Annotated in this window: 48 protein-coding genes and 2 tRNA genes (1 of these 50 running past the window's edge); 18 read left to right on the top strand and 32 right to left on the bottom strand. The window is 53.9% G+C overall.

Annotation, left to right across the window (positions count from 1 at the left end):
* The 3 genes in view from prlC to JYB63_RS08420 are tightly spaced (at most 49 nt apart) and all read left to right on the top strand, a layout consistent with a single transcriptional unit that may run on beyond the window.
* Positions 1–97, top strand: partial view of an oligopeptidase A gene (gene prlC / locus JYB63_RS08430; protein WP_205657416.1) — the end only. The gene continues 1,949 nt to the left of window position 1, outside the view; 97 of the gene's 2,046 nt are visible here — the last part of the coding sequence; its start codon lies off the left edge, out of view; it ends in the stop codon at positions 95–97.
* Positions 54–359: a YheV family putative zinc ribbon protein gene (locus tag JYB63_RS08425; RefSeq protein WP_336510863.1), complete on the top strand. Its 306-nt coding sequence runs from the start codon at positions 54–56 to the stop codon at positions 357–359. Before prlC ends, JYB63_RS08425 begins: the two co-directional genes overlap by 44 nt.
* 49 nt (positions 360–408) lie before the next feature.
* Positions 409–996 carry a DNA-3-methyladenine glycosylase I gene (locus JYB63_RS08420; protein WP_205657414.1) on the top strand — a complete coding sequence of 196 codons (588 nt, stop codon included), beginning with the start codon at positions 409–411 and terminating at the stop codon, positions 994–996.
* Between the two features lie 35 nt (positions 997–1,031).
* Here the strand turns inward: JYB63_RS08420 and JYB63_RS08415 are convergent, their stop codons facing one another.
* Entirely contained in the window at positions 1,032–2,333 is a 1,302-nt protein-coding gene (locus JYB63_RS08415) for a sensor histidine kinase (RefSeq protein ID WP_205657413.1), read from the bottom strand.
* Between the two features lie 120 nt (positions 2,334–2,453).
* A complete protein-coding gene (locus tag JYB63_RS08410; RefSeq protein ID WP_205657412.1) occupies positions 2,454–2,834 on the bottom strand; it encodes a hypothetical protein in 381 nt (126 codons plus the stop codon).
* A gap of 136 nt (positions 2,835–2,970) precedes the next feature.
* On the opposite strand from JYB63_RS08410, the gene JYB63_RS08405 reads away from it, so the two are divergent.
* The 3 genes from JYB63_RS08405 (at position 2,971) to JYB63_RS08395 (ending at position 6,230) form a co-directional block, all read left to right on the top strand.
* Positions 2,971–3,639 carry a response regulator transcription factor gene (locus tag JYB63_RS08405; RefSeq protein ID WP_205657411.1) on the top strand — a complete coding sequence of 223 codons (669 nt, stop codon included), beginning with the start codon at positions 2,971–2,973 and terminating at the stop codon, positions 3,637–3,639.
* A 37-nt stretch (positions 3,640–3,676) separates the two neighbouring features.
* Entirely contained in the window at positions 3,677–3,988 is a 312-nt protein-coding gene (locus JYB63_RS08400; protein ID WP_205657410.1) for a cupin domain-containing protein, read from the top strand.
* Between the two features lie 244 nt (positions 3,989–4,232).
* Positions 4,233–6,230 carry a methyl-accepting chemotaxis protein gene (locus JYB63_RS08395; RefSeq protein WP_205657409.1) on the top strand — a complete coding sequence of 666 codons (1,998 nt, stop codon included), beginning with the start codon at positions 4,233–4,235 and terminating at the stop codon, positions 6,228–6,230.
* Between the two features lie 31 nt (positions 6,231–6,261).
* Here JYB63_RS08395 and JYB63_RS08390 read toward each other — a convergent pair whose 3' ends face one another.
* Both JYB63_RS08390 and JYB63_RS08385 read right to left on the bottom strand, forming a co-directional pair.
* A complete protein-coding gene (locus JYB63_RS08390) occupies positions 6,262–6,639 on the bottom strand; it encodes a cupredoxin domain-containing protein (protein ID WP_205657408.1) in 378 nt (125 codons plus the stop codon).
* The gene (locus JYB63_RS08385) at positions 6,629–7,165 is read right to left on the bottom strand and encodes a DUF4142 domain-containing protein (RefSeq protein WP_205657407.1); all 537 of its coding nucleotides are present in this window, start codon (positions 7,163–7,165) and stop codon (positions 6,629–6,631) included. The genes JYB63_RS08390 and JYB63_RS08385 overlap by 11 nt, the downstream gene beginning before the upstream one ends.
* A gap of 199 nt (positions 7,166–7,364) precedes the next feature.
* On the opposite strand from JYB63_RS08385, the gene JYB63_RS08380 reads away from it, so the two are divergent.
* Positions 7,365–8,318 (top strand): AraC family transcriptional regulator, encoded by a 954-nt coding sequence (locus JYB63_RS08380; protein WP_205657406.1) that lies wholly within the window; start codon positions 7,365–7,367, stop codon positions 8,316–8,318.
* Positions 8,319–8,344: 26 nt separating this feature from the next.
* Here JYB63_RS08380 and pbpC read toward each other — a convergent pair whose 3' ends face one another.
* Together pbpC and JYB63_RS08370 are read right to left on the bottom strand one after the other, a co-directional pair.
* Positions 8,345–10,654, bottom strand: a complete 2,310-nt coding sequence (pbpC, locus tag JYB63_RS08375) for a penicillin-binding protein 1C (RefSeq protein ID WP_205657405.1) — start codon at positions 10,652–10,654, stop codon at positions 8,345–8,347.
* Positions 10,655–10,659: 5 nt separating this feature from the next.
* On the bottom strand, positions 10,660–15,582 hold the full coding sequence (locus JYB63_RS08370) for an alpha-2-macroglobulin family protein (protein WP_205657404.1): 4,923 nt from the start codon (positions 15,580–15,582) through the stop codon (positions 10,660–10,662).
* 234 nt (positions 15,583–15,816) lie between these two features.
* Here JYB63_RS08370 and udk point away from each other — a divergent pair, with 234 nt between their 5' ends.
* Positions 15,817–16,440 (top strand): uridine kinase, encoded by a 624-nt coding sequence (gene udk, locus JYB63_RS08365; RefSeq protein WP_205657403.1) that lies wholly within the window; start codon positions 15,817–15,819, stop codon positions 16,438–16,440.
* 43 nt (positions 16,441–16,483) lie between these two features.
* Here the strand turns inward: udk and JYB63_RS08360 are convergent, their stop codons facing one another.
* Positions 16,484–16,789 carry an NIPSNAP family protein gene (locus JYB63_RS08360; RefSeq protein WP_205657402.1) on the bottom strand — a complete coding sequence of 102 codons (306 nt, stop codon included), beginning with the start codon at positions 16,787–16,789 and terminating at the stop codon, positions 16,484–16,486.
* 150 nt (positions 16,790–16,939) lie between these two features.
* Between JYB63_RS08360 and JYB63_RS08355 the strand changes: the two genes are divergently transcribed.
* Positions 16,940–17,803, top strand: a complete 864-nt coding sequence (locus JYB63_RS08355; RefSeq protein WP_205657401.1) for a DMT family transporter — start codon at positions 16,940–16,942, stop codon at positions 17,801–17,803.
* A 1-nt stretch (position 17,804) separates the two neighbouring features.
* On the opposite strand, the gene znuB is transcribed toward JYB63_RS08355, so the two are convergent.
* Genes znuB through JYB63_RS08340 form a run of 3 tightly spaced genes read right to left on the bottom strand, consistent with a single transcriptional unit; the run spans position 17,805 to position 19,883 of the window.
* The gene (gene znuB, locus JYB63_RS08350) at positions 17,805–18,590 is read right to left on the bottom strand and encodes a zinc ABC transporter permease subunit ZnuB (protein ID WP_205657400.1); all 786 of its coding nucleotides are present in this window, start codon (positions 18,588–18,590) and stop codon (positions 17,805–17,807) included.
* A complete protein-coding gene (gene znuC / locus JYB63_RS08345) occupies positions 18,583–19,395 on the bottom strand; it encodes a zinc ABC transporter ATP-binding protein ZnuC (protein WP_205657399.1) in 813 nt (270 codons plus the stop codon). The genes znuB and znuC overlap by 8 nt, the downstream gene beginning before the upstream one ends.
* The gene (locus JYB63_RS08340; RefSeq protein ID WP_205657398.1) at positions 19,395–19,883 is read right to left on the bottom strand and encodes a Fur family transcriptional regulator; all 489 of its coding nucleotides are present in this window, start codon (positions 19,881–19,883) and stop codon (positions 19,395–19,397) included. The genes znuC and JYB63_RS08340 overlap by 1 nt, the downstream gene beginning before the upstream one ends.
* A gap of 100 nt (positions 19,884–19,983) precedes the next feature.
* Between JYB63_RS08340 and JYB63_RS08335 the strand changes: the two genes are divergently transcribed.
* From JYB63_RS08335 to JYB63_RS08325, 3 genes are all read left to right on the top strand, one after another.
* Positions 19,984–21,072, top strand: a complete 1,089-nt coding sequence (locus JYB63_RS08335) for a zinc ABC transporter substrate-binding protein (RefSeq protein ID WP_205657397.1) — start codon at positions 19,984–19,986, stop codon at positions 21,070–21,072.
* 72 nt (positions 21,073–21,144) lie between these two features.
* Positions 21,145–21,231: transfer RNA gene (locus JYB63_RS08330), tRNA-Leu, on the top strand.
* A gap of 109 nt (positions 21,232–21,340) precedes the next feature.
* A tRNA-Leu gene (locus JYB63_RS08325) sits at positions 21,341–21,427 on the top strand.
* Between the two features lie 199 nt (positions 21,428–21,626).
* On the opposite strand, the gene JYB63_RS08320 is transcribed toward JYB63_RS08325, so the two are convergent.
* The 20 genes from JYB63_RS08320 to JYB63_RS08225 all read right to left on the bottom strand — a co-directional run bounded on the left by JYB63_RS08320 (position 21,627) and on the right by JYB63_RS08225 (position 46,348).
* Positions 21,627–22,964, bottom strand: a complete 1,338-nt coding sequence (locus tag JYB63_RS08320; protein WP_205657396.1) for a hypothetical protein — start codon at positions 22,962–22,964, stop codon at positions 21,627–21,629.
* Between the two features lie 84 nt (positions 22,965–23,048).
* Entirely contained in the window at positions 23,049–23,780 is a 732-nt protein-coding gene (locus JYB63_RS08315; RefSeq protein ID WP_205657395.1) for a protein kinase domain-containing protein, read from the bottom strand.
* Positions 23,781–23,783: 3 nt separating this feature from the next.
* Positions 23,784–27,221, bottom strand: coding sequence for a type VI secretion system membrane subunit TssM (gene tssM / locus JYB63_RS08310; RefSeq protein WP_205657394.1), 3,438 nt, complete (start codon positions 27,219–27,221; stop codon positions 23,784–23,786).
* Between the two features lies 1 nt (position 27,222).
* A complete protein-coding gene (icmH, locus tag JYB63_RS08305; RefSeq protein ID WP_205657393.1) occupies positions 27,223–28,422 on the bottom strand; it encodes a type IVB secretion system protein IcmH/DotU in 1,200 nt (399 codons plus the stop codon).
* Between the two features lie 6 nt (positions 28,423–28,428).
* Entirely contained in the window at positions 28,429–29,751 is a 1,323-nt protein-coding gene (gene tssK / locus JYB63_RS08300) for a type VI secretion system baseplate subunit TssK (protein ID WP_205657392.1), read from the bottom strand.
* Positions 29,752–29,764: 13 nt separating this feature from the next.
* Positions 29,765–30,262: a type VI secretion system lipoprotein TssJ gene (gene tssJ, locus JYB63_RS08295; protein ID WP_205657391.1), complete on the bottom strand. Its 498-nt coding sequence runs from the start codon at positions 30,260–30,262 to the stop codon at positions 29,765–29,767.
* Entirely contained in the window at positions 30,262–31,200 is a 939-nt protein-coding gene (locus JYB63_RS08290) for an FHA domain-containing protein (RefSeq protein ID WP_205657390.1), read from the bottom strand. Before JYB63_RS08290 ends, tssJ begins: the two co-directional genes overlap by 1 nt.
* Positions 31,197–31,925 carry a substrate-binding periplasmic protein gene (locus tag JYB63_RS08285; protein ID WP_243431878.1) on the bottom strand — a complete coding sequence of 243 codons (729 nt, stop codon included), beginning with the start codon at positions 31,923–31,925 and terminating at the stop codon, positions 31,197–31,199. The genes JYB63_RS08290 and JYB63_RS08285 overlap by 4 nt, the downstream gene beginning before the upstream one ends.
* A gap of 116 nt (positions 31,926–32,041) precedes the next feature.
* Entirely contained in the window at positions 32,042–34,645 is a 2,604-nt protein-coding gene (tssH, locus tag JYB63_RS08280; protein ID WP_205657389.1) for a type VI secretion system ATPase TssH, read from the bottom strand.
* Positions 34,646–34,656: 11 nt separating this feature from the next.
* Complete coding sequence (locus JYB63_RS08275) at positions 34,657–35,610, bottom strand: type VI secretion system baseplate subunit TssG (RefSeq protein ID WP_205657388.1); 954 nt, start codon at positions 35,608–35,610, stop codon at positions 34,657–34,659.
* The gene (gene tssF / locus JYB63_RS08270; protein WP_205657387.1) at positions 35,601–37,379 is read right to left on the bottom strand and encodes a type VI secretion system baseplate subunit TssF; all 1,779 of its coding nucleotides are present in this window, start codon (positions 37,377–37,379) and stop codon (positions 35,601–35,603) included. Before tssF ends, JYB63_RS08275 begins: the two co-directional genes overlap by 10 nt.
* A complete protein-coding gene (locus JYB63_RS08265; RefSeq protein ID WP_205657386.1) occupies positions 37,372–37,800 on the bottom strand; it encodes a GPW/gp25 family protein in 429 nt (142 codons plus the stop codon). Before JYB63_RS08265 ends, tssF begins: the two co-directional genes overlap by 8 nt.
* Positions 37,797–39,221 (bottom strand): type VI secretion system contractile sheath large subunit, encoded by a 1,425-nt coding sequence (gene tssC, locus JYB63_RS08260; RefSeq protein ID WP_205657385.1) that lies wholly within the window; start codon positions 39,219–39,221, stop codon positions 37,797–37,799. The genes JYB63_RS08265 and tssC (JYB63_RS08260) overlap by 4 nt, the downstream gene beginning before the upstream one ends.
* A gap of 67 nt (positions 39,222–39,288) precedes the next feature.
* Positions 39,289–40,773, bottom strand: coding sequence for a type VI secretion system contractile sheath large subunit (gene tssC, locus JYB63_RS08255; RefSeq protein WP_205657384.1), 1,485 nt, complete (start codon positions 40,771–40,773; stop codon positions 39,289–39,291).
* Positions 40,770–41,276: a type VI secretion system contractile sheath small subunit gene (gene tssB, locus JYB63_RS08250; RefSeq protein ID WP_205657383.1), complete on the bottom strand. Its 507-nt coding sequence runs from the start codon at positions 41,274–41,276 to the stop codon at positions 40,770–40,772. Before tssB ends, tssC (JYB63_RS08255) begins: the two co-directional genes overlap by 4 nt.
* 22 nt (positions 41,277–41,298) lie before the next feature.
* Complete coding sequence (locus JYB63_RS08245) at positions 41,299–41,823, bottom strand: Hcp family type VI secretion system effector (RefSeq protein WP_205657382.1); 525 nt, start codon at positions 41,821–41,823, stop codon at positions 41,299–41,301.
* A 58-nt stretch (positions 41,824–41,881) separates the two neighbouring features.
* Positions 41,882–43,261 (bottom strand): type VI secretion system protein TssA, encoded by a 1,380-nt coding sequence (locus JYB63_RS08240; protein ID WP_205657381.1) that lies wholly within the window; start codon positions 43,259–43,261, stop codon positions 41,882–41,884.
* 194 nt (positions 43,262–43,455) lie between these two features.
* Positions 43,456–43,755, bottom strand: coding sequence for a PAAR domain-containing protein (locus JYB63_RS08235; protein ID WP_205657380.1), 300 nt, complete (start codon positions 43,753–43,755; stop codon positions 43,456–43,458).
* 20 nt (positions 43,756–43,775) lie between these two features.
* Positions 43,776–44,327 carry a DUF6931 family protein gene (locus tag JYB63_RS08230; protein ID WP_205657379.1) on the bottom strand — a complete coding sequence of 184 codons (552 nt, stop codon included), beginning with the start codon at positions 44,325–44,327 and terminating at the stop codon, positions 43,776–43,778.
* Positions 44,328–44,329: 2 nt separating this feature from the next.
* Positions 44,330–46,348: a type VI secretion system Vgr family protein gene (locus tag JYB63_RS08225; protein ID WP_205657378.1), complete on the bottom strand. Its 2,019-nt coding sequence runs from the start codon at positions 46,346–46,348 to the stop codon at positions 44,330–44,332.
* A 366-nt stretch (positions 46,349–46,714) separates the two neighbouring features.
* Here JYB63_RS08225 and JYB63_RS08220 point away from each other — a divergent pair, with 366 nt between their 5' ends.
* The 5 genes from JYB63_RS08220 to JYB63_RS08200 all read left to right on the top strand — a co-directional run bounded on the left by JYB63_RS08220 (position 46,715) and on the right by JYB63_RS08200 (position 53,391).
* Entirely contained in the window at positions 46,715–47,500 is a 786-nt protein-coding gene (locus tag JYB63_RS08220; protein ID WP_205657377.1) for a hypothetical protein, read from the top strand.
* Positions 47,497–49,635 (top strand): MFS transporter, encoded by a 2,139-nt coding sequence (locus JYB63_RS08215; RefSeq protein WP_205657376.1) that lies wholly within the window; start codon positions 47,497–47,499, stop codon positions 49,633–49,635. The genes JYB63_RS08220 and JYB63_RS08215 overlap by 4 nt, the downstream gene beginning before the upstream one ends.
* The gene (locus tag JYB63_RS08210; RefSeq protein ID WP_205657375.1) at positions 49,626–50,642 is read left to right on the top strand and encodes an ABC transporter substrate-binding protein; all 1,017 of its coding nucleotides are present in this window, start codon (positions 49,626–49,628) and stop codon (positions 50,640–50,642) included. Before JYB63_RS08215 ends, JYB63_RS08210 begins: the two co-directional genes overlap by 10 nt.
* Before the next feature lie 207 nt (positions 50,643–50,849).
* Positions 50,850–51,434: a superoxide dismutase gene (locus JYB63_RS08205; protein WP_205657374.1), complete on the top strand. Its 585-nt coding sequence runs from the start codon at positions 50,850–50,852 to the stop codon at positions 51,432–51,434.
* 205 nt (positions 51,435–51,639) lie between these two features.
* Positions 51,640–53,391 carry an ATP-binding protein gene (locus JYB63_RS08200; protein WP_205657373.1) on the top strand — a complete coding sequence of 584 codons (1,752 nt, stop codon included), beginning with the start codon at positions 51,640–51,642 and terminating at the stop codon, positions 53,389–53,391.
* 23 nt (positions 53,392–53,414) lie between these two features.
* Here the strand turns inward: JYB63_RS08200 and JYB63_RS08195 are convergent, their stop codons facing one another.
* Entirely contained in the window at positions 53,415–56,228 is a 2,814-nt protein-coding gene (locus JYB63_RS08195; RefSeq protein ID WP_205657372.1) for a DUF748 domain-containing protein, read from the bottom strand.
* A gap of 332 nt (positions 56,229–56,560) precedes the next feature.
* Between JYB63_RS08195 and JYB63_RS23505 the strand changes: the two genes are divergently transcribed.
* Positions 56,561–56,686: a hypothetical protein gene (locus JYB63_RS23505; protein WP_272873550.1), complete on the top strand. Its 126-nt coding sequence runs from the start codon at positions 56,561–56,563 to the stop codon at positions 56,684–56,686.
* Between the two features lie 80 nt (positions 56,687–56,766).
* Here JYB63_RS23505 and pyrE read toward each other — a convergent pair whose 3' ends face one another.
* On the bottom strand, positions 56,767–57,408 hold the full coding sequence (gene pyrE, locus JYB63_RS08190; protein ID WP_205657371.1) for an orotate phosphoribosyltransferase: 642 nt from the start codon (positions 57,406–57,408) through the stop codon (positions 56,767–56,769).
* Positions 57,409–57,671: the final 263 nt, after the last annotated feature.

Here is a 57,671-nt window from a genome sequence, read left to right as displayed (position 1 = left end):
CCGCGAACCGATGGAACTGTTCACCGCTTTCCGTGGCCGGCCACCGGAAGTTGATGCACTGCTGCGTCATTCCGGGATCGTCAGCCAGCAAAACTGAGAACACTATGACGATTGTTAAACGTTTTATCGCCGGGGCTGTTTGTCCCCGGTGCGCTGAAATGGACACCCTGAAAATGTACCGGGCAGACGGCCGCGAATACCGTGAATGTGTGCGCTGTGATTTTGAAGACTCCATGGCGATGGACGGTTCCGACCAGCCAACTGAAGAAATGCAGACCCGGGTGAACCGGGGCGGCAAGGTTGAACTGGAACCGGCGCAGCCACTGATGTTTCACCCAAATCCTGGCAGCAAACACTGATTATCGGCTAAGCCGTACAACTCCCTGACTTCAGATAAGGATATTTAGCATGTGCCAACGCTGTGCCTGGTCCACCGCGACTGAACTGGAAACCCGCTACCATGATGAAGTCTGGGGTGTACCGCAAACCGATGACCAGACCCTGTTCGAATACCTGATTCTGGAAAGCGCGCAGGCGGGGCTGAGCTGGCGTACCATCCTAGAAAAACGGGAAGGTTACCGCCACCAGTATGAGGGGTTTGATCCTGTAAAAGTGGCTGCTTTTGATGAAGCCAAAATCGAATCCATGCTGCAGGATGCCGGCATTGTGCGCCACCGGGGCAAACTGGAAGCATCGGTAAAGAACGCGAAAGTGTTTCTTAAACTGCAGGAAGAACATGGCAGCTTTGCCAAATATATCTGGCAGTTTGTCGACTACAAACCGGTACAGAACAGCTGGAAGGACATGAGCGAAGTACCGGGTTCCACCCCGGAATCAGTCGCGATGAGTAAAGCACTGAAGAAACTCGGTATGAACTTTGTCGGCCCAACCATCTGCTACGCCTTTATGCAGGCAACCGGCATGGTGAATGATCACGAAGTCAGCTGCATTCGCTACCAGCCCTGCCAGCAACTGGCGGAAAGCTTCGCCCTCTGAGACACTGCAACCGGCCGGATTATTGTCCGGCCTGTTCACTCACCAGAAATCGGCAACTCAATTCTGATCCGTAACACCCCGGGCCTGATCAGCTCAGCGAATACTTCCCCTCGGTGACAGGCCACGATCTGCCTAACCAGTGTCAGTCCAATGCCCAGCCCGCCTGAACGGCGGCTGCGACTGCTGTCTGCCCGATAAAACGGCTGGAACAGCTGAGCCAGATCATCAGGGGTTAAATCTGCACCATCATTTTCCACACAGATAACGGCCCGCTGTTCGGTAAGTGTCAGGCTGGCCTGTATATAGCTCTGGTGATACTGCACGGCATTATCAAGCAAATTCCCCAGTACTCTGCGCAGCAAACCGCTGTCACCCGGCGTCAGAATATCCTGTTCAGGCAACCGGATCGCCAGTGCTGGCGTTGTTTCATAATCAGCACCGCACTGAGCCAGTATCTCATTCAGTGAGACCGGATAAACCGACAGGGTGTCCCGGTCCATCCGGCTCAGTTCAAGGATCTGTTCAGAAGTTTGCTGTAATTCATCCACATAATTATCGACCCTTTCCAGCCCCTGCCAGAGGGACTCTCCTTCCTTGCCACGTAACATATCCAGGGCAAAACGGATCCGGGCAATCGGGGTACGCAACTCATGGGGGATCGCCGCAATCATGACCTGCTGTTCAGTCAGGGTGGTATCCAGTCGTTGTGCCATGCCGTTAAAGGCCGTCACAATATTTGGAATCAGCTTACCGTGCTCCGGCGCCAGACGAACCCGGGGATCCTGACTGAATCCCTCCATTGCTTTTTCAAGCGCCCGCATCGGCCGGCCAAAGGCATACAGCAGATAACCGATGCCCAGCAGCATCGCCAGAAGAATGACCACCAGAGGGCCTGCAAACAACAGCAGCACCGCAAACTCAGCCCGGCTTTCATCCACCAGCTCGCTGTCACCCTCTTCATAGAGTACCAGCCAGCCAGGCAGAGGGCTGGCAAAATAACTGAAGTACATGTTGTCTTCATCAACCCGGAAATGGCCACCCTGACCACCCGGGGCGGTGAACGGCAGAGCGTCCACCGGCAGTTCAGAGGCCTCTATCAGTGAAGGGGTCAGCTCAAAGAAGCTGTCGTAGCGCTCAATACTGCTCTGCCACTGTGCAAATGGCTGTTCTTTCAGCAGACCATATACCAACCGGTTCTCCAGCGAGCTTTCTTCCTGATACTCTATTTCACTGAAAGCATTGAATGCCGGATCAATAACAAAGGTCACCAGACTCACTATACCCAGCACAATAATGCCGCAGATACCGAGAACTGTTTTGAAAAAAAGCCTGCGCATAAATCGCTACCACTTACCCATTGACTGAATGCCAGCCCCAGAATAACAAACATGACCCACCAATAGTCACGCATATTATTCCTCCGGGAGATCCCCTGAAGCGGCGCAGGCTGAAACGGTTTAGCCCACAACCCGGTGGCCACGGCCGGCCATACACTCAAGCACGATATTTTTACGCTCATCCCGGGTATCCCAGGCACGGCCACCGGCACTGACCGCGCCACCAACCAGCGCACCGCCAACAATATCACCGGTATCACCGCCAATCGCACCGATAACAGCCCCGATACCTGCACCAAGAAGGGCTTCAGACTTGGTATCGTCATTAAGATATTCACGCTGCTCAGCAAGTTTTTTGCAGTCCGCCAGGTCGTCATAAAATAACGCATCCTTTGGTCCGTCAACGATCGGTTCATAATCGGCAGCGGTGTTAGCACAACCACTCAGAAACATTGTCATTATCAGGCTGGTTGCCAGGGTCAGATTCGTTTTAGAATACATTTTCATCATGTCCTGCAGTTCAGGCATCTGTCACAGATGCCGGTTAACATTTGCAGCCAATGATACTCAGCCGAAGCAAATGCTTCCGTTGCAGAAACGTGTGTAAGTGTAAGCATTTGTAAGCAGGAGAAACGCCATGCGCGATACCCGCGTATTACTGGTTGAAGATGACGCCCCGCTGGCAGAAATGATGCAAACCTTTCTCGAAGAAGAAGGTTTTAGCGTACATTGTTGCCATAACGGTGATGACGCCTGTTATACACTCGACCGGGAAAGTTTTGATCTGGCCATACTCGATCTGATGCTACCTGGCCGGGACGGACTGGAAATCTGCCGACACCTGCGTAAAACCAGTGATATTCCGGTACTGATGCTGACCGCCAAAGACGACGATATGGTTGCCACCGCCTCTCTTCAGTTAGGTGTGGATAACTATCTGCAAAAGCCGGTCCGGCCGCACTTGTTACTTGCCCACATTGAAGCACTGCTTCGCCGCAGCTATCCGGCCAATACACCGGTTCAGGATATTCATATTAACCCCACCACCTATACCGCCAGCCTTAAAGGCACCGCCCTGGAGCTGACCAGTGGTGAATATGAACTGCTGGCCTATCTCTGTGAACGAGCCGGTGAAATCATCTCCCGGGAACAACTCTATCAGGACATTCGCGGTATTCCGTTCGACGGTACCGACCGGGCTATCGACCTACGCATTTCCACCCTGCGCAAAAAACTCAATGACGATCAGCCCCCTTACCGCTACATCAAAACCGTGCGCAGCAAAGGTTATCTGCTGGCACTGTAATCCGGCTTCATAAGCCCCAGCCTGACAGGACAACAACATGAAAATTTTCCGTGCCCGAGATTTCACCGCTGACCGCGCCTGGGGCGCACAGGACATTGCCAGCATGAACGGGATCACCACCCGGCTTCACTGGACGGATCAGCCCTATAAATGGCACATCAATGACGGCGAAGAAGTCTTTGCCGTACTCGATGGCGAAGTGGATATGCATTACCGCCAGCAGGGTGAAGAACATGTGGCACGGTTAAAGACCGGGGATATTTTCTACGCCTCGGTAGGCACCGAACATGTGGCCCACCCGCTAGGTGAAGCCCGTATTCTGGTGATTGAAGCGGAAGGCAGTGTCTGAGTTAATCAAAATGATTTATAAGTTGATCAATAAATATTTTTGATACTTACTCTCTGCCTCTGATAATCACGGGCAATTAACCAAAACACAAATTGGGTACAGTCTCTGAAAATACACGACTAATTAAGCATTTACGCTTTGCACAACTGTCATATGAGAATGATAATGTCGCGCCTTAACATTAGCTTAACTAATCCGTCAGCATGCCTATCAAAACAACATGACGGTTTGACAAGGACGCTTCATGAAACTTACCCAGAAACTGACTCTGATATTTCTGCTCGTTGGTATGATCCCTGCGCTGCTGATCGGCGGAATTGCTTTCACACTGGCCAGCAACGGCTTATCCCAACAGGCCTTCCATCAGCTGGAAGCGGTCAGGGGCATCAAGAAGGCACAGCTGGAAGCGTTCTTCTCTGAACGTGAAGGCGACATCACAGTTCTTACTGAAACCGTGGCACTCTTTACTGACGGACAGACTGATCCTGAAAACGCCCTGACACCCCTCACCCAGCCCCGCCAGGGCGAAAGCCAGAACTTCTTCAGCAAATACGTCAGCAGTTACGGCTACTACGACGTATTCCTGATCAGCCCCGCCGGTGATGTATTTTTCACTGAAGCCGGAGAAGCCGACTTCGGTACCAACCTGCTCACCGGCCCTTACCGGGACAGCGGGCTGGCCAGAGCCTTCCGGAAAGCCAGCGACAGCCGCGGTTTTGTATTGGAAGACTTTGCACCTTATGCGCCCTCCAACAATGAACCCGCTGCCTTTATTGCCAAACCCCTGTACCAGAATGGCCGCTTGACTGCGGTTGTGGCACTTCAGTTATCCATCGATGCCATAAACACATTCATGCAGGTACGCGAAGGCATGGGCGAAACCGGAGAATCCTATCTGGTGGGTGACGATAAACGGATGCGCTCTGACTCCTTCCTTGACCCCCGTGGTCATTCCGTCAAAGCCTCTTTTGCCGGCAATATCGCCAATAATGGTGTCGATACAGTCGCTGTAACTGAAGCCATTAATGGCAACACCGGTGCAGACATCATTCAGGACTATAACGGCAATCCGGTGCTGTCAGCCTATACCCCGGTATCCGTCGGTGGCCATAACTGGGCGCTGATTGCCGAAATCGATGAAGCCGAAGCCTTTGCAATCATCACCGAACTAAAAATTGATATTTTGCTGATTCTGGCTGTCGCCATCACTCTGATCATTATTGTGGCACTGAAAGTTGCCCGGTCGGTAACCCTTCCTCTGGGTGGCGAACCTAAAGAGATGCGTCAGATCGCAGAGCAGATTGCCGCCGGTGACCTGACCCGTCAGTTCGATAACAGTGAACAGCAGGCCAGTGTTTACAGTGCCATGCGTCAGATGACCCACACACTGCAGGCGATGATCAGCAAAATTGTTGAAGCCAGTAACGAAATTGCCACCACCAGTGAAGAAACCTCTGTGGTTACCCAGCAAAGCAACGGTGTGGTTCAGCAACAGCAGAAAGAGTCTGCACAGGTTGCCGCTGCCACTGCGCAAATGACCACCTCCGTGCAGGAAGTGGCCAGCAGTGCTGCCAGCGCCTCTGATGCCGCTGAAACCGCTTCCAAAGAAGCCCTGCTGGCAAAAGATGTTACCGAGAAAACCAATCAGATCATCAACAACCTGAATCAGGATATCGGTCAGGCTGCCCAGTCTGTTCAGGCGCTGGAGACCCAGAGTGCTCAGATCGGTTCTGTCATGGATGTCATCCGCGGCATTGCTGAACAGACAAACTTACTGGCGCTGAATGCGGCTATCGAAGCGGCGCGGGCCGGCGAACAGGGCCGGGGATTTGCGGTTGTTGCCGATGAGGTTCGTTCTCTGGCACAGAAAACTCAGGAATCGACCAGCGACATCGAAGCCATGATCAGCCAGTTACAAACCGGTACCCGTCAGGCGGTCAGCATTATGCAAACCAGCCGCGAAAAGACACAGGAAACCCTGGAAATGGCAGGTAATACCGGCAACGCCATCAGCAACATTTCCAGCTCCATCAATGAAATCCGCGACATGAATATTCAGATCGCCAGTGCTGCCGAACAACAGTCTGCCGTATCCGAAGAAATCAACATGAGCATTACCAATATCAACGAGCTGTCACAGCAAACGGCTGGAGGTGCTAAGCAGACCGCTGATGCCACTCTGATGCTGGCTCAGCTGGCAGAACGCCTCAACGGGCTGGTGCTGAACTTCCGGCTAAAATAAGCCTGCGCTGAACACCGGTTTATACCGGTGTTCAGCGAATCCTCCCCTTCATTGAGGGATGGTAAAGACAGTAATAAGTCGCCCCTGCCCCTGCCCCTGCCCCTGCCCCTGCCGGAATCTCCAGTGTTATCTGCTGTCCGGGTTCAATAATACCGGTGTCCCAGCTGTGATCAGTGGCGGTTGCGGTATGAGGCACGATATCGTCATTACGCCAGGTCACCCGGTCACCCGCCCGGGCAGATATCTGCTGCGGTGCAAACACCAGACTACTGATAACAATCTCATGTGTGGTCGCAGCCAGTCCCTTCAGCGGCAGCGGCAATACCAGCCACCCTGCAACTGACAGGGTACCGCCCAGCCAGTTGCGGCGTGCCGGCAGATAATCCGCAGGCTGCCGATTAGCGGCCATTGAGCTGCTCTACCATATGTTCAGCATGGCCCTGATGCACCTTGAAGATTTTCAGGCCAGCCTCAAACAGACTCTTCACTTCCGGATGATCAATATTGGGCAGGAAAGTAAACTCCACCAGCTCATTCACAGCCTTGTGATACGCCAGCTCATTGGCGGCATAAAATTTATCAAACTCTGCCCCCCTCAACTGACTCATCTTATCGATCAGGGTTTCAGCATTGGCATTCAGCTGCTGGCTGAGAAAGTTATCTTCCGGCTGGGCATTCAGTTTTTCCAGCAACGCCAGTGCCTGTTCATTCACCGCACTGTGATCCCGGATCATGGTACGGGCAAAGTTGCGGATTTCAGGGTCAGACGTCAGTGCCAGTGCCAGATGCGCATAGCGGATATCAATGTTGTCAGCGGTATATGCCACATGGGCAATCTGCAAATCATTCAGTTCAGCCGGGGAGTCAGCCGCCTGTGCGCTGCTTTGTAATCCGGCCATTAATCCCAGTGTGAGAATTGCTGCTGTCAGTTTCATTTCGGTGTCCTCTCTGATTAAAGTCATAACGAACACCATCATTAGATAACAACAAAAAAGCACGATATATGACCGAAAATTCCTATCATTTGACCGATCATCCGGATATATGCCGCCACCCATGTTTTTAAGTACCGGCTGATTTATGATCAGATACAACAATATTTACCGTTTCTGACAAGCCGGGAGATTCAGGTTTATGGACATTCTCAGTGACATTCTGCACCGCATGCAATTAGCCGGCACGCTGTACTTCCGTACCTCATTCACATCTCCCTGGGGCGTTCAGGTACCCGCTTTTGAAGATGTTTCCCGGTTTCACTTTGCGTATCGGGGGCGGTGCCTGGCACGGGTGGCAGGGGTGGCTGATCCGGTTTTACTGGAACAGGGCGATCTGATCATCATCACCCGCGGTGCGCCTCATACGCTGTACTGCGATCCGAAGACCGAAACCGCAGCTCTGCCACTGGATCAGATGCTGGAAAAGTCAGGCTTTACCGGCCATGGCACCCTGGTCTACGGCGAACCGGGCACCAGCCATGAAACCCAGCTGGTATGCGGGCATTTTGCCTTTAACAAACATGCCAGCCATCCGTTGATTCAGGCGCTGCCCGCTTACATCCATATCCGTAACTACGGTGAAATCGCCGGACACTGGATGGAAACCGCCCTGAAAGTTATCGGCGAAGAAGCCGGCAGCGAAAAACTGGGCAGCGACCTGATGGCGCTGAAAATGTCAGAAATCATCTTTACCCAGGCATTGCGAGTCTATCTGAATACCGAAGGCATTGATCAGCCGGTACTGGCAGGCTTCTCCGACAACCGGCTGGCGAAAGTATTACAGGCAATCCACGCAGACCCTGCCCACCCCTGGCGCATTGAAGAGCTGTCAGACATTGCCAGCATGTCCCGTACGTCATTCATCAGTAAATTCACCAACAACCTGTCGATGACACCACTTGGCTATATCACCCACTGGCGGATGCAGATTGCCCGGCAATTGCTGGTCGACAGCACAGCTCCCATTATTGAGATTGCAGAACAGGTAGGCTATCAGTCAGAAGCGGCGTTCGGCCGGGTATTCCGTAAACATTTTGATCAGGGGCCTTCCGGTTACCGCCGGCAGAGCCGTGAGGCTCAGGTGTTCCACTGACACCCGCTGCTCTTCAGCTCAGTACTTCAGCGCACGACAAAGCTCAGCCGGTCGGCATTGCCCTGCTCATCAACCACACTGAGCTGATGCTTCCCCCGGGAGATATCCCTGTATATCAGTTTGCCACCTGCGGACGAATGCCCAAGATAGCGACCGTTGTCATACCAGAAGCGGTTACCACTGCCACCCTGCGCTTGTAAATCCAACTGCAGGGTCTGACCGGAACGGCTCAGCAGCTGTGCGTCATCCGGCAGCGATGTAATCCGAATGGTCTGCTGTTCACCGGTCAGATAACGGCAAGCTGAGCTGGCTTCAGGCAACCGGCTGGAACGGCGCCATTCCGGCACTAACCAGGGTTCCAACTGCCGTGGCCAGAGGCTGTATTGCTGTTGTTGCATGGGCCCATCACTGCAGGCTGGCTCAACCCGCAGTCCGGTAGCCTGGTCACGCCAGACGGTTTGCTGCAGCGCCTCACTGTGCAGAGTACGGGGCACCTGACCATCAATTACCCAAGCCTGGCGCTGCCGCATACAGTTATTATTTTGCTGGTTCAGCAGGGAGCCTACCGCGCTGCCCGCCGGCCAGCAAATCGCTTCCTGCGTTACATTCTCCGGTACCGGCAACGGTGCCTCTTTGCTCCCGCCCAGCAACCGGTGGATTTTAAACAGCAAAGGTGCCGCACTGCTCCGTCCCGACAATCCGGGGGCTGCTGTGCCGTCCGGCCGCCCCACCCAGACACCAATGGTGCGCTGCTGACTGACACCCACGGCCCAGGCCTCGCGGAAACCGTAACTGGTGCCGGTTTTCCAGGCCAGCGGCCAGCGACTGTGAAACTGCTGGCTGCGCTGTAAACGTTTCAGGGGCCCTGCCAGCATCTTCCAGGTTACCCAGGCAGCACCGGGGCTGAACAGATAGCGGGTCTGTTGCGGCGTATCCGGCTGCAGTCTGGGCTGTATCGCGTTCCCCTGCCGGGCCAGTGCACTGTAGCTGCCCACCAGACTTTCCAGTGTGGTCCCCACACCTCCCAGAATCATCGCCACATTTGGCTGCCGGGCACCGGGGCCGCTCAGCTGCAGCCCGCCATTACGCAGACGGCTGGCAAAGCGCTCGGCCCCAAATTCTTCCAGTAACTGCACCGCCGGGATATTCAGGGAACGCTGCAACGCTTCAGTAGCACTGACCGGGCCATTAAATCCGCCGCTGAAGTTTGCCGGCCGGTAAGCCTGCCGGTAACGGGGGGCATCACTGAGTAATGACTGGGAATGAATCAGGCCGTCTTCCAGTGCCATGCCGTATAAGAAGGGCTTCAGGGTTGAACCGGGGGAACGCACCGCCCGAACCATATCCACATGACCAAACCGGTCACTGTTCAGAAAGTCCGCCGACCCGGCATAAACCTTTACAGCACCGTCGCGGTTATTCATCACCAGCACTGCAGCAGAAACACCGTCCGGAAAACGCCGGGACTGTTGTCGTAGTAAAGCCTCAACACTTTGCTGTAAATCCCGCCGGATCAGGGTCTGAATCTGACCACAGTCAGGACACTCATTACGCAAACGTCTCGCCAGCAATGGTGCCAACCGTGCGGTTTTACGGTTCAGGGAAACCACCGGCTCCGCCAGCGCATCATCCACCCTTGCCTGAGGCCATAGCTGTAATTCAGCCATGCGCCGTAAGACCTTGTCCCGGGCCTGCCGGGCAGCCTGTGGATAACGGTCCGGCCGCCAGCGGCTGGGAGCCTGCGGCAGCACCGCCAGCAACGCCGCCTGGGCATCGCTAAGGGCATCAGCAGGTTTACCAAAATAACTGTAACTGGCCGCCTGCACCCCGGACAGGGTGCCGCCAAAAGGTGCCCGGTTGATATACAGGTTAAGAATCTCTGTTTTACTCAGGTGCCACTCCAGCTGAAAGGCCCGCAACACCTGCTTCAGCTTGCCACCTAAACTGCGTTCATGTGGATCAAGCAAACGGGCAACCTGCATGGTCAGGGTCGACCCGCCGGAAATCACCCGGCCGGCACTGACGTTTTGCCAGCTGGCCCGCAGCATAGCCAACGGGTTCACCCCGGGATGCCGGTAAAACCAGCGGTCCTCATAACCAATCAGCAGCGCTTTATAGTTATCCCCAAGCTGACTGTCAGAAATAGGATAGCGCCACTGCTCACGGGAATTGGTAAAACTGCGCAGGGGCTGACCGGAAGCATCCGTCACCACAGTGCTGAAATCCTCTTCCAGGGGCAGCGGATAACGGTGGTCAAGACTGCCGCCCACCAGTAACAGCACTGCCAACAATAAGGCAGTGCCGGCATAGATGGTGAGTATGCCCCTTACGGTCATCAACGTTACCTTGGGCTGACCGTCAGCTGTCCGGCAGCGGGTCCCTGATGACGAACCTCAGGCCGGTACATATCTTCAGCAAAGGTCGGCGGTATTCTGAATTCACCGGTGGCAACGGCTCTGGCCAGATAAAACAACCGTACCGGCCGCCCTTCATACAGGCTGACAGCCGCCACATAGCGGTCATCCCGGTATTCCTGATGATTCACTTCCGCGCTGGCACTGAGATCCCGCACCGCCACTCCGTCAATGCTCAGGTCGCTGATGCTGTAGGCATCATTCAGATTCTGATTTTCCAGTTCCAGCCCCGCTGGCAGTAGATCCACCACTAAGCCATGGGGCTGATTTGCAGAAGCTTCCACAAAGAGTTCAACCAGCACTTGCTGACCACTCTGTAACTGCAGGTTTTGCTGATCCGCAAAAGCCACACCATCCGCATCATAGAAACGCCGCTGCACCTGTAAACCGCGGTTATGCGCCGTTGGTTCCGTGGCAGTACGACCATTCAGCCGCAGGTTTACATAGGCATCCGCTGTGCCGGTATTTTCAATCATCAGCGGCGCGGCAGCCTGCTCAGCTTCCAGACGGCGGGCATAGCCTTCAGCAGCCTTCAGCTGTATCTGCTCGCCGGCCAGTTGCAGATTCAGATCCAGCGGTTGTTCTCCTTCCGCCACCAGTGCCTGACCGGCCAAGAACAGCGCATTACGTTCCTGGGTACTCAGCCAGCGCCGGTCTGCCAACTCTTGCTGCAGGCTGTCCAGTAACTCTGTCCAGTATTCCGCAGGGCGCTGTGCTTCAGTCAGCCAGAAGATCGCCAGTGCCAGATCCCGGACCTTGCTGCCATAGCTGACATAGCGGTATTCCAACTGCATAGCTGCCGCCAGCCCGGCAGTCAGAGCCCGCTCGCCACGGTTGCTGTCGCCGCTGGCATCCAGCGCCAGCCCCAGCTGAATCAAGCCGAGGAAACCGGCATTGCCCCGCTGATAATCATAAAGGCTGCGTAAGTCCGCCAGTGATGCCTGTTCAGCACGGCTCAGTACCTGTGCCGCATAGGCCCGCACAGCAAACCGGCTGCTGGCCGGCAGATATTCCAGCTGTGACGGGCTGCGCAGGTATTCTCCGGCCCGCTGCATAGCATCACTCAGGCCACCCTCAGGTACCGGATATCCTGCTTCACGGGCCCGTAACAGGAAATCCAGCACATACACCGTCAGCCAGTATTCTTCTGCACTTTCATTATTCCACAGGCCAAAACTGCCATTATATTTTTGCATGCCCAGCACCCGCGAAACCGCCAGTTGCAGTGCCTGCTGCCGGGACTGAAGGCTGGACTCCGGTAACCCGAAGCGGCGAATCAGCTCACTGTTTATGTACAGCTGCGGGAAAACACCGCTGGTCGTTTGTTCAAGACACCCATACGGATACGCCTGCAACGCATTAAAGTGTGATGTGAAATCTACCGGCGGCAACGAAGAAATCCGTAACTGGCTGCGTAAATCCTGAATCAGCCAGTCTTCTTGCGCAGCCGGTGACATCTGCCAGCTTTCTCCGGGGGCCAGCCGCTGCTGTTGCAGCAGGCTCAGCTCTGCCCAGGCTGGGCGCACTTCAAGATACCAGTCACGTATGACCTTCTGCTGTTCAGCAGGCAACCCCTGTAATCCCTGAATATCCAGACGGATATGCGCCAGCCCGCTGATATCAGCCGCAGTTACCGGAATATAGAGAGTACGTTTTTCGTTGGCACTAAGTTGCAGCGACTGCTGATACTCATCACTGCTGAAGGCTTCACCGGTTCGCAGCCCCTGCAACAGAACACTGAGCTCAAACTGCTGATCCTGTCCGCTGAGGTTGTGTAAATCCAGCGCTAAGCGGCTTTGGTCACCCGATGCAAGAAAACGGGGTTTGGTCAGCTGGGTCACCAGCGGGGCGGCCACTTCAATGTCCTGATCAGCCGCACCAAAGCTGTCCGCACTGTACGCCATCGCCATCAGCCGCAACCGGCCATTGAAGTCCGGCAGGTCCAGCGTCACCTTACCGGCACCGTCACTGTCCAGCGCGACAGGCCCCTGGAACAGCGACACAATACGGACATCCTCGCCCTGCTCTCCGGCGCCGGTAAAGTCTTCATCGCCACCAAAACTTAACGTCGCCATTTCACCGCTGCCCGCATCTATCAGATCCCCATAGCTGTCGCGGCCAACCACACCATAACGGCGCTGAGCGAAGAAGTCGGCAAACGGATCAGGCGTGGCAAAACGGCTGATATTCAGGACCCCCACATCCACGGCAGCCAGTGTCACACTGACATTTTCCGGCAGGTCACCGCTACTGCTGACCTGTACAGGCACGGTCAGCTGGCTGTCCGAATAGGTTTTCGCCGGTATATCCAGCGCAATGTTTAACCGCCGCGCGTCACGGTCCAGTGGCAGAGGGGTAATGCCCATCATCCGGCGGGGCAGTGCTTCTTCCCGTGCCTCACCGGGCTGTATCAGTAATACGCTTACATACAGATCATGACGCTGCCAGGCAGGGTCCAGGTTGAAACTTACAGTGGCACCGTCTTGTGGAATATCCACAGGTATCCGCAACAGCGGCTTGTCAGATTCCACCAGCAAAAAACCCTTACCGGCCGCCGGTGGCTGAATGGCCACACTCACCTCATCACCACCGCTGTAGGCCTGCTTATCCAGCGCCATACCGATACGGTCCGGACGGCCCGCCATGGTGGTTGCGCCCGGATCCCAGCCAGCCCGGAAGCGGTAGCCACTGGTTAAACCGGTTTGCGGATCGGTAACTTCCAAACGGTAGTACCCCCATTCAACCGGCGTAGAAACTTCCCGACCGCTACCAGCTGTGAGATCAATCACATCGGAGAACACCGGATATTCCCGCTGGGTATAGTCAGACTCCCAGCCGTTCACGTCGGAATACACCCAGTGATACTGACGGTATTCACGAATCAGTTTTACCTGCACATTCTCTGCTGCCAGCAGATCCTCACCGGCGGTTGCCAGCACTTCAAAACTGGCGTTGGTGTCATAGTCCACCGTATCTTCAGCAAACAACGGACGAATCCCCAGTAAGCGTTCCGCCGGCAATACATAGCTCACGCTGCGCCGGCTCACCGGACGGCCACCACTGTCGATCAGGCTGTGGAAAACTCTCAGTTGCAGTGGCACCCGGGTCTGCTGCCAGAAGTTATCGGGCCGGACGGCACCTTCACCCTGCGGCCCCAACGACAGCGGATTCAGGGTCACCCGGCGATTCAGTTCAGTACGGTTCGGATGACCAAAATACACATCATCCCAGCGGGGAAACGGATGTGCCGCCATCTTGCTGATCAGCTCGCTTTCCAGCACATTGCCATTGGCCGGTGCGCCGTACAGGTATTCACCACTGGCATTAATCTGCAACGCTTCGCTCGGCGCGATAAATTCAGGCGCCTCCAGCGTCAGTTGCATCCGTTCCGGTAAGAACTCCTCCACCTGAAAACGGTAGGTAAAACGGTCCTCCCCGTTTATAGCTGCTGTCAGGGCCCATTCACCGGTGGCGGCATCTGCCGGAATCTGCCACTCGCTCTGCAGATAACCCAGGGCATCAAATCCTGCGGTACGGCTGGCGATTTCCTGTCCGTCCGGGCGGGTCAGACTCAGCTCAGCACTGCGTTGCCGCAGTGAACCGTCCGGATTCTGTAAAACCGCCGCTGCGCGACCATCCGCATCCCGCAGCAAAGCGCTGACGGTCACTGCTTCACCGGGACGATACAGATCCCGCGGGCTGTACATGAATAACTGCTCCGCAGAGCGGGCAGGACCATCCACCGGAAATTCCGCCAGATCCAGGCCGGCACCGAACAGCCGTACCAGAGAGGTATCCCCGGTTGCAGTAGTGGCCACCAGCAGAAACGTGCGTTCCAGCTTCACGGCATCAGTGAAGCTTGCAGTACCATCTTCAGCGGTAACTGCTGTTAATACAGCCTTGCCGTTACCATCCAGTAACTGCAACTCAACCCCTGCAGCCGGCGCTGCAGTTTTCAGGCTGTTTACCGTCACATCCAGCTGTGACGGATACTGACGCAAATGGATACCCAGATCGCTGACCGCAAACCAGGTGGCCGGATAGTCATAGCGGTAATCACCGGACTCACGCATCACGGCAACATACACACCGCTGCCGGTCAGAGCAGGAATATCCTTCACCGGCAAATAACGGACGCCCTGTTCATTACGGGCCAGCTGCAGCTCAAAACGGCCGGTGTACACCAGTTCATAGTTCTGTAGCTGATCGGAAATGCGCCAGAAATTCAATTGCCCCTTGCGGCTGTTCTGGCTGAGAAAGCTCACCAGCCGGGACGCCGGCAGGCGATAAAAATCCACATCCACCCGGGAGACATTAGCCGCAATCACCGGCAGACCCTTTGCCAGATCTTTCGCCAGTAAATTACCATTGCCGGCGAACCCCAGCAGGGTGGTAACTGCAGCAACTTCCACGCTGGCTTCACGCCCTGCCGTCAGTGCATCCTGCTTACCCGGTAGCCCCTTTTGCACCGCTACCCGGTAACCGCTTTCTGGCTCAACCGCCGTAAAATACAGACGCTTCAGGCTGTCACCGACAATCCAGCTCCCTTCAGTCCGGTTACCCTGCTCATCTTCAACCTCTAACCACTTATCCAGTTTCTGATCCGCATCCACCGGGGCAGATAACACAACCACCAGTGCCGGGCGGCCCTGATATTGCTCTGAACTGATATCCAGCACGGTTAAAGGCCCCGCAGCGACGGCTGGTGAAGGCGCCTGCTGCCCTGTTGTTGTTTCCGTATCAGAGGTTTCCACCACCGCCGGTGACGCTGCCTGGTTATCAGCGGCGTCTTCATTACAGCCAGTCAGTAAGCCAAACAGTAAGATAACTGCCAGATAAGCGATTTTCATAACACATCCCGTGTTGAGTGCGCCGGTAAAGCGCGCTTTTAAAAAAGTGTCCGGAGGCTATTTATAGCACTGTTTCTGCAACACAGCAGCGCCACCGGTCAAACAATTTGCCGATTTTACTTAAGCCTTATCTGACCCTGACTTTACAGCCAATATCCATCCACAACCGGGATATTTTTGTTTACTTAGTAAACAGCTGGTATGATGCGCGCCAAAATTTTTGGGCGAATATTCATGACAACACGGGTAATAGGTATTTCCGGACCGTCCGGTTCAGGGAAATCCTGGTTCAGCGAACATCTTAAAGATCTGATCGAAGCACGTCTGGGTGCCGGCAGTGTGACCATCCTGCAGGAAGACTGCTATTACAATGATCAGACTGAGATGAGCTTTGAACAACGCTGCCAGTGCAACTATGACCACCCGGAAGCATTCGAGCATGAATTACTGGCGCAGCAGCTGGCCAAACTGAAGTCCGGCGAAGCCATTGAAGCGCCGTTATACGATTACTGCAATCATAACCGCCGCAAGGAAACCCAGCGTATTCCGCCGGCAAATCTGGTCATCGTGGAAGGCATCATGCTGTTCCATAATCCTCACCTGCGTGACGAGCTGGAACTGAAGGTCTATATCGATACCCCCTGGGATATCTGTCTGATGCGCCGTATTCAGCGGGACACCAAAGAACGGGGCCGCAGCCTGGACTCCATTCTGCAGCAGTATGAAACCACCGTACGGCCGATGCTGAAACAATTCCTGGCACCAACAATGGAATACGCGGATATCACCATCAACGGTTACCAGACGCTGGATGAAGAAGTTTCCCGGCTGGCCGATCAGGTCTCTGAACTGCTCTGATATTTAACGGGAGATCCTCCTCAGGATCTCCCCGCCCAACCAGTCAGCTTAACACCGGGCGCATAAACTGCCGTTCAATACGGATAATGCAGTCGGTTTCCTGTGCATAGGCAAAGGCTGCCTGACAGGCTTCGTCCGCTGCCATTTTTTCCCGGTACTCTTCGTAAGCCGCCATGGATTCAAAACTGAATGCCGCAAATGCTTCATAATTTTTGCCTTCATGGGGCAGAAAATAGCCATGGTGCTGGCCACCAAATTTAGTCACCAGTGGCAGCCACATGCGGGCATAGGTTTCGAACGCCTGCACTTTGGCAGGATCAATTTCATAACGGATATGACAGGTAACCATTGAACATCCTTATCAGTGTATGTGTGGGGCTACTGAGAATACGCAGTCACCGTTAAATAATCCACGGCTGTGAGGCAGCAATTGCAGCTAACTCTGCTATTATTCACCGCCTGTTGTTTAACCACCCTCTGACCGGACCGATCAACCTGTATGCTGACTGATTCCATCCCCGCTGCTGTTCGCTATATGCTCCTTTCCGCACTGGGTTTTGCCTTGATGGCAGCCAGTGTTAAAGCCGTTGGCGGATATGGTATTCCGGTGATGGAAATCGTGGCGGCAAGGGCCATTATTTCCCTGGCCATCAGCTATGTGGATGTTAAACGCAAAGGGATTTCCATCTGGGGCAATAACAAACCCCTGCTGATTGCCAGAGGCGCCGTCGGGGCAGTTTCCCTGATGGTGATTTACTTCGCCGTCACCACCCTGCCACTGGCTGAAGCAACCATTCTGCAGTACACCTATCCGGCGTTTACCGCCGTACTCGCGCTGATCTTTCTTAAGGAACGTATTCAGCTGGCCACCATTATCTGCATCGCCATGAGCATTCTCGGCTTGCTGGTAATGATGCGTCCGGGCATTGAAACAGAGGCCTCCGCACTGCCTCTGCTGAGCGTGGGTGCAGCCCTGCTCGGAGCATTTGGCAGCGCCGCAGCCTATGTGATTGTCCGTCAGCTGAGCCGCAGCGAAGACGGCTCGGTGATTATCTTTTACTTCCCGCTGATTGCCCTGCCCGCGTCGCTGATTATGCTCGGGGATGACTTTGTCATGCCCAACACCGAGGCGCTGATTCTGTTAATTATGGTGGGGATTTTTACCCAGGTGGGACAGATCGGACTGACCAAGGCGATGGCGGCAGAATCCGCCGGTAAAGCCACCGCTTATTCGTATGTGCAGGTTATTTTCTCAGCCATACTGGGGATTATCTTCTTCTCAGAAACCCCCACTTTCTGGACTCTGATGGGTGGCGGCCTGATCATCACCGGGGCGCTGATAAACGCCCTGATGAAACGCTGAATCAGGCCCGGCGCGGCAGGCTGTAAAGGAACAGGAAAACCAGCAGCGCGGCAACCACAACCGACGGCCCCGCCGGTGTATCCCACTGGTAGGATGCCAGTAGCCCCATCACAACCGCCAGCGTACCCAGCAGGCTGGCAATCAGCGCCATCTGCTCAGGGTTATGGGCCAGACGTCTGGCCGCGGCGGCCGGAATAATCAGCAAAGATGTAATCAGCAGAATGCCAACCACCTTCATGGCAATGGCAATCACAAACGCGATCAGCAACATCAGCGCCAGCCGGGTCAGGGTAACATTAACTCCTTCCACCTGGGCCAGCTCTTCGTTAATGGTGATTGCCAGTAACGGCGTCCAGAGTTTCCACAGCAGAACCAAAACCAGCAAGCCGCCCAGATAGATCCATAGCAAGTCTTCCGGCAGAATCGCCAGCAGATCGCCAAACAGATATTCCATCAGATCAACCCGGACATCATCCAGCAGGGCAATTGCCACCAGACCCAGCGACAGGCTGCTGTGGGCCATAATCCCCAGCAGGGTATCCGTTGCCACCAGCCGCTGCCGCTGCAGACTGACCAGAATCACCGCCAGCAATACACAGCAACTGATAACCGCCAGATTGAAGTTAATATCAAAGAGCACCCCGACAGCCACACCTAACAGGGCTGAATGTGCCAGGGTATCGCCAAAATAGGCCATCCGCCGCCATACGACAAAAGATCCCAGTGGCCCGGCAACCAGCGCAACACCGACACCGCCCAGCAGTGCATAGAGTAAAAAATCAGCCACAGTGAGTATGTTCCTTATCGCTTAACAGAGATTCCGGTGTTGTACATTTCGGGTTCTGACAACTGCCGGTTTCCACTACATCACCGTGATCATCATGACGGTGATTATGATGGTGGCTGTAAAGTGCCAGGTTTTCAGCCCCCGGTACCCCAAACAGTTCAATATAGGAAGGATCATTACTGACCTGTTCCGGCCGGCCGGAACAGCACACATGGCGGTTCAGGCAGATGACGTTATCCGTCGATGCCATCACCAGGTGTAAATCGTGGGAAATCATCAGAACCGCACAACCATGCTGATCGCGAATACGGCTGATCAGGTTATACAGCTCCACCTGGCCATTAATATCCACACCCTGTGCCGGTTCATCCAGCACCAGTAACTCAGGTTTCTGTAACAGTGCCCGGGCCAGCAGCACCCGCTGCATTTCACCACCGGAAAGACTGTGGACAGACTTATCAATCAGGGCACCGGCCTTCACATCTTCCAGCGCCTGTAGCAGAGCGGCTTTATCGCTATAGCGGGCGGTTTGCAGAAACCGTTTCACCGTCAGCGGAAAGGTAGAATCTATGTGTAACTTTTGCGGCATATAGCCGATACGCAGATCTGCCTGGCGGGTGACTTCTCCTCGGGTCGCTTTCACCAGACCCAGTACCGCCCGCACAAGGGTTGTTTTACCGGCACCGTTCGGACCGATCAGAGTGGTAATTTCTCCCCGGTTCAGGGTAAAGGAAACATCCTGAATAACGTCTTCGGTACCAAAACTTATGTATATCTTTTTCAGATCGACTAATACATCAGTCATTATTTCGCCTCTGGCGCACAGTTCGGACAACGTCCGACGACTTCGACACTCTCATGCTCCACAACAAAGCCCAGTTCGTCTGCACTGTTATGAATACTCTTTTCAATGCTGCCGGAATTCAGCTCGACGGTTACCCCGCACGCCTGACAGATCAGGAAATACCCCTGATGCGGGTGCTCAGGATTGGTACAGCCAATGAAAGCATTCAGAGAAGCAATCCGGTGGACAAGGCCCTGTTCCTGCAGAAAATCCAGCGCGCGGTAAACCGTAGGAGGGGCAGAATTAAAACCGGCTTCGGCAATGGCAGGCAGCAAATCATAGGCACCCAGTGGTTTATGACTTTGCCAGATCAGTTTCAGTACCAGTTCACGGATTGCCGTCAGGCGAATGCCTTTTGACTGACAGATCCGCTGGGCGTCCTGCAGCGCATGGCTGACGCAGTTTTCATGGTTATGATCGGGATGATAAGCAATCGTTGCATCAGTCATTTTGGCTCACCGGGCGTCTCTGCATCAGGCTTGGCAGCAGCATTGTTATACTATAACATACCGCAAATTTTTTAAAACCAACACCCGTGGAAATACGTTTATGTTTAAGTTAATTCTGCAATGGTGCGTATTGTCCTGCGCGACACTGGCTTGCGTCAATGTCAGTATGGCCGGCGCCGCACAGAAACCTGTTAAAGTTGTCGCCAGCATCAAGCCTCTGCAGCTGATTGCCGCCTCCCTGCTGGGTGACAGTGCAGAAACCACCCTGCTGATTTCTGCTGACAACTCCCCGCATCACTACAACATGAAACCTTCCGATGTTCGCCGTCTGCAGGACGCTGATCTGGTGATCTGGGTTGGCCCCGATCTGGAGCGTTTTCTGGTAAAACCGCTGAAGCGTAATCCGGCCCGCAACCTGGCACTGCTTTCAGAAGACGAACAGGAAGAACATGACGAACATGCCAAGCATGAAGATCATGACGAGCACGAAGAACATGACGAGCATGCTAAGCATGAAGATCATGACGAGCACGAAGAACATGACGAGCATGCCAAGCACGAAGATCATGACGAACACGATGAACATGACGAGCATGCCAAGCACGAAGAGCATGACGAACATGAAGAACATGCTGAAGCCGAAGGTGAACACCACCACGACCATGATCACGGTAATGACCCGCACCTGTGGATGGCACCTGAACGTATTCTTGAAGCTGCAGAACTGATCACCCACCGTTTACAGGAAGATTACCCTGAACGGGCAGCTGAATTTGAAGAACGTCTGCACAGCTTTGAAGACCGCCTGAAAGCGGCCGACTCAGCGCTGGCAGCCCAGCTCAAAGACGTTCAGAAACAAGGTTTCTATGTGTTCCACGACGCCTTTGAAGGCTTTGTTGACCACTACGGGCTGAACCAGTTGGGTTACTTCACCGTTGATCCGGGCCGTAAGCCTGGTGCTAAGCGTCTGAATCAGATCCGTACCGCACTGGAAGAGAGCAAAGCAACCTGTGTATTCATTGAACCTCAGTTCGAAGCACCGGTAGTCAGAGCAATTGTTGGCGACCTGCCAGTCGGTAAGGGCATGCTGGACCCGCTGGGTCGCGATATTGCTGCGGATAACGACGGAATTTTCAACTTCCTGAACGCGCTGGGCAGCGAAATCCGGACTTGTCTGAAAAATTCATAACTTTTTTGAAAAAAAGTTATTGAGGGGCTTCACAAACCGAAAAACGGATATATAATGTGCCCCTCTTTCGGAGCAGATGTGGTGGAATTGGTAGACACGCTAGCTTCAGGTGCTAGTGCCTTCACGGGCGTGGGAGTTCGAGTCTCCCCATCTGCACCAATACTTTCAGAGTGTTGGCGCTGCGAAAGAAAACCTTCTTTATGATTAACTGTCTTATAAAGCAGAACATAAAGAAAAGGGGACGCCCTTAAACGTGACAACTTGATACGCAGATGTGGTGGAATTGGTAGACACGCTAGCTTCAGGTGCTAGTGCCTTCACGGGCGTGGGAGTTCGAGTCTCCCCATCTGCACCAAGTCTTTCTGACTTGGTCTCTTCTCAGAACGATCCGTTCACAATTTAATTTCAGCTTTATATTTAACACTGTCCCTTGCAGTGATTTCGCACGTCTGCACTCCGCTAAAAAAACCAGCACAAAAAAAACGGCACCCCAAAAGAGCACCGTTTCTGTTCATGTATCACTTCTGTTCATATATCACAGTTAAGCTATCAGGCTATACAGAAGCCTGTGCCGCTCCCGCCGAGCCGGTACCTGTCGTGGCAGCCACTTGTTGTGCCGGATTCGGAGTCGTTTGCGGAGAAGTCGCCGACTGAGGCGTTGTCGGTGACGACGGTGCCCGGGTGTACTCATACTCATGCAGAATGCTGTAGTTTTCCTGCATTTCCTTCAGCCGCGCGGCAATGACCCCTTCACTGCTGTGGAAGGCCACACTGTAATTATCGTTGTATTCCTGAATGTATTTGTTCGAGAGCTTCTTCAGGGTTTCAATATGATGAACCCCTTTAGCATATTCCGAAGAACCGACCAGTCCGGCATTCGGCTGAATCAGCTGCAGGAACTTATACGGGTGCGCCGCAAATCCGGAGCCCATGGTCAGTGCCGCCACCACCGGTGTAGTCACAACCGCACGCTGGAACCACTCAGAAAAACGCTTGTGATCATTCACAATAGAGCTTGGTGAATTACGGTTATCCCAGGCTTTCTTTGCACTCTTCAGAGTCTTATTGATCAGGCAACGCTGAATAATGTATTCAACCAGGCTGGCTACCCGGCTCAGTACACCGGTCACGGCACTGACAATGGTACCGGCACCACCGGCAGCATCACCGGCTGCTTCCAGACCAATATTAACCCCGGCAACCACAACATCTTTTATGCCACCGGCAACCCCTTTGGCAGAATGCCGGGCCAGCGCGTTGGCAATGATAGACGGATGACCGCCCAGCAGCTTGACGCCATAACCACTCCACATCTGCTCAATAAAGTCCTTGGACTTCAGAATCGCAGTGCGAACACCCACATAGCCATCCGCCAGTGACTGCACATAGCCCCAGCCAGGAATCAGGTCAGCCAGACCTTTGGCAAAACTGGACGCCGCCCACATGCCAAATTCTGCAATCCACTCGATACCCACCAGAGACTCGCCGTAAACGGTTTTAATCTTGGAGACCATGACACCGAAGTACTCAGACAACTTACGCATGATGTACTGCTTAAATTCGTCCAGCTTGGCATCTACTTTGCCTTTGACTGCTGCCACCTTATCACCCACCGCTGAAACCTTGGCGACAACCTTGCGGCCCTTTTCAGACTTATTCAGCAAATAGGTACAGCCGGTCTTCAGATCAGAAAGCGGCGTAGTATCAACAACGAAAGAACCTACCGGGTCCAGCGAGAAAGAAGGCACCTTCTTAATCTCTGTGTGCGCCAGCATGTACATTGCCCCAAGACGGGCATCGGCCATTTCAGCAACCTGCACACCCAGTGCAGTATTCTGTGTGTTGCCGAACATCTTATCCTGGATTTTGCGTTTTACGAATTTCAGTTTCATATGCTTTGTCTCGGTACTCTGCCAGGATCACCGGCAGCCAGTTGTTCATCCCTGTTTCCGATCGTCCCTGCTCTGCCTGATAGCTCAGCTGAAATCAGGCAGGCGCTGTATTTGCTGCGCCAGAAAATCTCTGGCTGCGGTTGTCAGACCATCATTGTCTGACAACAGAATATTCACTGCTTTAACTAACGCTTCTGAGTCTGACCATTCGGGCTGCAGAAGTGTACGGTTATTCACCAAACTGAGTATTACCAGATATCCATACCAATCATGGAGGATATCCACCGCCCCTTCACCCCTTTGTAAAGCGGGCATACTGTAAGACGGGCTGAAACTGCGGTACGGCAAATCAGCAACCGCAATTCCCGGTTCAGCCGCACTGGCAAAATCCACCAGTACAGGCTCATCGTCCAGCAACAGAATGTTGGCAGGTTTTATATCACCATGGCAGATGCCCAGCCGGTGAAGCTGTTGCAGTGAAAGGTACAGTTTATTTCTGAATTCAGGATGAAATTCAATGTCCTGGCGCAACATTTCAGATAAAGGCTGGCCATTTACCCGGGATGTGATCAGGACTTCATAACCGCCCAGCTGATAATGCCCCCGATACGCCGCACAGCTGCTATAAGAAGCATTTTGTAACCGCTGAAGCCAGTAGGCTTCACGACGGATGCCATAACGGTGTTCAGCGCTCTCAGCGAGCTTCAGACAATCCCAGCGACAAGCCTCAGCATGCCAGGCAACCCAAACCCACTGACTCAGCTGCCGGGCGTCAGACGCCCGGTAGCCAAGCTGAGTAAAGAGCTCGTGGGTCAAGGCTTACAGCCGTTCAGGTAACTGCAGCTGATCAAAGAAACCGACATACAGCGGATTCTCACCGCTTTCTGTCCGGGCCAGCAGGCTGGCAGACTCCTGGCCGTCCTGCCAGGTCAGGCTGTTGGTGCTGCCATCCGGCAGGGATTCACCCTGTAGCTGATCCACCATGCGGAACCAGCTCCAAATACCCGGGAAACTGGCTTCACTGAGCACTTTCGTGCTGCCTTTCAGTTGCAGGCTCAGGGTACGGCTGCTGTTTTCCGACACCGGCCAGTTCATCTTCGCCCACAGTGCCGGGCCATTACGGTAGGTATACAGTGGCTTATCACTGCGCAGGTTGAACTCCGTTACACCGCTGCTCATAGCATCAATCCGCACAGAGAAATTAAACCCCGGTACCCCGTTGTTAAACATAACCGCCTGCACCTGCTTCAGCCGGCCAAGCATCAGCCAGAACTGACGGTTAATGGTGATATCCTGATCCTGCAAAAAGCTCGGTAAGCCCGGATAGATGTTTTCTTTATCGGTAAAATACGGCTCATAGCGCTTGGCAAAGTCACTGATCCGGCCATCCGCCGCAAAGAATTCTTTAAAGGTTGCCAGCGGAATATCCTGATCGGATAAAGGATTCACCGGGTAATAAGGCGCGACACTCTGCAGATAGTCATTCAGTACTTCTGCCTGCCAACGCTGCTGCAGGAACCCTTGTACTTCCAGCATTGCCAGATCATTCAGCTGCCGGGCGGTATGCTCCAGCATATCCCGCACCACACCGTTGTATTTAACCGCGATATCCAACTGACGCTGCAGCGGGTTATTCACTTCACCGTTCAGTTGGCCAAGGAACTTATTACCACGTTGCTTGCTCTGGACACCCTGCTGTAACCATTCCAGCGTGGCGGTCATATGCTGAGTGGCAAACCCCAGCGGGCTAACGCCCTTATCATCCGGTTGTATCAGACGTTTATACGGGGCAAACGGCCGGGCAATGGTTTCCGCTGCCTGGGTAATGCCCAGATGTTTGGCAGGAGTCTGTAAGTCTGCAGGTGCTAACGGATTGTCTGCAGGTGCACCAGCGTCAGCATCTGCCGGCTTAGCTTTCGCGGCTTCCTGAGCTTTTAATACTCCCTCTACTGCCGCCTCCAGACTGGTGTGATAATCCAGCAGTTCATAGACTCTGAGCAACGGCGAGCTGGCGGGATCAGTAGCGGATATCAGTTGCTGGCTAATTTCACTCCAGCCGGTGGTCGGCTGCCATTCAAGGGCGCTGGCAAAACGCTGCCAGTGTTCCACATAATCCCGGGTATAACGCAGGCGCAGCTTACGGTTTATCTGACTGAAATCCTGATTGCCGCTGATATCACCGACAACGTCCTTATAGTCTGCAACCCAGTCATTGGCGAACTCAAAACCGGAGCTGCCCATGATTTCCAGAAAGCCTTCACGGGTGAACATATAAGGCACGTTATAGACGCTGTCATCCTTAAAGGTAAACACGTCATCGTAGTTCTGTCCCAGCTTATCCAGCAGATTCAGTTTCTGGCTGAGGTGCGGTTGCTGCAGCAACTGGGTATACAGCAGGTCCCCCAGATCCTGGGTCGCCAGTGACTGATCCACCAGTTCCAGCAGTTCCTGATTGTCTTTCGGCGGCGCCACTTTAAGGGCAAACAAATCACTCAGCAGCAGCTTGAACTGATTAATCAGGCGGCTGTCGGTCACCCCCTCTTCCTGCAGGGAATTCAGATAGTAATTGCTCAGGCTGTTCACATCAGTGCGCCGGGCATTAAACAACTGCTTCTGCAGGTTATACAACTCAAGGGTCTTAACCTTGTCATCCAGACGGTTATATACGTACAGATCCCGCAGCAGGTAATCCCTCAACTCGATTAACAGCTGATCTTTGAGGGCGTCATCATAGGCACCGTCCACGGCCTTCTTAATGCTCGGATTTGGCAGGAACGACATCGCATACCAGGGCTCCGGCCGGTGGAATATAGCCCGGATCTTACGCAGTTCGGTCAGGTTGGCGATCGGTACCGCCAGCTCATCACTCTGATCCTTATTGTTGATCAGTTGCCGTTTGTAAGCGGTTAGCTGCTGTGCCGCTTCCTGTTCCATCGCCGTGTAGTAATCGTAATTAGCCTTAAACAGCCACAGACAGGCACCCAGCACCGCCAGCAATCCTACCGAGAACACCAGCTTAAGCAGGCTGTAGCTGCTTTCTTTATAGCGGTTAACCCCCACCAGAGACTTTTCAGGCAAGATGTTCTGCTGCATTAACTGCCGGGCAAATAACTGATGAGGCACCACATCATTACCCGCAGGCAACAGGGTGCTGTAGCCCAGCCGGGACGCCAGATGCATGGTCAGACGATCGGTCGGCAAACCTTCTCCGTGGGCATTCACAAAGAAATACCCCCGGAATTGCAGTGCTTCAGTCTGATACTGATTATCCAGGAACAACTGCCGGAAATAGCTGGCCAGATCCGCCTTCAGCAGGCCAAACTGATGAGGCCCGGCAATCACAGCACTGCGGTAAGACTCCGCCAGCTGCGCGCTCAGTGCCGGGGTACTGTTAAGGGACAACTGTTCCTGCAGGGCATCAAAAGATGAATCAAACCACTGGGGATCAAAGCCGTGTTTATCCGCCGGCAGCATTGCCCCGAAAGACTGCTCCAGCTGTTGCTCGTCAAAACTGGCAAAGAACTGACAGAAATCACTGACGGCGGACACTTCAGTGAACAGAGAATACACCGGCAGGCTGACACCAAACGCCTGATTCAGGGTTTTAATAAAGCCCCGCTGCTGTTTCGCCAGCGCTTCCAGCTGATCACTGCTGCGGTTCATGACATCCTGAACCGGTACGCTCAGCAGAATGCCGTTCGCCCCCTGCCGTGGCCGCTGTTTGGCCAGATGCTTAACCAGTAGTTGCTGGCAAAACTCCACGCTGTCGGCATCCGCATCACCGTGCAACTCGATCAGGATGGCGCTTTCATTCAGCCAGAAAGCTACCGGCAATGGCTGGGTGGTCGATTCCAGCTTAATTTTGTCAAAACCCATATGCTGTAACAGCTCAGCATCACCCGGCTCACGGTTAAGCATGAAATACCAGGGCAGCGTATAAGGGGAGCCCCGCAACTGCCGTACATGCTGCCAGCAGGCCTGCAAATGGAGATCAGTCTGTTGCTGCAGATAGTTACGTTTATCTTCCCGCTGGCGCTGTTCAGCATCTTCTTCAGGTGCCTCAGCCTGCCCCCAGAACTTCCAGCTTAAGCCTCCGGCCATCACCGCCAGCAACAGGGCCGTCAGGCCGCTTACAGTCATTTCAACCGGGCTGGCAAAGGTCCAGAACTGCAACAGGTAAGCACCGCCGAACAGGCATACGCCGATCAGTACAGTTACCAGAATAAACGGCCACAACGGGCGGGATTTTTTCGCCACGCTAACCTCCTATTCCTGTACTGCGGAAAATAAAGGCATCACTGACCCCTTCTTCACGGACGGTTTTCATCAGGCTCAGCGCCGCGGTACGGTTAGCGGTCGGTAACAGAATACGGTAACGGCCTTTCCAGTACTGAATTACGGAGCCGCGGGCGCTGAAGTTGTACTTGTCGACCCGGGACTGAGCATCGGCCTGGCGCAGGAATGAGCCGACCTGAACCACCCACACAGGTGTGGCACCGGCAGGCGCAGGTTTGCTGACCGGTTTCGGCGCCGGTTTCGGAACAGGCGACGCCACCGGCTTAAGTTCATCATCAGTACTGACGTACACCACCACATTGTCATCATGGCGTTTTTGCAGCTTATCAGTATATTCCGCCAGCTTGCTGAAACCCTCGGTGCGGGCTGCATAGGTATCCTTGTACCAAAACGACAACCCTACCCAGGTCGCTGCAATGGCAAACATAAACAGCACCGTCAGCCACATAAACGGCATCTGACCGCCTGGACGGGGGCTGCGCCGGGGCTTGGCCGGCTTTTCGGTATGTAACGGAATCTGTAACGAAGGTGCCCGGGTATCCCGCAACACGCTTTCAATTTTGTAGTAGATGCCGTCAATATGCTTCTGGCCGTGCAGGTGATACTGGCCCTTAAAGCCAATTTTCAGCAGCACGTAGATAACTTCCAGCATATCCACCAGCAGGTTCGGCTGGCTGAGGGCTTTTTCTACTACCACGTAGAACTGCTCACCGCCGTCACGCATGCCGAACAGCTCACTGAGCAGGGTCTGGTTTTCCCAGCGGCACTCTTCATTCCAGTCACAGTTAAGGATGAACTCATCCAGCACGATACAGAACAGGAAGCAGGTTTTATCTGCTACAGACGCCGGATAATCCAGCCCGGCGATACGCTGTTTCAGATCGGTAATGGCATTCACCAGTCCCTGACGGAAACGGTGCATGTCATCCGGCCGGGACATCCGCTGCACACTGACGCACAGCGCCAGCGCCTCTGCACAGGCATTGAGTAACGGGTTGGGATACTGGCTGAACTGCTGCAACTGCTGAATATTCTGCAGCTGGTATTTCAGCGCCGGGGCATTTTCCAGCGGGATTAACGGACGTGACTGATCCGTCGCCGGGCTGACAGTATCAGCCTGACGGATGTTAACGGTGAGTTCGTCCAGGTAATCCTGAGTCATACAGGCTTAATCCAGCACATACAGCTTAACGTTAATGTCCGGAATCCGGACATCCACATGCAGCGCCAGCGGTTCACGTTTTTCCACCAGGCTCTGCCAGTAAGGATGATGGGTATCAATTTCGATATAGGCCGCATCAGACTTGGACTTCAGCTCGCTCGGCGCCACCGGCATCGGCGTCAGAGTCACGCCGGAAAGGGCGTTACGCACCACTTCAGCGATCTGGGAAAGGCCACACAGCTTACAGGCGCTTGGTACCAGCTGAGACAGAGCAGCGCTGCCGATACTGGATTCCACACAGAGAATAAAACGGTGACCACTGAGGTTACTGATATCCGCCACAGAGGCCCGTAACAGACGGCGCTTCTCGAACAGGCGGGTATCCCACGGGAATTCCAGTACGCTGTCTTTCTGCACCACCGAGAGCTGTTCCCGCAAACGGGTAAACAGCGGCATAAAACCACGGTGCATGGCATCGTACTGTAACGAGGCCAGCGGTTTGGCAATGGCCGGCACAAAACTGTTCAGTTCCGCAGAAAGCGTTGCCAGCTGCAGATACACTTCGCTGGTCAGGGTCTGCGGATTATCCAGCGTATGGGTCAGCCAGGGAATCCAGCGGTTCAGGGTCTGCAACCAGAGGTATTCACGCAGCAGGCTCTGTTCGCTCATGCTTTGCTGGCCGTTACCGATTCGCTGCTGCACCATGCTGGCACGGGTTTCGATCAGCACCTGCAGCTCCTGCAGGCGCTCGGTTAACAGCGCTGATGCACCGTAGTGCAGACTGGCGGGAATAAAACGCTGATCCAGAATCACAGCACCGCTTTCCCGGCGTTCCAGAATACGGGCGACCGGAATCACTGTCAGGCCGGTGGTGTCTTCCCCTTCCAGAATCAGACGGATATTCGGCCGGGCCACTCTGGCATCAATGCTGTTGGTGCTGGCATCTGAGGTATCAAACAGGGTGATATCTTCTACCAGATGACGGCGTTTTTCCGCCGCCGGGCCATATTCAACTTCACCGTCCACCACCAGAGGCAGAGCCAGAAAGACACTTTTATTCAGGGTATTTTCCGGCACATCCAGCAACAGCTCGTGGTTGCTTTCAAAGTAGGTATTGTCCGGGAAAATGCCTTTGCAGACGGTGACAACAATTTTACCGATTTTCAGCCGTTCACGGTCGATCTGCAGTTCACACAACCCATAACCGTCATGGCCGGCGGCTACGGCATACTGCTCTGCATAGTGGCGGTAATGTCTGTCCTGCTGCTGAAAATGCTGCGGCGAGATAAACATGCCTTCCTGCCAGACTACTCGTTGCTGTCGTCTCACGTGGTACCTCTGCCTAAAATATCGTCTGCCACCAGGACTTCTCCGGTTGCGTTCCAAGACTGACCCGCAGCCCGGCAACCTCTATTCTGAATTCCTGATCTTCATTGTCTTCATCCAGCTTCAGCAGCGCCCGGTTAACGGCATTCTCATACTCGGAAAACTCGGCCAGCACCGCCAGATAACGGCTGCGAAAATGTACATCTATATTGATCTGCTGTTCCGTCGCCGGCAGCACCGGATCCAGATACAGGGTATCCACCAGTGAACTGGCCAGCACCTGCTGATCATTCTGGTAAAGGTCCAGAAAGGCAGCATTACGGAAGCTGCCCGCTTCAGTAAGCTGATACAGGCGCAGCACCACCGGATGGGCGTTTTCACCGCCATAAGGGTTCAGCTGCCCGGCAGTATTAATGTGCAGCACCCGGCTCACCGGCGGCGGGGTTTCCTGTGGCGCGGAGGACGAACAGGCCACCAGCACCAGCGCCAGTAAACTTACCCACAGGGCACGCATTATTTCTTCCTCCGCAGTTCTTCCATAAACAGAGCGGTAAACTGCTGATGGAACTCATTACGGTCGCGGCGACGGCTGAACTGTTTCTTGTATAGCCGCCAGTATTTCTTGTCCCGGTTGCCCCAGCCGGAGGTATATTCGTCGAACATGCCTTCCAGCTGCCCGGGCTCAAATTCTTCCAGAAAACGGTCCAGCGTTGCGCCCAGGCATTCCAGCAGTTTGTCCTGCCCATACATGCCCATCTGCATCTGTTGCTGTTGTTGCAGGCTGCGCTGCAGCTGCTGGATACTGCGGCTTAACTGTGCGGTATCGCCAACCGGTTCGAGATCTTCGCCTTCAAGGGTAACCACTTCTGCCGTACGGAACGGATCAGCAGTCAGCTTTGGTTCCGGGGTTTTCAGTTCCACGGTGTCATCAAACGGATCATGGCCGAACTGATCATCCGCCATGACATTATCCGCAGAGAAACCGGCCTCTTCCGGGGCCTGAATTTCATTGCTGTGAAGGTCATCCAGCGGGGTGCTGAATTCATCAATCTGCAGGTTATCAACTGAAAACACCGGCTCACGGCGTTCTTCAGTCACCACAACCTCTTCCTCTACCGTGTCGGTCAGGAAAGGCACCATATCGCTGAGTAACAGGGTGTAATCACCCAGTTTAAGAATATCGCCGTCGCTGATCTGCTGAGGGATGCCGCGGTTCAGCGGCTGCTGGTTCAGGGTAGAACCGTTGACGCTCAGATCCGTCACCTGAAAACTGCCCTGGGGTGAAAGGTCAATGCGGAGATGTTTTCGGGACAGTTTGCGATCAAAATCCGGTAACACCAGAGTACAGTCATAAGCACGGCCAATCGTGCCGCCGTTGGCGGGCAGAATCACTTGCCGGCTGGGGACCTTCTCGTTTTCTGGCACTTCAACCAGTTGGATGCTTATCGTCATGATTCACTCTTTATACACTGAACCAGAGCAGCGTTGAAGGCATTGAGAAAGTTTGGCCGCTGGTGCAAAAACGTTTTTGAAAAATGCACGCTAAGATCCCGGACTTTATAGGGAATCTTCTTAAACCGCTGGGGGGATACACCCTGATTTTCCATGGCCAGTTCGAAGACGTCTTCATATTCCAGCGCCACGTCCAGATCACCGTTACGCAGCATCCGTAACAGTGCTTCTGCATCCTGTGGTTTTTTCACCACGTTATAGCCGTTCTTTGCCAGAAACAGCCATTTAGAGGTATTAAATTTAGCCCCGTAACGGGCCTGATCTTTCGCCTCTTCACTGGTGACATCCAGCTCGACATTCGGCGCCAGATACCAGCTCAGCGGTACCGAAATCACCGGGGCAGAAGGCACCGCGTAACGGGCTCTTGAACTGTTCGGTGAACCGGAAAAGAAACCGTTAAACTGATTGGTTTCCACCAGTAGCTGGGCCCGGTCCCAGCGCATCAGGTGCAGCTCATAAGGCTGCCCCATTTCCCGCAGGGCACACTGTACCCGCTCGATGGCCTGACCCTTTAACTGCCCTTCTTCAACCATCTGGAACGGCGGCCAGCTCTGGGTAGCCAGCCTGATCCGCTCCTGCGCCTGGGCAGCCGCCGGCAGCAGCATCACAAAGACACTGAGCAGAGCGGTAAACAGGGCTGTAGACGGTTTTTTACGCATAGACATATTGTGTTTGCATTGCGCATCTCTGGCAAGGCCCGGGACGCGCAAACTGCTTATGAAACCGGCACATAGGTGCCATTTCAGGCAATTGTTATGCAAACAGAGACTCTCCGTTGTCCTTAATCGATATCTAACTGCAGGTTGCCCTGCTCCACACTGACTTTAACCGCATTGATGGTCTGGCCTTCGCTCAGACGGGTAATGCACTGCTCCGCCAGTTGTGGCATCAGGGAACGGTTAATGATCTGCTCCACCGCCCGGCCACCGGTGGTCGGGTCTGTGTTACGGGCCACTACCAGGTCCAGCAGGCCCTGATCCCAGTCGAAGCTGGCGTTGTACTGCTCCAGCAAACGCTTACGGATGCGCTTCAGGCTGATTTCGGTAATCTGCATCAGTTCTTCTGCATTCAGCGGGTAGTACGGCACCACCGTGGTACGGCCCAGGAACGCCGGCTTGAAGAACTTCTGCAGTTCCGGACGAATCTCTTCCACCAACTCTGAGTTTTCCAGACGGGTTTCATTGGCATCACAGATATCACAGATCGCCTGATCAGCGGCATTGGAGGTCATGATGATAATGGTGTTTTTGAAATCCACCGTGCGGCCTTCACTGTCTTTGATGTGGCCCTTATCGAAGATCTGATAGAACAGGTCATGAACACCCGGATGGGCTTTTTCCATCTCATCCAGCAGCAGTACCGAGTACGGGTTACGGCGAATAGCTTCCGTCAGCACGCCGCCTTCACCAAAGCCCACATAACCGGCCGGCGAGCCCAGCAGCATGGAGATTTTGTGCTCTTCCTTAAACTCGGTCATATTAATGATGGTCAGGCTGTCTTCCCCGCCAAATACCTGATCTGCCAGTGCCATGGCGGTTTCGGTTTTACCCACACCGCTCGGGCCACACATCAGGAATACACCTACCGGCTTGCGGTTATCCGTCAGGCCGGCACGGGAAATACGGATACTCTTGGCCAGCTCGTTAATGGCCGTTTCCTGACCAATAACCCGTTTGTGCAGGTCATCTTCCATGCTCAGCAGTTTGGCCACTTCATCCCGCAGCATGTTACCCACCGGAATGCCGGTCCAGCTGCTGATAACAGAAGAGATCACCTGCTGATTCACCAGCGGTACCACTAACGGATCGTCTCCCTGCAGGGCTTCCAGCTGATCCATCAATTGCAGCATCTGTTGTTGCTGTTCAGCGCTGACATGATCTTCTGAGTAGGCAGTCTGGATTTCACTTTTAATTGTGCGGATCTGCTCCACCAGTTCCAGCTCCTGTTCCCAGCGGGTTTGCAGGGCTTCCAGCTCAGCATTCATTTCTGCGATCTGGCCGTTCAGTGCCTCAATGGAATCCGCGCCGGTGGTAAATACCGCCTGCTCGGTCTGTTTGGCACTGCGCTCGTTATTCAGATAACGGATCTGCTGTTCCAGATATTCAATGGTTTCTGGCTTGGCGTTCTGGGTCAGGGCGATCCGGGCACAGGCGGTATCCAGCAGGCTGATGGCTTTATCCGGCAACTGACGGGACGGCAGGTAACGGATCGACAGGTTAACCGCCGCCTCAATGGCCTCTTCACGAATAAATACGCCGTGGTGTTCACTCAGGGACTCGCCGATACCCCGCAGCATCTGGATGGCATCTTCAGCACTTGGCTCAGCAATTTTCACCACCTGGAAGCGACGGGTAAGTGCCGGATCTTTCTCGAAGTATTTCTTGTATTCCGCCCAGGTGGTCGCCGCCAGGGACTTAAACTCACCCCGTGCCAGCGCTGGCTTCAACAGGTTAGCAGCGTCATTCTGGCCTTCCGCACCGCCGGCACCGATCAGGGTGTGAGCTTCATCGATAAACATGATGATCGGGATAGCGGAGTTCTTCACTTCGCTGATGACGTCTTTTAGGCGGTTTTCAAACTCACCCTTGATGCTGGCGCCGGCCTGCAGCAGGCCCAGATCCAGCGAGTGCAGCTCGACGCCCTGCAGAGCGGTCGGTACTTCACCGGCGACAATGCGCAGGGCCAGCCCTTCCACCACGGCGGTTTTACCCACACCGGGCTCACCCACTAAAATCGGGTTGTTCTGACGTTTACGGCACAGCACATCAATGGCCTGGCGGACTTCGTCGTTACGTCCGGAAATCGGGTCGATCTGACCATCGCGGGCCTGGGCTGTCAGGTTTACAGTGTACTTATCCAGTGCGCCACCCGCCGCCGGTGCACCACCGGCTGCTGCAGGTGCGCTGCCACCTGCCGGAGCCGCGGTGGTCAGTTTGGAAATCTGCGACTGCAGGGCTTCCAGAGAAACAGTTTCCAGCGATTTGAGCGCCAGCTTCTTAACACCGAAGTGATCGGTCTGCAGCATCGCAAGCACCAGGTGCAGGCTGAGAATCTGCTGATGGCCATAATCCACCGACGCCATCAGCCAGGCGGATTCAATCAGATCACTGATATTTTTACTCAGGGTTGGCTGGCCTTCGCTGCCTTTTGGCAGGGCATTAATCCGTGCGTTCAGCTCACCCAGCAGCTTTTCCTGATCCAGGTTCTGGGCGCTGATCAGTTGCAACAGATGGGTATCTTTTAAGGTCAGTAACTGTACCAGCCAGTGCTCGGTCTCAATGGCAGGTACCTGCTGATTCATCGCCGCACCGGCAGCCTGTTCCAGAGCATTTTTTAATCCTGTTTCCAGCTTGGCAACCAGATTTCCCAGTTTCACCTGTGACATATGCCTGTTCCTTATACTAAAAGTATTTTTCGATACTCATCAGGCCGCGCCTGAGGAGCTAAACAATTCGCTTCACCGAGCCGCACAGCCAGACACCGGTCGGTGCTCAGTTGCGGCTCAGAGATAAATGCCCGTCTGACATGCAGATACAGGCGCAGGTCGTTACTGTCCCGCAGATAGGCGTGACACACTTCCCGCAGTCGCCGGGTCAGTTGCGTGTCATCCTTCAGGGCCATAAATTCAGCCTGACTGCGCGGTTCAATAAGCACCTCCAGCCGCTGAAGATGCAGGGTGCCGACCTTGCCCAGCAACATCCCCTGCCCTAACTGGCTGTTCGCCCGTGGCCCACCGCCTAACCGGGTCAGGGACGAGGCCGGCAGCCTGTGCCGGGTGCTTTCCCCCACACGGACCTGAACCGACAATTCAAAGTAATCTTCCAGCAACTGCTTTAAGCCGCTGAGACTGCGGGCTTTGAGGCCCAGTAAAATGCTGTAGCCCAGCAGTTCTGCATCATCACCGCTGTGCACCGGCAACGCCGCCAGCTTACTCAGTGCCTGACGCTGGCTGACCTGATTAGGCAGCGGGCTGCTCAGCTGTTCCTGTTCGTCCTGCAGCAACAGGTTTTGCTGTTCCAGCGACCGCTGCTTCAGCTGCAGGAAACGGTGGTTAAAGATGTCCAGAAATTCGCTTAATGCATGATCATCCTGATGCAGGCTGTCCAGCAGCGCTTCGTACAGGTAATCCGGCAATACCCCTTTAACCCCGGACAGTGCCTGCAAGCCGAGGCTGATCTTAAAATCACGCCCCTGCTGCTGAATGCTCTGCACTTCGTGGGCATAACCTTCCGGCATAGGTTCGGCGCGCAGCTGCACATCCGCATCCGGCGCCATGCTGCGTAACAGCCTGATGGCCTGCAGAAAATCAAACCGCTTGGGCCGCTGCAGGGCCGTATCCATTACAGACATAACTGGCTCCCGTGTACCCTTGGGAAGGTCTGCCGGAAGCGGTCATCACCAAAGTGACTGACCTCCACTTCAATGAAGCGGTCATAACTGCAGAACTGCATGAACAGGCCGTTCAAAACCGCAGCAAATACTGCGCTCTGGCCGCTCATCACGGCGGCATCCAGCACCACATCCACCCGGGTGCCGGCAGCAAATATGTTCTGCCCGCAAATGGTCATCGGAGCCACCTGCTGCCCATAAGTGACATCTTTAATGCTGTCCGCCTGACGGCAGGTATGACGGTGATTACACAGGGACAGCACTTCCTGCAGAGCTCCCGTGGGATCATCGGTTTGCAGCAGGGACGCAAAATTCGCATTCAGCAGGGCAATAAACCGCCAGTTAAGGGATTCATCCAACACCGGATAATGGGGGGCACTGGGGGCACGCAGCACTTTCAGTTCACCGGGCAGGTCAATTGCGGCCTGACTTTCCGCCGGCGCGCCAGCCTTGATCACACAGGGGTGACGGCCATTACAGCACCACAGATCCAGCGCCAGTACGATGCGGTCCTGCTGTAAATCTGAGTTCTGACAATTAATCGTCAGTTCCATGTGCCGCTGGCCGGTTTTATCCCAGCGCTGCACGGTTTGCCACTGGCGGGCATCCACCGGCTGGCGGTAGCTGCTTTTGTACAGCGGCCGCAGGGGATATTCACCGTCGGAATGAATTTCCCGAACACCGTCGACCGCCACCACTTCCAGATTGCTGTCGGCTTCGCTGTCGGCCATCACCGGTACACTCAGCCGGGAGAAGTCGTAGCTCATCGGTTCGCCGGGCTGCTTAAACAGGTTCAGTGCCGGCACCGTATTCAGGCTGAATACGTCGGTGTTAAACAGCCGTAAAAATTCGGCCGGTAATTCCCGTACATACAGACTCAGCAGTAATTCTGAAACATCCAGACCGGCCATTTCCCGGCCCAGATCAGCGATCCGGAAATAGGCAGCTTTGTCCGGGTAGGTAAAGTAATCCCGCAGCATATCGAAGCCGCCGAACTGATTGCCGTAACGGGGCAGCCAGTTAAATTGCGGGTCAGCAATCCGGCTGTTCATACGGCTGACATCCACACTGCGTTGCTGCTGTTCGCTGATATCAGACAGCACTACCGCTTCCGTCTGGGTCAGCAGTAATTCAATCAGGCTGGCGGAGTTCTGCTCGAACCCACGCACATAAAAATCAAAATGCTCTGTGTCCAGCTGGGCAAAACTGGCTTCAGGATCTGCACAACTGATTTTCAGCTGGATCACCGCTTCAGCATTGCGCACGCTGGCGGGTTTATTCACAAACGGGGCTGTCTGGGCGGACACTTCCGTCAGGCTGAAAGGCTGGATATGCAAATCATCCAGGGTGGTAAACCGGCACTGCTTGCCATCCGGCGTATCAATGGTCACCGGGCTTTTAGCCGGTAAACGTACCGCTTCACTGAGATCTTCAGCGGCGGCATCCAGCTGCAGCGCACAGTAGCTGGGTAATATCTGGTTGTAGCCCGGATACAGGGTCGACAGCAGCCCCTGCACAATTTCCGGAAAACGGTTATCCAGCCGTTCTTCGGTTTTGGCGGTCAGTAACGCCATACCGTCAATCAGGCGGTTAATGTTCGGATCTTCGATGCTGTTCTGGTCGATATGCAGCTTGGCCGCCTGCTCCGGATGGCGCTGGGCATAGGCCGTCATTGCCCGGCGCACATAGGCCAGTTCCCGCTCGTAATAGCGCAATAACTGATCAGACAATATCCTGCCCCTCTAAATCCACTTTCTGGTTTGCCAGGCTGATGTTTGAGTCAAACACCAGTGAATGCACCGTATCTCCGGTGCGTAAGGTCGCCAGTAACGAAAACTCGATGGAGTTCGACTGAGCCTTACGGTCAAACACTTCCACGCTGACACTTTGCAGCCGTGGTTCAAATGCTTTTATCCAGTTGGCCAGCTTATTGGCCAGCTGATCTTTATTTATCTGGCTGCTGATCGACTGCAGACAGTCCACGCCGTAACGCAGGTTTGAACTGTCCAGCTCCGGCAGCCGCTCCCCAAAAGGCAGCAGCGGTGCCTCCGATTCCAGCAAACAGGTCAACTGATGCTGCACCGATGCCAGCAGGGCCTGATGTTCATCCTGATAGTCCTGATCCGCCAGGAAGCTTTCCCAGAAACTCATGCCAGTACTCCGGACTGCAGGTCAGCACCTTCACCCAGATCGGTGGCCAGCACCACTTCGCCAAAGAAGTTATCGAACTGATACTGGGGCTGTAACACCACCTCACAGCTGAAACGTCCCTGGCTGCCGTCCACTTCTTTGATCTTCAGGTCGGACTTCCGTAACGGGTAGCGGGCCAGCGTGGCTTCATCGCCATCAGAAATATTACTGCAGTAGTTATCCAGCCACTGGCTGAGGAACAGCTCACATTCAGCGGCGGTGCGGAAGCTACCGATCATGCCGCGGATCTGTACTTTCAGATAATGGGCAATCCGGCAGACCATTAAAGTGGTCTGCAACTGGCAGATCACCTTGTCCGCATCACTGGTGCGGGATTTCCACACCGAGTTGTTGCCGTAAAAATAAAACTTGTCGGTCAGGCTGCTCTGGGCCAGCGGCACAAAGCCCTGTTCACTGTAAAAACTGGCTAAACGGCCAAACAGCCGGACGTCTGTCACCGGCTTGTTCAGTGGCGAATTCTGCATGGCATTAGGGGGCAAATTCAGCAGTGAACCCTGAAATTTGTCCTGCCAGCGGGACTTCATAAACCCGAACCAGTTTATCCGGTTATATTCACGGATAATGACACTGGCAAAGGCAAACGCCGCATTGCCCCACAGGCCTGGTTTATCCCGTTCTGGCTCATCAAACACAAACCCGATGGGATGGTTTTCATAGGCGTCACGCAGCTTCACCTGAGGCAATACCAGCCCCACAAAGCGCGCACCGACGCTGTTGCGCAGCTGTTGCCAGCCCACATAGTCAGGGCCATCAAGGATCTTGCCGATCCGCTGGGTATCCGATAACCAGTCCGCCCCCGGATAACCAAAAAAGTCCTCCGCCGGTGCCAGCAAAAACGGACACAGACAGATTGCCCCTAACTGCCCCAGCAATTCCAGGGTATAGAGGTCGTCGTAATCATCATCGAAGTCCATTTCCATGGCGACCTGATGATCAATCACGATTGCGCCGAACGGCTTACCGCCCAGCGTATTTAATTCTTTATTGCTGATTTTGTTATACAGACGGCTGTGCTTCAGGCTGGCAGCACTGTTGATATCACGGGCGGTTTCGCGCCAGCTGATATCCAGCAGCTTCACTTCCACACGCTGATAATTGACCGGCAGGGTCACCAGGCTTTGCAGGTTGCGCCAGCGGGCTTCCAGTTCGGAGAACGCCTCATGGTGCATCACTTCAGCAAGCTGGGTGGAGAGTTGCTGATCTAGTTCAGCAATCAGGCGGTTAAGCCCGGACTTTAAACTGGCGGTATTTTGCAGACATGCGTCATCCCACTGACCGATAAGTGTCAGTGCCTGACTCAGGTAATCGTCCTGTTGCGGATCGAGTATGTTGAATGCGTCTTGCCAGTCATTTTGAAACATAAGAATACAAGGCCCGCCGGAAAGCGGGCCCAGTTATCGGCCTTATAGACTCAGATCACAGGAGGCATCAGCCGCCCGGGATCTTGGTTACCATACGAACAGAGGTCGTCAGTTCTTCCAGCTGCAGCCATGGGCGCAGGTGGGCAACTGCCGAGTAAGCACCCGGACGGCCTGGCTGTTCAACCACTTCGATACGGGATTCACATAGTGGCGTCTTGGAACGCTCTGCATTGCCTACCGCACCGGAGTTAGTGTACTGGTCAATCCAGGTTTGCAGGTCACGCTGCACGTCGTTGGCTTCCAGGTTGGAACCCAGCATGTCGCGGCCCATTACCTTCAGGTAATGTGCAATGCGGCTGCTTGCCATGATGTACGGCAGACGGGCAGAAATCGCCGCGTTACCGGTCGCATCCGGATCGGTGTAAGTCTTAGGTTTCTGCGTCGTCTGGCCACCGATGAAGACACCGTAGTTAGTGTTCTTGTAGTGAACCAGTGGCAGGAAGCCCAGATCGCTGAGCTCTTTTTCGCGCTCATCGGTCAGGTTAACTTCAATCGGGCACTGCTGCTGCAGATCGCCGGCATCAGACTGATAGGTCAGGTTAGGCAGGTTTTCTACCTTACCGCCGTTGTCCATACCACGGATCGCGGTGCACCAGCCAAAGGCTGTGTGCGCCTGAGTCATTTTCAGACCCATGTCATAGGCAGCGTTAGACCAGACCAGCTGGCTGTTATCGGTCGGACGCGGGTTACCCACGGCATCTGTACCCAGCTCTTCATAGTTGAAAGCGTTGGTGCTCAGACCTTTGTCGCCGTACGGCAGACGGGCCAGTGTGCGTGGCATGGTCAGGGCAACATAGCGGGCATCATCGCTGGCACGGAATGCATTCCACGCAGCATAGGCCGGGGAGTCAAAACCTGCGGCAACAGGCTTGCCTTCGTCAAAGGTTTCGAAGCTGTCGAATTCGAACATTTCCGGATTCGCAGCCGCGATGAACGGTGCATGGCTGGCAGCAGCGGTTTCACCCATGTAGCGCAGCAGGGCAACATCTTCATCTTTGTGAGAGAAGTTGTAGTCACCGATCAGCAGGCCGTAAGGCTCACCACCGGCGGTACCGAACTCACGCTGATACAGGGCTTCGAATAACGGGCTGCGGTCAACCGCAGGGGCATCTTCAAACTGATCCAGCAGCTCTTCTTTCTGGAAATCCACCATGCGGATTTTCAGGCTCTGGCCCAGTTCACTTTCTTTCACCAGCTTGTTCAGACCACGCCAGGAGCCTTCCAGCTGCTGGAAATCGTCCTGCTGCATGATGGCAGACAGCTGACGGGACATCTGCTTATCGATTTCGCCGATGGCTTTTTCGATAGTCAGGGTCAGGTTCTTATCCCATACCACGGTGCCGCTCAGGGCCTGTTCTGCCAGTACGGAAAACAGTTCTTTGGTGGTATCTTCAGGGGTCTGGGTCGTGGCCGCAATGGCACGGTCCAGAAAGCTGCCTTCTTCGGCGGCTGCTGCGCCTGCGGCGCCAGAGCTTAACTGTTCTTCACTCATGCGTCGTCTCCTTTCGCTTCAATGCCCAGTTCAGATGACAGCGCATTAATAGTGTCGGCACTTTGCAGTACTTCTTTCAGCAGTTTTTCCAGGTCACGGGAACGGTCAGCTTTAGACAGCAAGGTCTTCAGCTGAGCACGGGTATCGGCCAGTTTCTGCAGGGCATCCACCTGGCTGACGATAGCGTCCGGCTCAAAGCTCTTCATGGAATCGAACTTCAGTTCAACACCGATCTGGCTGTCATCATCCGCCAGGGTGTTATCCACTTTCAGTTTCAGCTCCGGACCTACCCGTTTCATGACACTGTCGAAGTTATCTTTATCCACCTGGATAAAGCTACGGTCTTCAACTTCTTCGCGGTCTTCTTTGTGGGCTGAAAAGTCACCCATCACTCCAACAACCAAAGGCAATTCCTTGGTTTCGACCGCTCCGTTTGTTTCAACATCATAGGTGATGCTGACACGGTTTTTGCTTACGCGTTTATGTTGTGAATTTAAGGCCACAATTCAACCCTCAAAATAGTGATTAAGACGCTTTGGATTCAAGCTTCGCAGTGGTCACATCGTACTTAACGGTATCACCCTTCTCGATCTTACCGCCGTCAGATTCGCGGTAGTAAACCTTGGTGATAGTGGTGTACGTCAGAGACATGGATTCGCTTGGCAGAGATCCGTCAACGCAGCTGATGTTGTAGTTGGAAATACGGGCTTTTTCCAGAGTGATGATCATGTAAGGATCAGCACCGTTACCTTCACGGGAAGGCTTGGTCAGCAGTACTTCTACAGTTTTACCTTCAGCGCCCGGTGCGAACAGGAAAGTGCTCAGGTGTGGAGTCGCGCCGTCAGACTGACGGGACAGGTTCAGTTCACCCAGTGCAACCATGCCCTGGTCTGCGTTGTTGGCGTTACCTACATCGACGCCTACACCACGTACTGCACCCCAGGAAACGTTATCGATAGCGAAGAAACCTTTCTTACCACCGATATCACCGATTGTTGCTGCACCTTTAATGTCATCCAGACCATCGATTCGCATGTAAATAGAAGCCATTAGGACTCTCCTTCGGATATAAATGACCGCCTCTGCGGCCGCAATAATTTAAGCAGAATTACCATTCAAAACTGGAAATATTCTGCGTCGTTGTCTGTTCTGCCGGTTGTTCTGCCGGCGTCGGTTCACTCGCTACAGCCTGACTGTTGTCCTCAGCAGGTAAGTTCACCTGCGTGACGGCATTTACCGGACTCACTGGCGCAACACCAGTACCGCCTCCCGGTATGTCAATTCTTTCGTTGTTTTCTAACCCGGCCATGGTTTCGATCCGGGCCATGACGGAGGCATTATCCCCAACCATTTCTGCCAGTAATTCAGGTAACGGCAGATAGCCCCAGCGAATCGCCCGCTCAATCAGCATGTACACAGGGCTGTGGGGTTCGGTCTGACGGAAATAATCTGCAATCTGACGCAGGTTCTGGAACGCCTGATCACGGGACTGAATCGCACCGGCTACATCTGCCAGCGCCACCGGTGCTACCGCAGGCGCAGCCGCCGCGGGCTGAGCCGGCGCACTGCTTACTGCAGGCTGTGCTGCTGCAACAGGTGCCTCAGCGGCCGGTTGCGGAGCTGCTTCAGCCAGCGTTTCAACCCCAGTTTCAGCTACCGTTTCTGCCGGTGCTTCTGCTACCGGGTCCAGCGGCCACGGGGTCAGCTGTTCTTCCAGCATGAAACGTAACGCATTCAGTAACTGATCGAATAAACGTAACAGGAAGCCAAAGTTAACCGGCTGCATACCCACTGCCTGACACTGTTCGGCAAACAGGTCCCGCAGGGTTTCCACCCGGGTTTTACAGCTTGCCAGTGTATGCAGGGTATCGATCACTGCACTGCGCTCAGAAGCCAGCAGTTGCAGGGCTTCTGCTTTCAGTTCAGCCAGGTTGCCGGCACGTTCGGCACTGAAATAACGGGCGTAGGTAATATCACCGATCAGCGGGATATTCTGCAGTGGCATAAAGAGCAAGCCACTGTTGTCACTCTCACCGAGCAGCTGAATCAGCGGCCGGGTACGGAATTCTGTCCACTCAGCAGCCTGACCGGCTTCATCATCGGCTTTAAGCTTTTCTACCGGAGGACGGGGGTGCATCTGATCGCCATACTCGGTCACCACCTCAACAAAGGCCTGTAAGGCTTCATCAAGACTGGCCAGCGGGGTACGGCTGAAGATTCTGGCGGTGGTCAGCCAGCAAAGGATTTCCACATCTTTCGATGTGTTAAGCAAGGTTTCCTGACACTGATCAGCAAGGGCCTGCCAGCAGTCACCATTGAGGTTCTGCAGCTGGTTATCCACCATCGCTTCCGGCGATTCCATCAGCTGGCGATACGCAGACTGGGCCTGATTAAAGGTATTTCTTAATGCCCGGTACACCGCCCGGTTACCTTTCAGGTATTCACCAACGGCCGAACTTTCCGAGACTGGCGCTGATAAGTTTTCCATCAGAATCCTTATTCAATTGACGACTTAGCTTATGTACGTGCTACAGCGTCGATATAACATACACAATAACCCTGAGTGCATCTAGGGCTAATTACCCACTCTGAAACATGTGTTGCAAGAGTATGTGCCTGAGCTGAAAATTGTCTGAAAAAACAAGCGTTAAAATAAAATTTTATAAATTAATGCCATTTTTCTTAACCGCCGATCATCACGGTCGGGCAACCCAGCACAATGGAGCCTCCGTGGGCGGTGGTATCCCCCATTCGGGCGGCCGGTTTGCCGCCGACCATCACCGTGGCACTGCCTTTAACAATGCTGTCCGGCGGGCCGACACAGACACAGCTGTCACCCAGCCCTACCGCCGGTAAACCGCCGATCAGAACCGTTGGCGCCCCCGGGCCGATAATCGGACCGCCCACATGAGGAATCGGTACCACCGCCGGGGTTTGCATCGGGCAAACGTGCATATCGGTTAAACGTGCTGCCAGTGTCATTGTGATTTCCTCCCTGTGGCTCAGCGCTCACCCCGGGCCAGCTTCAGCGCCAGCTCGGTCACCCGGCTGTTATACGCGTCTGCTTTATCCCATTCAGGTAATGCTGCGGCCATATTAATCGCCCCGGCCGCGGCCTTGGCGTAAAGAAATTCCGGCGGTAACACCTGCGGCTGATCAAGGGCCGCAATGCTGCCGCTACCATTCCAGAAAACCGCCTGGGCCAGCCAGCCCGGTGCACATTTCAGTTCCAGCTTCTGCACATGCTGCTCCGCCAGACGGCGGCTGGCTTCGTCCGGTTCTTTAAACCAGCGCAGACAATCTTCGATGGCCAGATTCTCATCATCAGTCCAGTGCTTGCCGCGGATTTTTAATGCCTGACATGCCAGCCAGAGGGTTTCACGCATCGGCAGGGCATGGCAGAAAAAGGTCATCAGTTCGATATAAAGCTGCTGCTCCTGCAGACTTTCTATCAGGGTTTGCGGACTTTCCTGCTCTAGAGCCTTCGCTTCATCTGCAGGTTCATAACGCTGCAGAATTGGCTGACAGGTTGCGTAAGGGATTTTCTTCAACATATTCAGTTAACCATTACGATGCCGCCTTTCACGGTCGCCATTCCTGATGCTGTTAATTTCGCCTCTGCGGCACCGTTTACTTCCGCTGACACTGAACCTTTCAGCGTGGCCATCAGACCTTCTGCATTCAGCTGCGCCCCGGCTTTCAGATTCATGTTGGCGGATGATTTAATATCCACCGATGCCGAACCTTCCGCCGCCAGCTGTGCGGTTTTAATGCTTACCTTGGAGTCACCGCTGATGCTGATTTCCGGGCTCTTGATTTCAATCTTGGAGCTGCTCATGGAAATCTTGCTGCTGCCCACCACCAGTTCCAGGGTATCATCGGCACTGAATTCAATTTTCTTGGACGTCCCGCTGATGGCATCTTTTGCCTGCAGGGAATATTCCTTGTCTGATTCCAGCTGGATATTCTCTTTAGTGGTCAGGCTATAGTTGGCTTCGCCGGTGACGCTGATATCTTTTTCAACGCTGACTTTCTTTTCTGCGGTGACTTTTTCTTCCGCGTTATTCAGTACTTCCACCAGCATGTCTTTGGCCGCATGCAGGTAGAGCTGTTCGTTATCCGCTTTATCATCAAAGCGCAGTTCATTGGACTCACCCTTTAGCTGGGTTTTGATGCCCGACTGGGTGGTATTCGCCTGCGGATAAGGCGGTTTGTTCTGGCTGTTAAACAGGCTGGCGGTCACCACCGGCTGGTCTGGATCACCGTTCAGAAAGCTGATAATCACTTCCTGCCCGGCCCGGGGAATAAACTGGCAGCCATAGCTGCTGCCCGCCATTGCCTGGGCAACCCGTACCCAGCAACTGGTTTTATCCCCTTCGGCGTCTTCATCCCAGTGGAACTGTATCCGGATACGGCCCTGATCATCACAGGCAGGCTCACCGTCTTCTTTACCGGCGACCACTGCACTCTGTAAGCCCTGCACCTGAGGCTTCGGCAAACCCTGCGGGTAATGCAGATGACCCTGAGGTACACAGCTGAAATCCGCCTGTAAACTCAGGCTGTTATTGCGTTCAACGCTGACCAGATAGGTAACATTCACCAGCAGATAATCATCCAGCTGAGCACTGTCTTTATGGGCTGCCAGTTGCAGATAGGTACCGCTGCACAGGTCCGTATTAAGCGTATTACCCTTCACCAGCTGATATTCGGTATCCCGCTGGGCCCGGTAGCATTCCACCAGCGCACTGCTCAGATCATCCATCTGCCCGGTCACACTGGCTGCCGGGTAACGTGATTCGGTAATTTTGCTGTTACCGGCCAGCTTAAACTTGCTGCTTTTGGCGCTGCTGCTGACCAGTTTGCTCTGGTTATAGTCGTAATTGCCCAGCTTGATACTGCTGTTATGAAATCTGAACGCCGGGGACCAGTTGGTCACCACGTCGTAATCACCACTGGGGGCGCTGGCATCATCCAGCGTCACTTTACCGCCCTTATCAAAAGGCTTGGCGGCATCATGCAGAATCAGGGTATTGGAGTCGTCATCTTTACCGAAATAGAAATGCACCCCTTCTTCCGCCAGCAGGCGACGGACAAAGGCCAGATCGGTTTCATCAAGTTGCAGGCAGTATTCACGTTGCGCGGAAGGCATCGAATCAATTTTATACTGGCCCTTAAAGCCCAGTTCATCGAAGATCTCACTGACAATTGCCTGGGTAGTCATGTTCTGGAATACCCGGCGCTTGCTGCTGTAGGCGAGTAACGCCAGCCAGGGCTCCATCACAATCCGGAAACCCGGCTGCCGCTGGTTATCAGTGTTCAGTAATTCAACAGCGGTGACCACCCCCTTAAAGGTACGTAACGCAGTCCGGTCACTGCCCGGGTGCTGGAACAGTTCACAGGTGAACACTTCTCCCAGCCAGGCTGAAGGGTCGGTTTCCAGGCTCAGCAGATCCGCTTCAACCTTGCTCAGCACTGAAAGGCCGTTGTGGCATTTCAGCTGTGTTGCAGCATAACCGTTACCTTGATGGTCCGTGACAACCAGATTACTGCTTTGCGGATCGCTTAACACAGCCATTGTGTGTTCCCCTTCATCTTCAATGATTGACGAGATAGTAAACCGTGGCACGTGTTTTTCATACCACCGGAAGCGGGCCGGCCCCGTGTCTCTGTCATATTGTGAGAATGCATTTTGCAGTTCTGGCTGAAAACAGCATGAAAGAATTACCGGATAATTTTGCCTGTGAACGACAAAAACCGTGGATTCTGTTGCACCACAACACAATGCCCCCGTATTTACTGACCTGAGGCATAACCCCAGACCGGACGATTATTCCTCACTTTGGGTAATAGTGATATATTTGCCGACATTTTTGACATATTTTGAATAATGGCTAACCCTGTACCGCCTTATTTCGGGGCAACTTCTGCGGATCTGTAATTAATGCGTGTATTTCTTGAGGTTCATCTAAAGCTGATCGCCACCATCTGGGCCATCCTGATCAGTGTCCTGGCGCTGTTATTGCTGATGAACACCATCAAGTTCTCCGGCCTGATGTCTGCGGTAGTCTCTTCCAAGCTTGAAGTGGTCACAGCCTCCATTGAACGTTCCGTAATCAAGGCGGAGCAACTCGGCCTGCCCCTGCAGGAGATGAACAACCTCAGTGATTTGCTGATCCGGGAAAAACACCGGGATCCGCAGATACGGGCTATTCATGTTGTTGATCGCCATGGCAAGCCACTGTTTTCCAGCGAATCCGGGACCCTGAGCGCAACACCGGACAGCCCTCTGATCCGCCGGGCACTGTTCAGCGAAGAAGCCGCCTGGCGACTGGATGAAGAACACGCACTGTATACCGGCCTGCAGCTGTTTGATGCCACCGGCGGCCTGACCGGCAGCATCATCATCGATTACGATAAATCCCGCTACGCTGCCGATATTTTACGGGTGAATGACCGGCTGCTGATGATGACGCTGGCAGTATTTCTGGTGTTTGCCGTGTTCATATTTCTCGCGGTACGGCTTGGCTTCGGCGAAGTCAACGCGATCTTCCACCTGTTACACGCCCAGCGGGATAAACATGCTCCGCCACAACCGGATAATATGAAAACCGATTCGCTTTCCTATCAGTTTGCCCGCCAGATGGAACAGCGGGAAAAAATAAAATCCGGTGTCGAGCAGGAACTCAGCCAACTGGTCAGTCCATCTGCCGGAGCTGAACACAAATGAGCAATACCACCCAGGGGCTGGCAACGTTCGTTAACCGCCGGCTGTTTATTATTACGCTGATAAGTACCTTTCTGGCGTCACTGATCAGTGCGGTTTATGCCCTCACCGAATTCAACATGGCCCTCAAGCCGCAACTGCTGCAAAAGGCTAATCTGATCGCTGAAGAGGTTCAGGACGATGTGCGTCTGGCGGTCGGGGTCGGTATTCCGTTCGGTCAGATCAACGGGTTGGATGAGTACCTGGAAGACCTGAGCGAGAAGTATTCTGAGCTGACCTATATTGCCGTGAGTAATACCGCAGGGGACATCGTCTATCAGGGCGGTGATATCAGTCAGCTGGTACAGCCACTCTCTTCCCATAAGACCCTGTTTACCGCCACTGAATCGGTTAACCCGCCGGTGGAAAGCCTGCTCAGCGGCACCGCTGACTTTTTCCGCATGCTGGTATCCGGCAGTGACGCTCAGTCAATGGAAGGCTACTACCTGCCACTGACACAGCAGGAGGTCCGCTACGGCTCGGTACATATCGGCCTCAATGACGGCTATATCCGCAGCCAGCTGACCAATGTTTTCTTCGATCTGGCCATTGTACTGATCGCCGTATTACTGGTGTCGTTTGAACTGATGATGGTTCTGGTGATGTTCTATGTATCCGGGCCGTTACAGCATTCAGAAAAGCTCCTTACCCGTCAGGCCGAAGGTGACTTTTCCGTACAGCAAAACCAGCAGCAAAAAGGCATTATCGGTTTCTTTGTTAACCGGATGAATCAGGATTCGCGCGCCATCCAGAACAACTTCCAACAGGTTTACGACCGCGCCATTGAACAGAAAGATGAGCCCGGCACCGTCGAGAAACTGCGCCAGCTGGCGAAACGTTTCAGCCTGCAGAAAGTCTTTACCGAAAGCCGCGGCAGCATCATAGATGCACGAATTCCACTGTTTGTATTCTCCTTCGCGGAGGAGCTGCAAAAGTCATTTATGCCCTTATTTGTGGCGGAATATTACCAACCGAACAGCTGGATCAGCCGGGACATTATGATCGGCCTGCCAATTTCAGTGTTCATGGGTGTTATCGCCATCATTACCCCCTTTGCCGGCCGCTGGACCGACAGCTACGGCTGCAAACGGATCTTTATGTTTGGCCTGATTCCGGCTATCAGCGGTTATCTGATCTGCGCCTTTGCCAACAGTGCTGAGGCGATCATCGCCGGACGGGGCGTCACTGCAGCAGGCTATGCGGTAATTACCATCAGCTGTCAGGGCTATATGGCGGCCCTGCTGACCAAAGAAAACCGCGCCAAAGGCATGGCGGTATTTGTGGGTGTACTGATGACAGCTTCCATGTGCGGTACCGCACTGGGCGGTATCATCGCCGACCGGATTGGCTACCAGCCCGTCTTTGTTCTGGCAGCCATGCTGGCGCTGGTCGCGGGCGCTCTGGCCTGGGTGATGCTGTGTTCAGAAGTGGGTTGCAGCGAAAAACCGGCTAACACAGACAAAGCAGCGGCGACACCGGAGCAGGCCCGTGGCCCGAAAGCCCTGATTCGCAACTACCGTTTTGTCGGCATCATTCTGTTCTGTGCAATTCCGGCAAAAATTATTCTCACCGGTTTCCTCTATTACTTCGTCCCGGTGTATCTGATTACCCTGGACGCTACTCAGGCAGAAATTGGCCGGATCATGATGATCTATGCGCTGATTATTATCTTCCTGGGGCCAACCGCTTCGCACATTGCCGACCGCAGCAAACACATGATTGACCTGGTGGTGTTCGGCACCGTGCTTTCCGGTGCCGTCTTACTGTTACTCAACGGCGATGCGGATGTTCTGACCGTTCTGATTTCAGTCATCCTGATGGGTATGGCGCACGCCATTATCAAGGCACCACTGATTGCCGCCGCACTGGAAGCGGCTGAATATACCCCGGATGTTGGCCGTACCACCGTGCTGGGCGTGCTGCGCACCTGTGAGCGGATCGGCAGTGTTATCGGCCCGTTACTGGTTGCCGCTCTGCTGGTGTTCTACGACTACGGTGCCGCGATGGCCATTATCGGTGTGGGCATCATCGGCATCGGCTGCTTTACCGGGGTTTATTTCCGGCGGATGCGCCGCAGGGAGGCCAAAGCATGCGCATAATCAGACGCTTTTGCATCGCCCTGACGTTGCTGATCAGTACAACGCTGAGTGCAGCCGAAGCCTTCACTGCCGCTAACCCGGCGCAGGTATATATGGTGGTCTGGCGGGGCTGTGAAGAAGCCTGCGAAGGTTTCAAACAGTACATCGCGGATAACCGCCTCCCGGTGGAACTGACCATCCGCGATGCCGCTAAAAACAAAGCCAGCCTGCCCGGCTTTATAGAAGAAGCCCGACAGCTGCAGCCGGACCTGGTGGTCACCTGGGGCACCAGCGTATCCAAAGCCATTATTGGTCCGGTCAACGGGGCGGATGCACAGCAATATCTGCAAGGGATTCCCCTGCTGTTTATGATTGTCGCTGACCCGGTGGGCGCCGGCATTATTAAATCCTATACGGACAGCGGCCGGCCACTGGTCACCGGTATCCGCAACCGGGTACCGGAACAGGTACAGCTAAGCGTGCTGCAGGATTATCTGGACGCCAAGCGCATCGGTGTTATTTACGCCGGCAATGAAGCTAATTCCGTGCTGAATACCCGCAAGCTGGAAAGTCTGGCGAAAGAGATGAATTTCGAACTGCTCAGCCGGACCTATGAACTGGGCCCCGACGGCCAACCGCTGCCAGATCAGCTGGACAGCATTATGGCAGAGCTGAAATCCGCCGGTGCCGATGCGGTGTATGTAGGTTCCAGTTCCTATAACCGCCAGCACCGCGACGCATTCACTCAGGCCGCTAACAGCCATGGTTTACCGGTCGCCAGCGCCTACGATGTGATGGTAACCCGCTCTGATGGTCTGATTGCAGTTGCTAACCGTTACTACAATGTGGGACGGCTGGCAGCCAATCAGGCCGAGAAAGTGCTCTTTAAAGGTGAGCAGCCAGGGCAGTTACCCATCGCCTCCCTTAATCGCTACTCCATTTTTATCAATATGCAGGTGGCCCGCCAGCTAGAGCTGTACCCACCGATTCAGTTGTTAAAAATTGCCGAGCTGGTGAATGTCGATTAACGCCGCAGTCTGAACTATTCTTTTTCCGACAGGGTCTTTTCCCCTATAAATTACAGGGCTTTAATCCTCTGTCAAAACCCTATGTTTGAGTGCTATTATGCGGCCTCCAGGCTCGAGCCAAATCGTATTTCCTGCCTGGCTGTATATACAAATTAATATCGATATTAACGGTTTTATGCTGAAACCGTGACGTGAAGGTACATACTTATGAGCTTTGAATTACCGGCCCTGCCATACGCCAAAGACGCCCTGGAACCACACATTTCTTCTGAAACTCTGGACTTCCACCACGGCAAACACCACAACACTTACGTTGTAAAACTGAACGGCCTGGTGCCAGGTTCTGAGTTTGAAGGTAAGTCTCTGGAAGAGATCATCACTTCTGCACCAGCCGGCGGTGTTTTCAACAACGCAGCGCAGATCTGGAACCACACTTTCTACTGGAACAGCCTGTCTCCAAACGGTGGTGGCGAGCCTACTGGCGCAATTGCTGATGCAATCAACGCTAAATGGGGTTCTTTCGCTGCATTCCAGGAAGAGTTCAACGACAAAGCTGTTAACAACTTCGGTTCAAGCTGGACCTGGCTGGTTAAAAACGCTGACGGTTCTCTGGAAATCGTTAACACCAGCAACGCTGGCACGCCAATGACCAGCGGTCAGACTGCCCTGCTGACTGTTGACCTTTGGGAACACGCTTACTACATCGATTTCCGCAATGTACGTCCTGATTACCTGAAAGCCTTCTGGGCGCTGGTAAACTGGGACTTCGCCAACCAGAACCTGGCTGGCTAATCTGCATACCCTGCAAACACACTGAAAAAGGCACCTTAGGGTGCCTTTTTTGTTTTCCACCCTCAGAATGGTTAGACTTTGTATCAGCAACATCGCGCACAGATGCGCAAACCGCAGCCAGCAAAGATGTTTTTCAGGAGTAACAGTCTGCGCCGCAAAGGTAATTGTCAGGGTTCGTCCCTGTACTCATGGATAGATCAGACATATGTCAAAACCGCAGTTTCCGCTAGTGACCGCGATCTGGATCAGCATCACGGTTTTAATGCTCGGACTGTCCGTCAGGTCGAGTTATTCCCTGCTGCAAAAACGGCTGAATAATAATACTCAGTACGTCTATTCCTCTGTCTACGAAAAAACCTACATTAACGAAATTCTGCTGCAGAACTTCACCGCGCTGGTCAGCGCTAACCCACGGGACTTTGTCACCATCCGCAGCTATGCGAATGAAATGCACAAACGTTATCCGCAGATTATGCGCTTTCAGATTCAGCAACAGGCAGCGTCTCCACCGCCGGCACACGTTGCTGCCAGCCCGTTCGAACCCCTGTTTGGCCAGCCGGATCTGAGCCAGGAAGTACTGGCCAACACTAACTTCCCGCTGACCTTTATCGAGCCACTGACAGCCGACACCCGTTATCTCATGGGACATAATCTGGAAGATGATCCAGCCCTCAGCGAAACCCTGAGTTTTGCCCAGCGTTACCACCAGCCAGTATCCTCCGCGCCGTTCAGAGGCGAAAACACCTCGCAGGTTTACGCTCTGTTCCTCGCATTTTACGACCGTAATGCGGCGCCGAACGCGCAAAACCTCTATATCGCCTCAATCATTGTCAACATTGCCAGCCTGCTGCCCAATGCAAACTTTATGAATGAAGGTGCCCAGGCGCAGATCATCAGCGAACATAACATTGTTCTGGATGAGCGTACTGCCACCGAGAACACAGGGCTGGGAACGGATCTGCTGCCAGCACTGAAGGATACCCGGACAATTAACCGTTTCGGCCAGTCCTTTAAACTTAATATCACTCAGAAGGTCAGCCTGCAGGACCTCAACCCCGGGCTGTTACTGGCAATCTTATTCTGTTCAGCCGGTGGCTATGCCCTGCTGCTTGCCTTCCTGCGCCAGCGGGTCAGATCCGCCAGCCAGCATGCGCAGTTGTATGAAAAACTGAAAAAAGAACGTCAGCAACTGGAGCTGCGCATTCATATGCGTACCCAGGAATTACGTGATCAGCTGATAGAAAACCGCCGTCTGACTCATCAGGTTCTGGCGGTTCAGGAAAAAGAGCGGCGCAGTTTATCCCGGGAACTGCATGATGAACTTGGCCAGTCGCTGACCGCGATCCGCACCGATGCCAAAATCCTTAAACGCATACACCCTGAAGAAAACAGCATTGTTCACCAGACTGCAGACTCAATCGATGCCATTGCACAGAACATTTACGATGTAACCTACGGCCTGATGCGCACCCTGCGGCCCACGGCACTTGATGATCTGGGGTTAATGGATGCCTTACAGGAATGTATTGCCAACAACCGGTTTTCTGAGCACAACATTCAGTTACATACGGATTTCCGGGGGGCACTGAATGAGATGTCCGAAGATTACAACATCACCCTGTTTCGCCTGACCCAGGAAGCATTCAGCAATATTCTCAAATACGCCCACGCTAAAAACGTCTGGATAGAATTAAAGCGGCTGGACAAAGGCCAGCGCGGTGATATCAGCGGTGACCGCCTGGAACTGCTGATCAGCGATGACGGTGTTGGGTTTGATGTGGAAAGCCAGGCGTTTAAAAGCGGCTTCGGCCTGATCGGTATGCGGGAGCGGGTCCGGGCGCTGGGCGGCACGTTCAGTGTCCGCCAGAATCATGACCGGGGCACCCGTATCACTGCGGTTATTCCGATTGTCGGCAGTCAGAGCCAGCCACAAAACAGCCTGACCCTGAGCCAGTAGCGGCCGGCCAGTAGCGAAGGGGACTACAATCCCAGCGTCGCCACCGGCAGTGCTTTAGGATCATCCAGTTTTGGCAGGGCAAAACAGACGAATAAGCGCTCACCGCTGACCTGTTTGCTCAGCTCACGTTTAACGCTGTCGTTCCGTGACTGCGCCAGAGCCGTCAGCTGTGCTTTCAGCTCCGCAGCCAGTTGTTCTTCCGTTAGCGGCTCCGCCCGCTGTGCATTCGCTTCCAGTAACCGGGCATTCAGTAACGCAGCATCCTGGGATACCGCCTGTCCGCAGATATTCAGCCGCATGCCTTTACGCTCTTTCAGCATGGACTCAACCTTACCCAGATAATCCCGGGCCTTGTTGTTCAGCTGGGCTGATCCCGGTGTAAACGCCACCGGCTCAAGATTGATAAAGGTACCGTCAGAGGCAGCATCGATGGCGGTTTCCGCCAGACTGATCAGTGCCCCGTAAGGCTGTAAGGATTTAGCCAGAAAGCTGAACGCAGCCTGCTTAAGGCCTTTGCCGGCCAGAATTTTAACCACACTGTCCAGCCCGAAATCAGGATCAGACAGAGACCCGCTGATCGGCACATCCAGTTCGATGTTATCGTCATCATCCTGCAGGATCATGATCGCCGTACCCAGCGGCATCGACAGCTGCTTGGTAAAGCCTGCTACCTTGTCCTGATTCACCGGATCAACGGACAGCCGGTTAATCACAATATTATTTTCACCCTCAATCTGCTCGTTACGCAGGGTGCCTTTACTGGTCAGCTCCAGTTGGCCGTTTTCAATAAAGTAACCGATATTTTCAATCGCGTAGGGACTTAAGCGCGGTAACTCCAGCTGGGTAAGGGATGCATCCCAGTCCGCATCACCGCCACCGCCGGCCAGATTGGTTTTACCGCTGAGCTTCAGCTTGGTAAAAGGTTTCAGTTCGATGTCGGCCGTAAATGGCGAAGATTTCTTGCTGGCGGTATCCAACTGTTTCAGGCTGGCTGACTTGATCAGAATATCGCCTTTAAACGCAGGGTCTGCGTTGTTGTCGGTAAACAACACCTGATTCTTACCGGCCAGGGCAATTTCACCGATACGCACCCGCATTGCAGGGCCGGCAGGTGCCTGTTTTTTGCTGTTTTTCGTGTCTGCAGCTTCCGCTGATGGTTCTCCCGCCAGACCGCTCAGCGCTTCCAGATAGCCATCAATCACTGCGGGTTTACCGCCCTTGGCAATGACAACATGGTTTTGAGTATCACGCAGGGTAACCTTACTGATGGTCACATCCCCCCGGGAATCATAGGCCAGCTCCCGCAACTGCAGGCTGTTGATTTTACTCAGCGGTTTCTTATGTTGAGCCACAATGCCTGACAGGGCGGTTTCAGCCAGCTGTACTCGCATCCCATCATCACCGCTGCCGCTCTTCTGCTCAAACTTCAGCTTCTGCAACGATATTTTTGCCAGCATCAGCAGATCGGAAGTGACCTTACGGTTATGCACTTTCAGACCTTCAAGTTGCAGGCTTTCACCGGTAACGGCTAAATCCTGCTGAGCAGTGGCTTCAGCATCACCCTCAGCAGCCTTACCGCTGTTATCAAGGGCAACATTGCCCTGCCAGCTCAGGCTCTGCAACGCCAGTTGCAGCGCACTGCCCTGTTCAACCTGTGTACCGGTACCGGCTACTTTACCGTCCAGTTTAAGGCTCTTTAACTGCTGACCTGGCAGTTTAACGGTCAGACCGCCATTCCAGCTGAGCTGCTGTTGCTGCACATCCAGCCCGGTATCCTGCCAGCGCACCTTATCCAGCTGTAACGCACCGTTGTGCTGTAACGACTCCATGGTGGCATCAATCTTTCCTTTCCAGCTGAGCGACTGCAGGTCCGCCTGCTGAACATCTCCCAGCTTAAGTTGGGTCTGAGAACCCTTTATAGCACCGTCCAGGCTGGCATCTTTAAGTCCTCCGCCAACGACCGCGGCATCAATCTGCCCCTGCCAGCTCACTGCCTGTTGCTGCAAATCCACACCGTCACTCTGCCAGCTGAAATCTTCCAGTTTCAGCAAACCTGTTTGCTGCAGATGAATATCATCGCCGCTGAGTTTAAGGTGCACGGTCAGATCAGTACTTAAATTACCCTTCAGCCCCGGCACAGCCTTAGACGTGAATGCCTGCAGCGTCAGCGGTGCGATGGTCAGCTTAAGATTGGCAAACTTATCTTCAGCCAGGGCAACAACATCCCCGCCGACAGAAAAGTCAGCGCCGTTCAGGTTACCGGCAAGGTTCAGTGTACTGGCATGACGGGGGGCCCAGAAATACAAACCTTCCAGTCCTGCCTCGGCAAGCACCAGATGGTGCTTCTGAGCGGGTAAATCGGTCTTCCAGTCCAGCTGACTGATACTCAGCTGGCTGATACCCACCTGCCATTCGGAGCTGCCGGTATCTTCTTCTGCTGCAGGTTCTTCAGTCGCTGCCGGAATCAGCACCGGTCCGATCTGCAGCGCCCCTTTATGCTCACCTTCGGTGTGCTGGGTGATGTCGCCGTAGAGTCCGTGAATATTAAGCTGGCGGATCCAGACCCGTTGCTCAGTCAGCGCTGCCAGATCAATCTTAAGGTAAAGGGATTCCAGTTTAAGGTCCCGCTGCCCGGGAGTCCGTACATCAACCCCTTCAAGACGCACTACACCGGTCAGCCAGCCAATTTTCAGGCGTTCAATCCCCGCATACTCCGCGCCCTGATCCAACAGCCAGTCCGCCGCCAGATCCCGACCGATATACACGGCGGAATGCAGTAACAGACTTATCAACAGAATAATGGCAAGAATGACTTTAACGGCGAAATGCATACGCATAAGAAGTACCTGACTGAAAACGCTCAAAAAACATGTGCTGAAAGGAAAGTATCACACACAAGTGTAATTCCTCCAGCCGCTAACTACCGCCGCCCTTCGCTAACTGATAGAATCCCCTGCGACTGAAGTCATGACAAGATACTTAAGACCCTGCGAATCCGGCCTTAACGCCTACCCGCAGTGTCTGAAAAAAGTGCGCCGCATAACTTCACGCAGTAACAGTTCTATGCATGCAACAGGGTGTCCCCAGTGCAATCCCGTATTGCCACGGTTTAATGCCGTTTATAAACACCGCCGTTGCCCTAAAAAATTGCCAATTAAAGGGTGAGATCATGGCCGATCATGACGAAAACTTCCGTGACAGCTCAGGACCAATCTGGTTCATCATCAATCTGGCCGCACTGGCCTGGATTACGATGCCGGTCCCTATTGCACTGACTACCATCATGCAGTGGTAATTACTGAGCTGGCGGTTTCGCCGGACATAAAAAAACACCGCCTTGGCGGTGTTTTTTTTGGCTGAAAGACCAGCCCGGTATTAAATACCGTAGGCTTCACGGTAGGCGCGGATCGCATCCACCTGCTGAGCTTTATTACCCTGCTCTTCCAGATAGGTCAGGACATTTTCCAGCGATACAATTGAAGCAACCGGCATGTTGTAGTCACGTTCAACTTCCTGAATTGCAGATAGTTCACCTTTACCCTTTTCCTGACGGTTCAGAGCAATAACTGTACCTGCCGGCGTCGCACCGGCCTGCTCGATAATAGTCATCACTTCACGGATAGCAGTACCGGCGGTAATCACATCGTCAATGATCAGTACCCGGCCCTCCAGGGGCGCACCTACCAGATTACCGCCTTCACCGTGGCTCTTAGCTTCTTTACGGTTAAATACGTAAGGCACGTCCTGACCGAAGTCGGTGGCCAGCGCTACACAGGTAGTGGCGGCCAGCGGGATACCTTTATACGCAGGGCCTAACAGCACATCATACTCAATACCGGATTGCTGGATGGCCGCCGCATAACAGCGTCCCAGACGGGCCAGTGCTTCACCGCTGTTAAACAGACCTGCATTAAAGAAGTACGGGCTGGTACGGCCCGACTTTAGAGTAAACTCGCCAAAACGTAGCACTTCTTTGTCGATGGCAAATTCAATAAATTCTCTCTGATAATCCTGCATGCTGGCTTTCCCGGTGACTGGTTAAAAATTGCGCGCATCATACAGGATTAACGTCTGTCTCTCCATGGAATTCCACGCATATTCCCACTACCCAAACCTCAAACGGCAGTTTTAAATGTCTGCAGACTTGCTTCAGAGCAATTTTATTCACCAGACTGAATCTGAAAATTCACCAAAGCCGGTATGAAATCAATTCAATTTTCGCCGCATCCCTTATACAATGCGGGCTCGATAGTAATCTTTCATACATTTGATACTTTTTT

The organism is Aliamphritea spongicola (genome assembly GCF_017051665.1).
GTDB classification, from domain to species: domain Bacteria; phylum Pseudomonadota; class Gammaproteobacteria; order Pseudomonadales; family Balneatricaceae; genus Amphritea; species Amphritea spongicola.
This window is presented reverse-complemented; position numbering and strand designations above follow the sequence as displayed.

Bases quoted from the DNA above. Each gene is read 5' to 3' on its own strand.
- JYB63_RS08245 (WP_205657382.1), bottom strand. From the start codon at position 41,823: ATGGCTTCTATTTACATGCGAATCGATGGTCTGGATGACATTAAAGGT.
- JYB63_RS08265 (WP_205657386.1), bottom strand. From the start codon at position 37,800: ATGAGTTTCTGGGAAAGCTTCCTGGCGGATCAGGACTATCAGGATGAA.
- JYB63_RS08410 (WP_205657412.1), bottom strand. From the start codon at position 2,834: ATGTATTCTAAAACGAATCTGACCCTGGCAACCAGCCTGATAATGACA.
- udk (WP_205657403.1), top strand. From the start codon at position 15,817: ATGACAACACGGGTAATAGGTATTTCCGGACCGTCCGGTTCAGGGAAA.
- JYB63_RS08360 (WP_205657402.1), bottom strand. From the start codon at position 16,789: ATGGTTACCTGTCATATCCGTTATGAAATTGATCCTGCCAAAGTGCAG.
- JYB63_RS08425 (WP_336510863.1), top strand. From the start codon at position 54: ATGCACTGCTGCGTCATTCCGGGATCGTCAGCCAGCAAAACTGAGAAC.
- tssH (WP_205657389.1), bottom strand. From the start codon at position 34,645: ATGTCACAGGTGAAACTGGGAAATCTGGTTGCCAAGCTGGAAACAGGA.
- JYB63_RS08390 (WP_205657408.1), bottom strand. From the start codon at position 6,639: ATGGCCGCTAATCGGCAGCCTGCGGATTATCTGCCGGCACGCCGCAAC.
- JYB63_RS08230 (WP_205657379.1), bottom strand. From the start codon at position 44,327: ATGTTGAAGAAAATCCCTTACGCAACCTGTCAGCCAATTCTGCAGCGT.
- JYB63_RS08370 (WP_205657404.1), bottom strand. From the start codon at position 15,582: ATGAAAATCGCTTATCTGGCAGTTATCTTACTGTTTGGCTTACTGACT.
- JYB63_RS08195 (WP_205657372.1), bottom strand. From the start codon at position 56,228: ATGCGTATGCATTTCGCCGTTAAAGTCATTCTTGCCATTATTCTGTTG.
- JYB63_RS08405 (WP_205657411.1), top strand. From the start codon at position 2,971: ATGCGCGATACCCGCGTATTACTGGTTGAAGATGACGCCCCGCTGGCA.
- znuC (WP_205657399.1), bottom strand. From the start codon at position 19,395: ATGACTGATGTATTAGTCGATCTGAAAAAGATATACATAAGTTTTGGT.
- tssJ (WP_205657391.1), bottom strand. From the start codon at position 30,262: ATGCGTGCCCTGTGGGTAAGTTTACTGGCGCTGGTGCTGGTGGCCTGT.
- pyrE (WP_205657371.1), bottom strand. From the start codon at position 57,408: ATGCAGGATTATCAGAGAGAATTTATTGAATTTGCCATCGACAAAGAA.
- JYB63_RS08320 (WP_205657396.1), bottom strand. From the start codon at position 22,964: ATGAAACTGAAATTCGTAAAACGCAAAATCCAGGATAAGATGTTCGGC.
- JYB63_RS08210 (WP_205657375.1), top strand. From the start codon at position 49,626: ATGCGCATAATCAGACGCTTTTGCATCGCCCTGACGTTGCTGATCAGT.
- tssC (WP_205657384.1), bottom strand. From the start codon at position 40,773: ATGAGTGAAGAACAGTTAAGCTCTGGCGCCGCAGGCGCAGCAGCCGCC.
- tssC (WP_205657385.1), bottom strand. From the start codon at position 39,221: ATGTTTCAAAATGACTGGCAAGACGCATTCAACATACTCGATCCGCAA.
- JYB63_RS23505 (WP_272873550.1), top strand. From the start codon at position 56,561: ATGGCCGATCATGACGAAAACTTCCGTGACAGCTCAGGACCAATCTGG.
- JYB63_RS08215 (WP_205657376.1), top strand. From the start codon at position 47,497: ATGAGCAATACCACCCAGGGGCTGGCAACGTTCGTTAACCGCCGGCTG.
- JYB63_RS08205 (WP_205657374.1), top strand. From the start codon at position 50,850: ATGAGCTTTGAATTACCGGCCCTGCCATACGCCAAAGACGCCCTGGAA.
- JYB63_RS08420 (WP_205657414.1), top strand. From the start codon at position 409: ATGTGCCAACGCTGTGCCTGGTCCACCGCGACTGAACTGGAAACCCGC.
- JYB63_RS08415 (WP_205657413.1), bottom strand. From the start codon at position 2,333: ATGCGCAGGCTTTTTTTCAAAACAGTTCTCGGTATCTGCGGCATTATT.
- icmH (WP_205657393.1), bottom strand. From the start codon at position 28,422: ATGACTCAGGATTACCTGGACGAACTCACCGTTAACATCCGTCAGGCT.
- JYB63_RS08220 (WP_205657377.1), top strand. From the start codon at position 46,715: ATGCGTGTATTTCTTGAGGTTCATCTAAAGCTGATCGCCACCATCTGG.
- JYB63_RS08335 (WP_205657397.1), top strand. From the start codon at position 19,984: ATGTTTAAGTTAATTCTGCAATGGTGCGTATTGTCCTGCGCGACACTG.
- JYB63_RS08240 (WP_205657381.1), bottom strand. From the start codon at position 43,261: ATGGAAAACTTATCAGCGCCAGTCTCGGAAAGTTCGGCCGTTGGTGAA.
- JYB63_RS08290 (WP_205657390.1), bottom strand. From the start codon at position 31,200: ATGACGATAAGCATCCAACTGGTTGAAGTGCCAGAAAACGAGAAGGTC.
- JYB63_RS08225 (WP_205657378.1), bottom strand. From the start codon at position 46,348: ATGGCTGTGTTAAGCGATCCGCAAAGCAGTAATCTGGTTGTCACGGAC.
- JYB63_RS08395 (WP_205657409.1), top strand. From the start codon at position 4,233: ATGAAACTTACCCAGAAACTGACTCTGATATTTCTGCTCGTTGGTATG.
- JYB63_RS08355 (WP_205657401.1), top strand. From the start codon at position 16,940: ATGCTGACTGATTCCATCCCCGCTGCTGTTCGCTATATGCTCCTTTCC.
- JYB63_RS08340 (WP_205657398.1), bottom strand. From the start codon at position 19,883: ATGACTGATGCAACGATTGCTTATCATCCCGATCATAACCATGAAAAC.
- JYB63_RS08235 (WP_205657380.1), bottom strand. From the start codon at position 43,755: ATGACACTGGCAGCACGTTTAACCGATATGCACGTTTGCCCGATGCAA.
- JYB63_RS08275 (WP_205657388.1), bottom strand. From the start codon at position 35,610: ATGTCTGTAATGGATACGGCCCTGCAGCGGCCCAAGCGGTTTGATTTT.
- JYB63_RS08385 (WP_205657407.1), bottom strand. From the start codon at position 7,165: ATGAAACTGACAGCAGCAATTCTCACACTGGGATTAATGGCCGGATTA.
- JYB63_RS08380 (WP_205657406.1), top strand. From the start codon at position 7,365: ATGGACATTCTCAGTGACATTCTGCACCGCATGCAATTAGCCGGCACG.
- JYB63_RS08285 (WP_243431878.1), bottom strand. From the start codon at position 31,925: ATGTCTATGCGTAAAAAACCGTCTACAGCCCTGTTTACCGCTCTGCTC.
- pbpC (WP_205657405.1), bottom strand. From the start codon at position 10,654: ATGACCGTAAGGGGCATACTCACCATCTATGCCGGCACTGCCTTATTG.
- JYB63_RS08200 (WP_205657373.1), top strand. From the start codon at position 51,640: ATGTCAAAACCGCAGTTTCCGCTAGTGACCGCGATCTGGATCAGCATC.
- JYB63_RS08400 (WP_205657410.1), top strand. From the start codon at position 3,677: ATGAAAATTTTCCGTGCCCGAGATTTCACCGCTGACCGCGCCTGGGGC.